At 52.6% G+C, this 57,671-nt stretch carries 53 protein-coding genes, 3 tRNA genes and 1 pseudogene (1 of these 57 running past the window's edge); 31 read left to right on the forward strand and 26 right to left on the reverse strand.

The annotated features are described in order from the left end of the window. The 3 genes and pseudogenes from FFS57_RS26280 to FFS57_RS16695 all read left to right on the forward strand — a co-directional run. Positions 1–105: pseudogene (locus FFS57_RS26280) on the forward strand (type II toxin-antitoxin system RelE/ParE family toxin); the annotation flags it as partial. Positions 106–109: 4 nt separating this feature from the next. Beyond that, the gene (locus tag FFS57_RS16690) at positions 110–451 is read left to right on the forward strand and encodes a helix-turn-helix domain-containing protein (protein WP_137938953.1); all 342 of its coding nucleotides are present in this window, start codon (positions 110–112) and stop codon (positions 449–451) included. A 128-nt stretch (positions 452–579) separates the two neighbouring features. Next, positions 580–1,464 (forward strand): DUF3422 family protein, encoded by an 885-nt coding sequence (locus tag FFS57_RS16695; RefSeq protein WP_137938954.1) that lies wholly within the window; start codon positions 580–582, stop codon positions 1,462–1,464. 43 nt (positions 1,465–1,507) lie between these two features. Here the strand turns inward: FFS57_RS16695 and gabT are convergent, their stop codons facing one another. The 3 genes from gabT to FFS57_RS16710 form a co-directional block, all read right to left on the reverse strand. Beyond that, positions 1,508–2,791 (reverse strand): 4-aminobutyrate--2-oxoglutarate transaminase, encoded by a 1,284-nt coding sequence (gene gabT, locus FFS57_RS16700; protein WP_137938955.1) that lies wholly within the window; start codon positions 2,789–2,791, stop codon positions 1,508–1,510. Between the two features lie 226 nt (positions 2,792–3,017). Then, on the reverse strand, positions 3,018–4,475 hold the full coding sequence (gabD, locus tag FFS57_RS16705; RefSeq protein ID WP_171014017.1) for an NADP-dependent succinate-semialdehyde dehydrogenase: 1,458 nt from the start codon (positions 4,473–4,475) through the stop codon (positions 3,018–3,020). A gap of 13 nt (positions 4,476–4,488) precedes the next feature. Further along, the gene (locus FFS57_RS16710; protein WP_137938957.1) at positions 4,489–5,853 is read right to left on the reverse strand and encodes an aspartate aminotransferase family protein; all 1,365 of its coding nucleotides are present in this window, start codon (positions 5,851–5,853) and stop codon (positions 4,489–4,491) included. Between the two features lie 132 nt (positions 5,854–5,985). On the opposite strand from FFS57_RS16710, the gene FFS57_RS16715 reads away from it, so the two are divergent. From FFS57_RS16715 to FFS57_RS16755, 10 genes are all read left to right on the forward strand, one after another. Next, positions 5,986–6,696 (forward strand): type 1 glutamine amidotransferase, encoded by a 711-nt coding sequence (locus tag FFS57_RS16715; RefSeq protein ID WP_137938958.1) that lies wholly within the window; start codon positions 5,986–5,988, stop codon positions 6,694–6,696. 557 nt (positions 6,697–7,253) lie between these two features. Further along, positions 7,254–8,873 carry a methyl-accepting chemotaxis protein gene (locus FFS57_RS16720; RefSeq protein WP_137938959.1) on the forward strand — a complete coding sequence of 540 codons (1,620 nt, stop codon included), beginning with the start codon at positions 7,254–7,256 and terminating at the stop codon, positions 8,871–8,873. Then, positions 8,874–9,776 (forward strand): hypothetical protein, encoded by a 903-nt coding sequence (locus FFS57_RS16725; RefSeq protein ID WP_137938960.1) that lies wholly within the window; start codon positions 8,874–8,876, stop codon positions 9,774–9,776. Positions 9,777–9,862: 86 nt separating this feature from the next. Then, positions 9,863–10,375, forward strand: a complete 513-nt coding sequence (locus tag FFS57_RS16730; protein ID WP_137938961.1) for a hypothetical protein — start codon at positions 9,863–9,865, stop codon at positions 10,373–10,375. 220 nt (positions 10,376–10,595) lie between these two features. After that, positions 10,596–11,123: a hypothetical protein gene (locus FFS57_RS16735; protein WP_137938962.1), complete on the forward strand. Its 528-nt coding sequence runs from the start codon at positions 10,596–10,598 to the stop codon at positions 11,121–11,123. A 45-nt stretch (positions 11,124–11,168) separates the two neighbouring features. Then, on the forward strand, positions 11,169–11,570 hold the full coding sequence (locus tag FFS57_RS16740; protein ID WP_137939005.1) for a GFA family protein: 402 nt from the start codon (positions 11,169–11,171) through the stop codon (positions 11,568–11,570). Between the two features lie 80 nt (positions 11,571–11,650). After that, entirely contained in the window at positions 11,651–12,178 is a 528-nt protein-coding gene (locus FFS57_RS16745) for a P-loop nucleotide/nucleoside kinase family protein (RefSeq protein ID WP_137938963.1), read from the forward strand. A 15-nt stretch (positions 12,179–12,193) separates the two neighbouring features. Next, positions 12,194–12,364, forward strand: a complete 171-nt coding sequence (locus FFS57_RS25260; RefSeq protein WP_171014018.1) for a hypothetical protein — start codon at positions 12,194–12,196, stop codon at positions 12,362–12,364. A 91-nt stretch (positions 12,365–12,455) separates the two neighbouring features. Continuing rightward, positions 12,456–12,935 carry a hypothetical protein gene (locus FFS57_RS16750; protein WP_137938964.1) on the forward strand — a complete coding sequence of 160 codons (480 nt, stop codon included), beginning with the start codon at positions 12,456–12,458 and terminating at the stop codon, positions 12,933–12,935. A gap of 17 nt (positions 12,936–12,952) precedes the next feature. Continuing rightward, entirely contained in the window at positions 12,953–13,621 is a 669-nt protein-coding gene (locus tag FFS57_RS16755; protein WP_137938965.1) for a DUF4386 family protein, read from the forward strand. Between the two features lie 180 nt (positions 13,622–13,801). Here the strand turns inward: FFS57_RS16755 and FFS57_RS16760 are convergent, their stop codons facing one another. Continuing rightward, complete coding sequence (locus tag FFS57_RS16760) at positions 13,802–15,196, reverse strand: aminotransferase-like domain-containing protein (protein ID WP_137938966.1); 1,395 nt, start codon at positions 15,194–15,196, stop codon at positions 13,802–13,804. A 138-nt stretch (positions 15,197–15,334) separates the two neighbouring features. Between FFS57_RS16760 and aptA the strand changes: the two genes are divergently transcribed. The 4 genes from aptA (at position 15,335) to FFS57_RS16780 (ending at position 19,759) form a co-directional block, all read left to right on the forward strand. Next, positions 15,335–16,669, forward strand: a complete 1,335-nt coding sequence (gene aptA, locus FFS57_RS16765) for an omega-aminotransferase AptA (protein ID WP_137938967.1) — start codon at positions 15,335–15,337, stop codon at positions 16,667–16,669. Positions 16,670–16,847: 178 nt separating this feature from the next. After that, positions 16,848–18,347 (forward strand): CoA-acylating methylmalonate-semialdehyde dehydrogenase, encoded by a 1,500-nt coding sequence (locus FFS57_RS16770; protein WP_137938968.1) that lies wholly within the window; start codon positions 16,848–16,850, stop codon positions 18,345–18,347. A 130-nt stretch (positions 18,348–18,477) separates the two neighbouring features. Beyond that, positions 18,478–18,846, forward strand: coding sequence for a hypothetical protein (locus FFS57_RS16775; protein ID WP_137938969.1), 369 nt, complete (start codon positions 18,478–18,480; stop codon positions 18,844–18,846). A gap of 178 nt (positions 18,847–19,024) precedes the next feature. Then, positions 19,025–19,759, forward strand: coding sequence for a M50 family metallopeptidase (locus FFS57_RS16780; protein ID WP_137938970.1), 735 nt, complete (start codon positions 19,025–19,027; stop codon positions 19,757–19,759). Positions 19,760–19,824: 65 nt separating this feature from the next. Here FFS57_RS16780 and FFS57_RS16785 read toward each other — a convergent pair whose 3' ends face one another. Then, complete coding sequence (locus tag FFS57_RS16785; protein WP_137938971.1) at positions 19,825–20,571, reverse strand: substrate-binding periplasmic protein; 747 nt, start codon at positions 20,569–20,571, stop codon at positions 19,825–19,827. Between the two features lie 214 nt (positions 20,572–20,785). On the opposite strand from FFS57_RS16785, the gene FFS57_RS16790 reads away from it, so the two are divergent. After that, complete coding sequence (locus FFS57_RS16790) at positions 20,786–21,055, forward strand: PhaM family polyhydroxyalkanoate granule multifunctional regulatory protein (protein ID WP_349306744.1); 270 nt, start codon at positions 20,786–20,788, stop codon at positions 21,053–21,055. Positions 21,056–21,120: 65 nt separating this feature from the next. Here the strand turns inward: FFS57_RS16790 and yihG are convergent, their stop codons facing one another. Next, on the reverse strand, positions 21,121–22,041 hold the full coding sequence (gene yihG / locus FFS57_RS16795) for a 1-acylglycerol-3-phosphate O-acyltransferase, YihG family (protein WP_137938972.1): 921 nt from the start codon (positions 22,039–22,041) through the stop codon (positions 21,121–21,123). Positions 22,042–22,571: 530 nt separating this feature from the next. Here yihG and FFS57_RS16800 point away from each other — a divergent pair. Further along, the gene (locus FFS57_RS16800) at positions 22,572–24,935 is read left to right on the forward strand and encodes a DNA translocase FtsK (RefSeq protein ID WP_137938973.1); all 2,364 of its coding nucleotides are present in this window, start codon (positions 22,572–22,574) and stop codon (positions 24,933–24,935) included. A gap of 268 nt (positions 24,936–25,203) precedes the next feature. Beyond that, on the forward strand, positions 25,204–25,809 hold the full coding sequence (locus tag FFS57_RS16805; RefSeq protein WP_137938974.1) for a CBS domain-containing protein: 606 nt from the start codon (positions 25,204–25,206) through the stop codon (positions 25,807–25,809). A 52-nt stretch (positions 25,810–25,861) separates the two neighbouring features. On the opposite strand, the gene FFS57_RS16810 is transcribed toward FFS57_RS16805, so the two are convergent. Next, positions 25,862–26,764 carry a LysR family transcriptional regulator gene (locus tag FFS57_RS16810; protein WP_137938975.1) on the reverse strand — a complete coding sequence of 301 codons (903 nt, stop codon included), beginning with the start codon at positions 26,762–26,764 and terminating at the stop codon, positions 25,862–25,864. A gap of 301 nt (positions 26,765–27,065) precedes the next feature. Here FFS57_RS16810 and FFS57_RS16815 point away from each other — a divergent pair, with 301 nt between their 5' ends. After that, on the forward strand, positions 27,066–28,742 hold the full coding sequence (locus FFS57_RS16815; protein ID WP_137938976.1) for an MFS transporter: 1,677 nt from the start codon (positions 27,066–27,068) through the stop codon (positions 28,740–28,742). 92 nt (positions 28,743–28,834) lie between these two features. Beyond that, on the forward strand, positions 28,835–29,281 hold the full coding sequence (locus FFS57_RS16820) for a c-type cytochrome (protein ID WP_137938977.1): 447 nt from the start codon (positions 28,835–28,837) through the stop codon (positions 29,279–29,281). Positions 29,282–29,412: 131 nt separating this feature from the next. On the opposite strand, the gene FFS57_RS16825 is transcribed toward FFS57_RS16820, so the two are convergent. The 4 genes from FFS57_RS16825 to FFS57_RS16840 all read right to left on the reverse strand — a co-directional run bounded on the left by FFS57_RS16825 (position 29,413) and on the right by FFS57_RS16840 (position 32,534). Then, positions 29,413–29,727: a hypothetical protein gene (locus FFS57_RS16825; protein ID WP_137938978.1), complete on the reverse strand. Its 315-nt coding sequence runs from the start codon at positions 29,725–29,727 to the stop codon at positions 29,413–29,415. Then, on the reverse strand, positions 29,727–29,996 hold the full coding sequence (locus FFS57_RS16830) for a DUF7660 family protein (RefSeq protein WP_249384035.1): 270 nt from the start codon (positions 29,994–29,996) through the stop codon (positions 29,727–29,729). Before FFS57_RS16830 ends, FFS57_RS16825 begins: the two co-directional genes overlap by 1 nt. 11 nt (positions 29,997–30,007) lie before the next feature. After that, positions 30,008–31,597 carry an alpha-amylase family glycosyl hydrolase gene (locus tag FFS57_RS16835; RefSeq protein ID WP_137938980.1) on the reverse strand — a complete coding sequence of 530 codons (1,590 nt, stop codon included), beginning with the start codon at positions 31,595–31,597 and terminating at the stop codon, positions 30,008–30,010. Positions 31,598–31,685: 88 nt separating this feature from the next. After that, a complete protein-coding gene (locus tag FFS57_RS16840) occupies positions 31,686–32,534 on the reverse strand; it encodes a sulfurtransferase (RefSeq protein ID WP_137938981.1) in 849 nt (282 codons plus the stop codon). 86 nt (positions 32,535–32,620) lie between these two features. On the opposite strand from FFS57_RS16840, the gene FFS57_RS16845 reads away from it, so the two are divergent. Continuing rightward, complete coding sequence (locus tag FFS57_RS16845; RefSeq protein WP_137938982.1) at positions 32,621–34,087, forward strand: protein adenylyltransferase SelO; 1,467 nt, start codon at positions 32,621–32,623, stop codon at positions 34,085–34,087. Positions 34,088–34,414: 327 nt separating this feature from the next. Beyond that, positions 34,415–35,209: a transglutaminase family protein gene (locus FFS57_RS16850; RefSeq protein ID WP_171014019.1), complete on the forward strand. Its 795-nt coding sequence runs from the start codon at positions 34,415–34,417 to the stop codon at positions 35,207–35,209. 64 nt (positions 35,210–35,273) lie between these two features. Here the strand turns inward: FFS57_RS16850 and pbpG are convergent, their stop codons facing one another. The 3 genes from pbpG to fabG all read right to left on the reverse strand — a co-directional run bounded on the left by pbpG (position 35,274) and on the right by fabG (position 38,848). Continuing rightward, positions 35,274–36,368 carry a D-alanyl-D-alanine endopeptidase gene (gene pbpG, locus FFS57_RS16855; RefSeq protein ID WP_137938984.1) on the reverse strand — a complete coding sequence of 365 codons (1,095 nt, stop codon included), beginning with the start codon at positions 36,366–36,368 and terminating at the stop codon, positions 35,274–35,276. A gap of 239 nt (positions 36,369–36,607) precedes the next feature. Beyond that, positions 36,608–37,861 (reverse strand): murein transglycosylase A, encoded by a 1,254-nt coding sequence (gene mltA / locus FFS57_RS16860; RefSeq protein ID WP_502705922.1) that lies wholly within the window; start codon positions 37,859–37,861, stop codon positions 36,608–36,610. Between the two features lie 246 nt (positions 37,862–38,107). After that, positions 38,108–38,848 carry a 3-oxoacyl-ACP reductase FabG gene (gene fabG / locus FFS57_RS16865; protein WP_137938985.1) on the reverse strand — a complete coding sequence of 247 codons (741 nt, stop codon included), beginning with the start codon at positions 38,846–38,848 and terminating at the stop codon, positions 38,108–38,110. Here fabG and FFS57_RS16870 point away from each other — a divergent pair. Beyond that, on the forward strand, positions 38,838–39,137 hold the full coding sequence (locus FFS57_RS16870; protein WP_137938986.1) for a hypothetical protein: 300 nt from the start codon (positions 38,838–38,840) through the stop codon (positions 39,135–39,137). The two genes, fabG and FFS57_RS16870, sit on opposite strands and share 11 nt — an antisense overlap. 124 nt (positions 39,138–39,261) lie before the next feature. On the opposite strand, the gene FFS57_RS16875 is transcribed toward FFS57_RS16870, so the two are convergent. Next, entirely contained in the window at positions 39,262–40,866 is a 1,605-nt protein-coding gene (locus FFS57_RS16875) for an ABC-F family ATPase (RefSeq protein ID WP_137938987.1), read from the reverse strand. 194 nt (positions 40,867–41,060) lie between these two features. Here FFS57_RS16875 and dapA point away from each other — a divergent pair, with 194 nt between their 5' ends. The 3 genes from dapA (at position 41,061) to FFS57_RS16890 (ending at position 44,002) form a co-directional block, all read left to right on the forward strand. Further along, complete coding sequence (gene dapA, locus FFS57_RS16880) at positions 41,061–41,939, forward strand: 4-hydroxy-tetrahydrodipicolinate synthase (protein ID WP_137938988.1); 879 nt, start codon at positions 41,061–41,063, stop codon at positions 41,937–41,939. Positions 41,940–42,110: 171 nt separating this feature from the next. After that, positions 42,111–43,232 (forward strand): NlpB/DapX family lipoprotein, encoded by a 1,122-nt coding sequence (gene bamC / locus FFS57_RS16885; protein WP_137938989.1) that lies wholly within the window; start codon positions 42,111–42,113, stop codon positions 43,230–43,232. Continuing rightward, positions 43,232–44,002 carry an MBL fold metallo-hydrolase gene (locus FFS57_RS16890; protein WP_349306746.1) on the forward strand — a complete coding sequence of 257 codons (771 nt, stop codon included), beginning with the start codon at positions 43,232–43,234 and terminating at the stop codon, positions 44,000–44,002. The genes bamC and FFS57_RS16890 overlap by 1 nt, the downstream gene beginning before the upstream one ends. Before the next feature lie 205 nt (positions 44,003–44,207). Here the strand turns inward: FFS57_RS16890 and FFS57_RS16895 are convergent, their stop codons facing one another. Both FFS57_RS16895 and FFS57_RS16900 read right to left on the reverse strand, forming a co-directional pair. Next, positions 44,208–44,486: a hypothetical protein gene (locus FFS57_RS16895; protein WP_137938990.1), complete on the reverse strand. Its 279-nt coding sequence runs from the start codon at positions 44,484–44,486 to the stop codon at positions 44,208–44,210. A gap of 206 nt (positions 44,487–44,692) precedes the next feature. Next, a complete protein-coding gene (locus tag FFS57_RS16900; protein ID WP_249384036.1) occupies positions 44,693–45,805 on the reverse strand; it encodes a cupin domain-containing protein in 1,113 nt (370 codons plus the stop codon). 283 nt (positions 45,806–46,088) lie between these two features. On the opposite strand from FFS57_RS16900, the gene FFS57_RS16905 reads away from it, so the two are divergent. Beyond that, positions 46,089–46,568 (forward strand): FKBP-type peptidyl-prolyl cis-trans isomerase, encoded by a 480-nt coding sequence (locus FFS57_RS16905; RefSeq protein WP_137938991.1) that lies wholly within the window; start codon positions 46,089–46,091, stop codon positions 46,566–46,568. Between the two features lie 77 nt (positions 46,569–46,645). On the opposite strand, the gene FFS57_RS16910 is transcribed toward FFS57_RS16905, so the two are convergent. From FFS57_RS16910 to FFS57_RS16930, 5 genes are all read right to left on the reverse strand, one after another. After that, positions 46,646–47,125 (reverse strand): hypothetical protein, encoded by a 480-nt coding sequence (locus tag FFS57_RS16910; protein ID WP_171014020.1) that lies wholly within the window; start codon positions 47,123–47,125, stop codon positions 46,646–46,648. A gap of 58 nt (positions 47,126–47,183) precedes the next feature. Continuing rightward, positions 47,184–49,784, reverse strand: coding sequence for a DNA mismatch repair protein MutS (gene mutS, locus FFS57_RS16915; protein WP_249384037.1), 2,601 nt, complete (start codon positions 49,782–49,784; stop codon positions 47,184–47,186). Positions 49,785–49,967: 183 nt separating this feature from the next. Next, a tRNA-Arg gene (locus FFS57_RS16920) sits at positions 49,968–50,044 on the reverse strand. A 26-nt stretch (positions 50,045–50,070) separates the two neighbouring features. Continuing rightward, positions 50,071–50,147: transfer RNA gene (locus tag FFS57_RS16925), tRNA-Arg, on the reverse strand. Between the two features lie 7 nt (positions 50,148–50,154). After that, positions 50,155–50,248, reverse strand: a tRNA-Ser gene (locus tag FFS57_RS16930). 426 nt (positions 50,249–50,674) lie between these two features. Here FFS57_RS16930 and FFS57_RS16935 point away from each other — a divergent pair. Beyond that, complete coding sequence (locus tag FFS57_RS16935; RefSeq protein ID WP_137938993.1) at positions 50,675–52,372, forward strand: GMC oxidoreductase; 1,698 nt, start codon at positions 50,675–50,677, stop codon at positions 52,370–52,372. 78 nt (positions 52,373–52,450) lie between these two features. On the opposite strand, the gene FFS57_RS16940 is transcribed toward FFS57_RS16935, so the two are convergent. Next, positions 52,451–53,677: an aspartate kinase gene (locus FFS57_RS16940; protein WP_137938994.1), complete on the reverse strand. Its 1,227-nt coding sequence runs from the start codon at positions 53,675–53,677 to the stop codon at positions 52,451–52,453. A gap of 415 nt (positions 53,678–54,092) precedes the next feature. Here FFS57_RS16940 and lplT point away from each other — a divergent pair, with 415 nt between their 5' ends. Beyond that, positions 54,093–55,412: a lysophospholipid transporter LplT gene (lplT, locus tag FFS57_RS16945; RefSeq protein WP_249384038.1), complete on the forward strand. Its 1,320-nt coding sequence runs from the start codon at positions 54,093–54,095 to the stop codon at positions 55,410–55,412. A 70-nt stretch (positions 55,413–55,482) separates the two neighbouring features. On the opposite strand, the gene FFS57_RS16950 is transcribed toward lplT, so the two are convergent. The 3 genes from FFS57_RS16950 to FFS57_RS16960 form a co-directional block, all read right to left on the reverse strand. Then, complete coding sequence (locus FFS57_RS16950; RefSeq protein ID WP_137938995.1) at positions 55,483–56,607, reverse strand: GGDEF domain-containing response regulator; 1,125 nt, start codon at positions 56,605–56,607, stop codon at positions 55,483–55,485. Positions 56,608–56,725: 118 nt separating this feature from the next. After that, a complete protein-coding gene (locus FFS57_RS16955; protein ID WP_137938996.1) occupies positions 56,726–57,517 on the reverse strand; it encodes an alpha/beta fold hydrolase in 792 nt (263 codons plus the stop codon). Then, a protein-coding gene (locus tag FFS57_RS16960) for an acyl-CoA synthetase (RefSeq protein ID WP_171014021.1) crosses the window boundary here: on the reverse strand, positions 57,517–57,671 show its 3' portion. 1,327 nt of this gene lie beyond the right edge of the window; 155 of the gene's 1,482 nt are visible here — the last part of the coding sequence; the start codon falls outside the window, past its right edge; it ends in the stop codon at positions 57,517–57,519. The genes FFS57_RS16955 and FFS57_RS16960 overlap by 1 nt, the downstream gene beginning before the upstream one ends.

Consider the following 57,671-nt stretch of genomic DNA (forward strand, 5'->3'; position numbering starts at 1 on the left):
CATTGCTTCCAGAAGAAATCGACCAGCGGCATCGCCACGCCCAAGCCCGACATGGACTTGATCGAGGCCCGCTTGAAAGCGGTAGCCGCCCGTGAAAAGGAGTAAGGATATGACCCCCGTAGAGATCATCGACGACATCGCCATCGAGCAAGGCAGCGCCAACCCTTATGCCGACCTGGGCCGGCCCGATGCCGACGAAATGCTGGTGAAGGCCGAACTGGCGCACCAGATCGCCCAGATCATCAAGAGCCGGCACCTAACCCAGCAACGTGCAGCCGAGCTGCTGGGCATGCCCCAGCCTAAGCTCTCCGAAATGCTGCGCGGCAAGTTCCGGGGCATCAGCCAGGCCAAGATGATGGAATGCCTGAACCGACTGGGCCGCGACGTGGAAATCGTGGTGAAGAAAGCCAGCCGACGCAGCTTGGGCCATACCCACGTGGTATTGGCCTGACGACCAAAACCCGCGTCAGGGGGTATCTCGGATAAACTGGCAGAAATGCGGGGTGTGATCGGGCGGTAAAGTGCGTGGCTATTAGGTTTGGAGCGCATCGGTACGACAAGGTGCATCGGCGTGCTGTGATGTTACCAAACAAGGTGGAAGCCGTCGCTACCGAATTCTTTCGTGGCAACGACCTGATCGGCGCCCAGATTGGTGAGGGAGCGGGCATTGTCTTTACCGATTGCCGTATCCATGGTGATGGTTTTTCGCGTTACCTGTTGGCTGACATTCACATGGGGCCCAGACAAGCAGGACGAATGTTGCAACGACTGTTCGATATCGACACCTACCGCATGATGGCCATGCTGGGCCTTCCGTTGGCCAAACAATTGTCACCAACCTTGCAAGCAGCTGATGCAGAACTCTCTGCATTGACCGATCAATTGGAAGATATTAGCCCGAATGACGAACCTGCCTTGCTCGATCGACTGACAGAATTGGCAGCAAAGGTTGAACGCGCCCTATCAACTAGTGATTACCGGTTCTCTGCCTCACGCGCCTACTATGGCATTGTGGAAAGACGAATTGGTGAATTGCGGGAAGGTCGTCTACCCGGCATGCAACCGTTTCGAGAATTCATGGAACGCCGGCTCGCACCGGCCATGCAAACTTGTGATTCGGTTGAACGACGCCAACGGATGCTGGCAGAACGTGTGAACCGCGCTGCATCACTACTGCGAACCCGTGTCGACATCACGCGAGAACAACAAAACCAGGCATTGCTGGCCTCAATGGATAAACGAGCGCAATTGCAACTACGTTTACAGGAGACTGTTGAAGGCCTGTCAATTGCAGCAATCACATACTATGTGGTGGGGTTGGTTGGTTATCTGGTCAAGGGCGCCAAAGCCGCCGGTTGGCCAATTCACCCAGAACTGGTGACTGCACTGGCGATCCCGGTTACCGCATTAGGTGTCGCATTGGGTTTACGGCAAATGCGCAAAGCGCTGGCTGCCCACCACTGAAGCAAGCATGGGCTGTAACGGCCCATGTCAACTCATGAGTGCATCAGCCTGCCAGTTTATCCATCACTTTGGCCAATATACCCAAACCTTCTTCCACGAGCGCATCGGATGCCGTCAATGGCATCAGGAAACGAATCACATTGGCGTAATTGCCGCAGGACAATAGAATCAACCCTTCCTTTGCCGCAACTTGCACCAACTCGCGAGTCAGATCGGCATCCGGCTGATGGGCATCGCCGTTTTTCACCAGCTCGATCGCAACCATTGCCCCCTTGCCGCGCACCTCACCGATACATTGCGGATACTTGCTCTGCAAGACGCTCAAATGCTTGATCATCAACGCCCCCAACTCACGTGAGCGTTGTACCAGGCCTTCTTCTTCCATCACCTTCAACACAGCCAATGCAGCTGCGATAGCCACGGGTGAACCCGCATAGGTACCACCCAAACCGCCCTGAGCTGGGGCATCCATCAATACAGCACGCCCCACCACAGCAGCCAGTGGATAGCCCCCCGCCATGGATTTCGCCATGGTCATCAAGTCCGCCTCGACATTGTATTGCTCCATGGCAAACATCGTGCCTGTGCGGGCAAAGCCAGTCTGGATCTCATCGGCAATCAGCAGAATGCCATGCAGATCACACAGCTGGCGTAATGCACGCATCAATTCTGGCGGGGCAGCATAAAAACCGCCTTCACCTTGTACTGGTTCCAGAATGAATGCAGCGACACGGTTTGGCTCAATAGTGCATTTGAACAGGTTGTGGATCGCCTGCAATGCTGTATCAACGGATACACCGTGGTAGGCCACCGGATAAGGTACATGAAAGATTTCAGCCGGAAACGGGCCAAAGCCAGCTTTATAAGGCACCACTTTGCCAGTCAGCCCCATAGCATAATGGGTGCGGCCATGAAAACCGCCAGTGAACGCAATCACACCACTACGGCCAGTGGCAACTCGAGCGATCTTGATCGCGTTTTCGACTGCTTCCGCCCCTGTTGACACAAAAAAGGCTTTCTTCTCACCGCTGATCGGTACCAATTGGCACAGCTTCTCGGCCAATTCAACGGCAGATTCATAGGGATTGACCATCAAGCAGGTATGGCTGAAGCGCTCAATTTGCGCGTTCACCGCAGCCGTGATGGTCGGGTGGGTATGGCCAGTATTCAGCACAGCAATGCCACCAGCAAAATCGATATATCGCTTGCCCTCCACATCCCACATCTCTGCGTTTTGAGCGCGTTCGATATAGATAGGATGAAGCGCCCCCATGCCGCGCGGAAACACCGCGCTACGCCGTTGATGTAGCTCTGCATTGCTTGCCATATGCTGACTTCCTGCCTAGATAAGGTTGAACACCGGTCCACTATCTGTCGGTTGCATGCATCACAATCCACAGATGACGCGGACTAAAGCCTAATTCATCAATGTAGTGCTTAAACAGGCACACGGCCTGCCTAAATCTGACAGTCTGTTGTACCGGTCAATTGGGCGAAACATGGTGGCCGGCCATTACCCCGGTGAGTAGTGCAATCCGCCCTGTGGATTGAACCTAGCCTCCGATTCCGTCAATGCAGATATATTTCACTTCAACGTATTCATCGATGCCATATTTCGAGCCTTCACGGCCAATGCCGGACTCCTTCACCCCGCCAAACGGCGCGACCTCGGTCGAGATCAGGCCGCTGTTGACACCGACCATGCCATACTCCAACGCTTCAGCCACCCGGAACACCCTGCCAATGTCACGGGTATAGAAATAGCAGGCAAGGCCAAACTCTGTATCGTTCGCCATATGAATGGCTTCCACCTCGGTTTTGAAGCGGAATACCGGAGCCAGCGGACCAAATGTTTCTTCTTTCGCCACCCGCATGGCTGGCGTCACATCGGCAATCAATGTTGGCTCGAAGAAGCTTCCGCCAAGACTGTGCCGTTTGCCACCAGCCACCAGACGCCCCCCTTTGGCAAGCGCATCGGCAATATGCTCTTCCACTTTGGCAACTGCATTCATGTCGATCAACGGCCCTTGATTGACCCCATCGTCAGCACCATTGCCCACCTTCAGTTTGGCAACAGCTGCAGTCAACCTGGCCAAGAACGCCTCGTAGACCCCATCCTGCACTAGCAGGCGGTTTGCACATACACAAGTCTGGCCGCTATTGCGGTATTTGGAGGCCATTGCCCCCGCCACTGCGGCATCCAGATCTGCATCGTCAAACACGATGAACGGCGCATTCCCACCCAGCTCCAGCGATACCTTTTTCATGGTCCCGGCGCATTGCGCCATCAACTTCTTCCCAACCTCCGTTGAACCCGTGAAGCTGAGTTTGCGCACGGCAGGGTTACCCGTCAGTTCGGCACCAATGACCGTGGACGACCCTGTCACTACATTGAACACCCCTTTGGGAACGCCAGCACGGTGCGCCAGCTCCGCCAATGCCAAGGCAGAATACGGCGTTTGTGTAGCGGGCTTGACGATGATGGTGCAACCGGCAGCCAAGGCTGGTCCCGCCTTGCGGGTGATCATGGCGTTCGGGAAATTCCATGGCGTAATCGCCGCGCACACGCCAATCGGCTCCTTGGTGACCAACAGCCGGCGGCCTGGAGTTGGGGTGGGGATCATGTCGCCATACAAGCGCTTGGCCTCTTCGGCAAACCATTCGATGAAGCTGGCACCATAGGCAATTTCGCCCCGGCTTTCCGTTAACGACTTACCCTGCTCAGCAGTCAGCAACTGAGCCAGATCTTCCTGATTGGCCATCATCAGCTCATACCAGCGGCGCAGCACCACAGCACGTTCCTTCGCTGTTTTGACCCGCCAACCGGCCTGCGCAGCATGTGCCGCTGCAATCGCACGCTGGGTATCAGCTGCTGTCATACTGGGGATGGTACCCAGTTGCACGCCCGTGGCAGGGTTGGTGACGGCAATGGTGTTGTGGTCGCTGGCATCACACCATTCGCCATCGATATAGCACTGCTGACGCAGCAGCGTCGGGTCTTTGAGTTGCATCAGGCTTTCCTCGTCAAATCAGTTCATTGACACAGGCCGTGAAATGCTCGACCAGTCGGTCGACATCGGCAACTGTGGTATCCGGGCACACCAGCATCATGTTGTGAAATGGCGTAATCAGCACACCCCGGTTCAGCAAATATAAGTGAAGAACATGTTCCAACTCACTATCCAAAATGGCATCCGCCTCTGTTCCGTTCCGCGGTGCGGTTGGCGCAAACTGGAACTCCGTCCGCGCGCCAACCTGCGTCACACACCACGGCACGCCAGTCGAGGCAATGGCATTGCATAATCCGGCCGCCAATCGTTCAGCTAGGTTAAACATGTGTTGGTAAGCATCGGCGGTCATCACATACTCAAGATTGGCGCGAATTGCCGCCATCGCCAGCATATTGGCTGTCAGCGTGGTACCAATCCCTGAGTGACCGGGTGGCGCATCATGCTTGGCTTGGCGCATACGGCCTGCCACTTCGGCGGTAAAGCCATACACGGCACACGGTATGCCGCCGCCAATCGGTTTGCCCAATACAAAAAGATCTGGCGACAGACCGTGTGCTTGACTGTATCCACTTGGGCCGGTTGAGATAGTGTGGGTTTCGTCGATCACCAGTAGTGCACCATATTGACGGATCAATGCCTGAGCCGTCTGCCAGAAGTCTGAATCGGGTAGCACCATGCCAATATTGGTCAAAGCAGGTTCTGCCAACACACAGGCAACATCACCTTGCTGCAAGGCAGCTTCCAGCCCTGCCAGGTCATTGAACTCGACCACCACGGTATGTTGGGTCAGATCATAGGCCTGCCCTAACAAACTGCCACGTTGCACTGGCCGACCGGCAACCAGATCAACAAAAACATCATCCACCGTGCCATGGTAACAACCGTTGAATACCAATATCTTGGATCGCCCGGTAATGGCACGCGCCCATCGAATCACAAAGCGATTGGCATCAGTGGCTGTCATGGCAAACTGCCAGAAAGGCAAGCCGAAACGTTCTGCCAACAGCTCTCCGACGATGGCTGCATCTTCCGATGGCAGCATGGTCGTGAAACCTCTGGCTGTTTGTGCCGCCACTGCGGCAGCCACCGGGGCTGGTGCATGACCAAACATGGCGCCGGTATCGCCAAGGCAAAAGTCAACGTATTCATGACCGTCAACGTCATTAAACCGTGCACCTTTGGCAAAATCGACAAACAATGAAAAAGGCGTTGACCAATCGATCATCCAATGCAATGGCACACCATACAGCAAATGCTGATCGGCCCGACGGGATAAGGCCAGCGACTGCGGATGATAGGCAGCGAAAAAGGCTCGTTCTCGACTTGCCAGCTGCTGGGCCTTTGCCCAGTTCAACCCCTGGCGGGTGGGGTGCTGCATGGTGGGCCTCCGTCGCGATGGTTGACCGCTTTGAACACCAATGGTTGATCAAGGTGTTTAAAATATGCACATAATACTGCCAATAATGGTGAATATTTTCAACACCCTTTTTTGCATGGATCATTTACACGCATGAAACCCATTCTGATCACGCAGCACATTCCTGCTGATGGCCCAGCTCACTTTACGGATTACCTGACCCGGCACCATATCCCGTTTGAACTCTGCCGCATCTATGCTGGTGACGACATCCCGGCCAATGTCAACGCCTACGCTGGGCTGTCGATTCTGGGTGGGCCAATGAGCGTCAATGACGAGCTGCCCTGGATTGCCCTGGAACTTACGCTAATTCAGGATGCGTTGGCTCGACAGGTTCCGGTCATCGGCCACTGCCTGGGCGGTCAGTTGTTATCCAAAGCACTCGGTGGCCATATCACTACCTCCCCCTATCCGGAAATCGGTTGGTCCGATATTCGCCCCGCCAACCCTGCGATTACTCGTGAATGGTTTGCCGGTGCCAATCCTGCACGGTTGTTTCAGTGGCATGGCGAAACCTTCAGCCTGCCCACCGATGCTGAATTGATTGCCATTGGTCGCTACTGCCCCAATCAGGCCTACCTGGTGGATGGGCGTCATCTGGGTATGCAGTTTCATTGTGAAGTGGATGAAACCAAGATTCTGAATTGGATCGACACCTGCCAAACCGATATTGCGACCGCCTCTCACTCCCCAGCAGTGCAATCCAGTGACGACATCCGGGCATCATTGCCCACGGCACTGCCTGTCAGCAAACAATTGGCGGACGCGATTTATGATCGATGGCTGCAAGGTATCAACCGTTAAGCGTGGCAAACAAAAACTCTGATGATGCGCTGTGCCACCTCGCCGCATCTCTTGCATGCGGCGATAGTACACTTGGCCTCAGTCTGGCCTTCTTGGTCCTGTTGCTCAAAAGACGTTGAACAGGTGAGGATGCTGAGCAGCACATACACCCTGATCCTGGCCGCATGCTAAGACATTGAACAGGTTCTTAAGGCACGCTAAGCGCGGTTAATCCTGCCCGAAGCCACCATTCCAGGCCATGGCAGCCTGCCACAATGATGGCGGTCAACCACTTCCACCTACCATCCCCGTTGCCACTCGTCGGCCATCATCGCCGTGACTGCATAAATCCGTAACCAACAACATACACACGGGACACAGATAGCCTATAAAAAATTCAGGTCACGCGCTCAGGGCAACGTACGGCCTGAAGTTCATTAGCGACATCTGCCCGTTTTTCCACCCATGCCTTGTTGCCTTGGCTCACCAGACCATTCGCCGGCAATAGGCAGATAGCGTGTAGAGCCTGTTTTACGTCGGCTGGGCACGATATCCATAACAACAAGCAGAGGCTTTGTATGAAACTCTCGACACGACTGGCGATCATGGTAACGGGTACCATCATTGGCTTGGTAACGATCACCATGATCGCGTTGACCACCGTCAAACACACCATGCAGCAAGAACGCGAAATGCAGATCAGCACTTTGCTTCGCCTTGCACATCAGATGGTTAGCCATTATCAGGAGCTGGAACAATCCGGTAAATTGCCCAAGGAGGAAGCCCAAACCAAGGCCAAAGAAGCCTTGACCCATCTACGCCACGAGAATGACTATTTCTTCGTCAGAGGCATGGATGACATGATGCACGTGCATCCCGATCCCAAACGTGTTGGCACCATCGACCCGGGTGCCAAGTTACCAGACGGCCGTACCAGCGGTCAGGCTTATCGCGACGCACTGGCTACCAAAAACATCGCCTTCGTTAACACCTTCGTTGCCCGCCCCGGCTCGGCAGACAAGGAAACCAAATTGCCCAAACTCAATGGCGTGATCAAGTTCGAACCCTGGGGCTGGATGATCGGCATCGGCTTTTTTACCGATGACATTGATTCCGCCTATTGGCGCTATGCCACCAGTTTCATGTTGATCGGCATCCTGATTGTTGTGGTAGTGGTCCTGCTTGCCTTCAGCATGTCACGGCGGATATACAGCTTGCTGGGTGGAGAGCCCGGCTATGCCGCTGAAGTCGCCGTGGCCATCGCCAACGGCGATCTGGCCCGAAAAGTGGCCAGCAACCAGGCTCGTGACAGCCTGCTGGCATCAATCGCGCGGATGCAGACCAGTTTGCGCAGCATGATCGAAGGCATCCAGCAAGGTGCCAATGCACTGGGGACATCCGCCGCCAATTTAGCGGAACAGATGGTACACATCAATGATGCGGCCCATAACTCGTCAGATGCCACGACCTCCACTGCGGCTGCAGTGCAAGAGATGACATCCAGCGTCGAGCAGATCTCCCACAGCGCACGCGAAACCGAGCGCAATTCCGAACGTTCAACCGAACTGGCGGCCAACGGTGAAAAACTGGTCAGTCAGGCCTCCAATGAAATCCAGCGCGTCTCCAGCCAAATCGACTCTGCCTCTCAACAGATCCATGGTTTGATGGAGCGCTCCCGCGAAATTGGTGGTATCGCTGCCGTCATCAAGGAAATTGCCGATCAGACCAACCTACTCGCACTGAACGCTGCCATCGAAGCAGCACGAGCCGGAGAACAAGGCCGTGGCTTCGCTGTGGTTGCAGATGAAGTACGAAAACTGGCCGAACGTACCGGCAGCGCCACTGAACAAATCACTGGCATGATCCAGGGAATTCAGAACGATACACAATCCGTTGTTGCCAGTATGCAAGCAGTCACACCGCAAGTCGCCAAAGGGGTTGCCATGGCGGAGCAAGCTGCCGATTCACTGCGCGAAATCAGTAATGGTGCTCGCGATACGCTTGAAAAAATCCGCAGTGTCGCACATGCCACCTCTGAGCAAAGTCTGGCCAGCAACAGCATCGCCAGCAACATCGATCGCATCGCCGCCATGGTCGAATCCGCGGCGGAATCGGTGCGCCAAGCCAACCAGACGGTCAGATCGCTGGAGCAGCTATCCGTTGACTTGCGGCAATCGGTATCGCAATTCAAGCTGTAAGTGGAACTGGTTGGAAACGGGGCAGCCATTGCCCCGTTTTTCTTTGCAGGCCTGCGTCATGGCATGGCAAGCTATCACCTTCAGGTCATCCCGGATTACCTAATGAGTGCGCCCATTCAAACCATCGACTTTTCTGCCACCCTGTTTTTCAAGGACAAACCGGATTTCCAGTTGAATGCGCTGATTGAATCTTGGGGCAAAGAAGGCTATACCTGCGAAATTCTCGAACCAGGTGATGATCTGTTTCGTGTCATCCGTGGCGAAACAGGTGTCTACATCGGCCATGTCGAACCCATTCAGCACGATGCCCATCCCAACTACTACCCAGATATTGCTCAGATTGACATTCCTTACGATGAAACCTACCTGATCAATCATCACGAGGCATTTGCAGACTTCCAATCCTGCCATTACGAAGTACCGTTCAGTTTTCGCATGGTAGAGCAGGATAATCCGCTCATCGTCCATAATGAATTCGTGATCACCTTGCTGGGTATCCGGCAAGTGCTACCAGTTGATGCAATCTGGCTGGATCATCTGAGTATCTTTGTCGGCCGGCTGGATATCGAGGAATACACCGATTACGCGTGCACCCAGGACGGCATGCCGCCAGCCTCCATACCGTACCCACTGCTATTCGGCGTCCTGTTCCAGCAAGATAAGGGCATTTTCAGAACCTGGAGCACTGGGCTGAATCATTTTCAGCACCCGAACCTCTTGGTTGAATCAAACAGTATCAGTGCCTTGGATGCTGCCCGTGTCGTCTTCAATGCCTGCATGAGTGTTGCCGGAGACAAACAATTCCAGGCCGGTGAAAGTATGGAAACAGCTGGAATTCGATGTCAGATTGCAGACTGCGTTTGGGATGAAAAGCCCATGTTGAAGTTTATCCCCGCTATTTGAATCTTGTGTCTACAGTGACAGGTATCACTGTCGACCGCTACATACCTGCCTTTGCAGTAAAACATGTTTGTGACAAGAGATCACCCATGCCCAAGAAAACCCATGCTGAATATCTTCAACAGCAGCATCCAGGTATTACCGAGCTGGCTGAATATTATGCTGAGCTTGGCTTCAACCAACCCATACTCTGGGCAAAAAGCGAGCTCGATGGCGAACCTGCCGTCGCCACTGCAGCCCTCATCCACGCCTTACGTAATGAAATCGTTCAGGCGGAGGATCACGGCTGGTCAGCTGCCATACGCAATGGCGACGTGAATATCGAGGACGAAACACTGATTGCTGAAGCCACCATCACGCTGGATTACCTTCAGGAGCGGGATGTGGACTTAAACCGCCTGACGCCTCTGATCAGAGCGATCCAAATGCAAACCATTCGCAATGTCACCACCCTACTGGATGACGGGCCAGAAATCTGTTGCATCCCGTTACCCGCAGGGCGGGAGTGTGGCTGGCAACTGACGGCACTTGATGCAAATGGAGAGCCCAATGGCACGATCACCGGGCTACATGAAGTGATTGATGACGAGGAAGATCTTTGATGCCTACTCCAACACTCATTCCGGTGCTGGATACCTTCATCATCTGAACAGCGGCAATATCAGCCAACATTGCGTTTGCTGACCAGTCAGATTGTCGGGTTTGATCGACACCAGGGCACAATCCACTCCGGAAGCCACGACAGTACAGGTGATGTGACCAGCGCCAATTACCACTTGGCGTCCTATATTCGGTAAGCGCATAACACATGAGGAGGTAGCCATGGCACTTCCAGGCCTATTGATCGAATACCTGGTCAGTGGTGCACTAGCCTTTGCCTGGCTGTTGCCACTGTTGCAACACCGGCTATCCGTGGTTGAAGCACCATATCTTCCAGTGTTTCTCCTGTTGCTCTACGTACTGGGTATGGCGATCGATTTTCTTGCCTGGTGGGCCACCCGCTTACCCAAGCACTGGATTCGTGCCTGGGTGTATCGAAAGTACCGGGGACCAGGCGCCATTGACAACGAGAGTGGCACACTACGAGCAGCCAAGATTGGTTTTTACGCACCGGAGCTGGCCAAGGAGCTTGCAATGCGAAGTTCAAGGGATCGAATCGCCCGGGGGGCAATCATCAATGCGTTGCTCGCAGCGATCTTTCACTTGCCTTGGTGGGCCGGGGTAAGTGCTGTCGCCTTCACCGTCACCCTCTGGGCCAGCTTCGAGCGACTGAGCTACGGCTATGAATTGTGTGCGGAACAGATTGTGGATGAGCAGCATCAACGTGAGCAAGCCAAGCGTGTGGCTTAAACCTGATGCAACATAGTCGGAAAACCTTTACAGGAACCCATGACCATGCTGAAAACCTATCGAGGCAGTTGCCACTGTGGGGCTGTGAAGTTTGAAGCTAATCTGGATTTGACGCAGAACAGTTACCGGTGCAACTGCTCAATCTGTCGGAGAACCCGCTTTTGGCCTGCCGTTGCAATACCAGATGGGTTCCGTTTGTTGAGTGGCGAACAGGATATGACCGAATACCGGTTCAATACACTGAAGAATCAGCATTTCTTTTGCAAGCACTGCGGGGTTCGCGCCTTTGGCATTGGCAACGACACTCCTATCGGCAAGATGTATGGCGTAAACATCGGGTGCCTGGAAGACATCAGCGAGGAAGAACTGGCCAACGTTCCCATTACCTATGTGGATGGACTGCATGACCAGTGGCAGAAGCCACCCCTGTTTTTCAGTCACCTATAGCCGGACCTGCATCGATTCCAGATGACTTGAATAACCTCAGAAAACCTTGAACAGCCGTTGACGCCAGGTGCTTTAATACGATGCCAACAGTCCATTTGATCGAAGGTCCGGTCGGCGCGGGCAAATCCACGTTCGCCATCGCATTGTCAATACATACCAAAGGCGTACACATTGCGTTGGATAAGTGGTTTGTCAGGCTGTACAACGCTGATCGACCTGCAGAGCAGATCATGCCTTGGTATATCGAGCGAAAACACCGACTACAGGGGCTGATCTGGGAACATAGCTGCCAGATTCTTGCGACGGGTACCGATGTCATCCTTGAGCTAGGTCTGATCCAGCGACGCAGTCGTACTGCTTTTTGTCGCCAGGTTCAAGAAGCGGGCTATGAGTTAATGGTCCATCTGCTCGATACGCCACGCGACATCCGACGACAACGCGTTCAACATCGAAACACCGAGCAAGGTGCAACGTTTGCCATGGTCGTACCCGATCATATCTTCGAGCTGGCAAGTGATAGCTGGGAAGCACCCGATGAAGTGGAATGCAGTCAATACACTATCGAATGGGTCACCACCCACAACTCGTCCATTCATGAAAAAACCTGACATGCTCGCGCTGCAATGCGTCAACAATCTTCATCGTCGGTGGGTTACCTGCAAGATCGCTTCACTGCCCCCTCTACCCGTAATAAAGGCGTGGCACGAGTATCAACTGAAACAGTTACCCGTCATGGCGCCCAGCGTTATGGCCGGCTTATACAGGAACACAATACTGTTGCGCGTTTCCTGTAAGACAAAGTGTGGCCATATAACGGTTTCATCCGCTGTAACGGTCCACACCATTTTTAATTGGCTTTCCACTTTTCATTGTGACTATTTCATCATGGCACACTACCCGCTCACCGAACGGTTGCTTCCTGAGCCAACCGATCTGACTTGCCGATACCAGATTGCCGATCTGGCCCAGACCGATCAGCAGATTGTGCTTATTGTCTCCTTTGGCGGCACTTATCCGGATGGATCACATGGCAACGCGCACGCTGCATACATTGCAAGATCCACTCTGCTTGGGCTACATGCTTTCGATGCTGATTGTGTGATTCTGGATTTCCGTGGGCTTGTCTATCGCTGGGGTAATTCGCTGTTACGCGTCTTTGACGACATCGCCCAGTACAAGGATGCAGGTGGCGAACCCGGCCAGCCCACTTTCCCGGTGTTGGTTGTAACATCCGAGCTTTGCAGTGCGGCGTTTCTCTCGCTGGTCACACCGGTAGGACAATCTACACCGGCGTGGCACTTTGAGGATATGGATGCCGCGATTCAATATGGTATGCAGAAGGCACACGAGTGGCTTGATTTCTAGATTACCGGAGATGCTCCATGATCAATTTACAGAAAACTGGCGGTGTTGCTGCCTTGATCGAAGCACTGGCCTACACAATTGGTTTTGTCGTGATGGCAACACTGCTCAACCCAGGCGATACCACTCGTTGGAGTACTGCCCAGAAGCTGGCGTACACCCTGGACAACAAAGCCCTCTTCCAAAGTTGGACATTATTCATCTACGTCATCTTTGGCATCGTACTGGTTGTTCTGGCCGCGGCGCTGCATGATTGGCTGAAGGTCAAATCTGCCGGCGTGATGCAAATTGCCACATCATTTGGATTGATCTGGGCGGGTCTGGTCATTGCCAGCGGCATGGTCGCCAGTATTGGACTGGAGACAGTCGCCACCCTTTATGCTAGCGATGCTGTCCAGGCTGCGTCTGCCTGGGTTGCCATCAATGCAGTACAGAACGGATTGGGCGGCGGCGTTGAAATTGTTGGGGGCATCTGGGTCTTGTTGATCAGCTTCGCAGCCCACCGGTCTGACTCGTTGCCAGTTGGATTGAATATCGTCGGCACGCTTGTCGGGCTGGCTGGTTTGCTGACGGTGGTACCACTGCTGGGCAACCTGGGAATCGTGTTTGGTCTGGGTCAGATTGTCTGGTTCACTTGGCTTGGTTTCATCATGCTGCACCGACCAATCCGTTATACAGGTACCAGGTAAGTTTTGTTGCCATACGCAGTGCCCCCCCGTCCAGCTCAGAACTTGTTCAATATCTTGTTACGCAACCGTGATCGGGGCTCGTGTGCTGCTCAACATCCTCATGTATCACACCTACACGCCGGTTTTTGCGCTGCGCTTCACCCCGCTGGTGGCCACTCATCACAGACTTTGAACAGATTCTCAGGACGCAACAGCAAGCTTGCTTAAACAGGCGAACAACCGTTCATCCTGCGCATACGCCACGTTGAAACGAAACCAGCTGCGATCCGTATCGCCGGTGCCGTACAGGTGTCCCGGTGCCAGCAGTATGCCGGCTTCAGCCGCCAATCGCACGGCAGCATCCACCTCCATCGCCAATGACTTGCCCGCCCACAAAAACATGCCACCTTGTGGTTGATGAAACAATTGCCACCCCGCCGACTGCAAGCGGTTAGCCACTACCAGTTGCGCATCCGCCAGGCGCTGTCGCAAGTGTTCCAGATAACGGCGATGATGGCTGTCGGTCAAAATGGCCAACACCATCATTTCATTCAACTCGGAGGTGGTCAGGCCAGACAGCATTTTCAACTCGATCAACCGTTCGTTGATGGTAGTCGGTACCACCATGTAACCAACCCGCAGACTGGGCGAGATGGTTTTGGAAAAACTGTTGATATAGGTCACGCGACGACACTGATCCAGACTGGCCAAGCTGATCGGGGGGATGTGATTAAGATCGGCAAAGATGTCATCCTCAACAATCTGTATGTCGTGCCGTTCAGCCAGTTGCAGAATACGGTGTGCAACAGCAGGTGAGGTACTGGTACCGGTCGGATTCTGCAAGGTTGTATTGGTAAAGAAGGCAACCGGTTGGTGACTGGCCGCCAGCTCGGCCAGGCGGGAGACATCCGGCCCGTCACGGCGCCGCGGCACACCCATCACCTGCAGGCCGTAACTGCGCAGCAGCGATAACAGATTGGAGTAGATGGGATCATCCACCAGCACAGTATCGCCAGGGCGACACACGCAACGCATGGCCAGATCCAACCCCTGGCTGGCGCCATGCGTCAGCACCAGTTGCTCCAATGGGGCTTCGATGCCACGTTCCAGCAAGCGTTGATGAATATGCTGACGCAATGGCAGGTAGCCCAGTGGGTTGCCATAACGCACCAGATGCGCGCCGGAGCGCCGTGACAACTGGCGCAAACCGGCTTTGACCCCTTCTTCGTCCAGCCAGTCTGCCGGCAGCCAACCGGCACCGGCCTGAATCGCAAAGGTCTGGTCTTCATATACCCGCCGCAACAGCCAGTAAGAATCAACCGGGGATGGCAGCAATGCCGTGGGTTCGGGCTGAAACGGACGTTGCCGCAAAACGAAATAGCCCCGGGCACGTCGGGCTTCGACCAGGCCGGTGGCCACCAGTCGGCTGTACGCTTCGGCCACGGTAAACGGGCTGACACCCAATGTCTTGGCCAATTGCCGCACGGAAGGCAGCCGCGTTCCGGCAGGCAGGCCACCACGCTCGATGCGTTGGCGGATCTCCGCGACAATTTGTTCAACCAGCGGTTGGGGCGCTTGGGTATCCAGGGCGAACATGTCATCAACATCCGATGCGACTGATGCGTAACTGTACAGTAGCTAAGACCAGTACAGATAGCCAAACAGCTCGCATCACTGTCTATGTCGTGGCAATCAGCTACAACAGATACTGATCCCACTAACAGGAGACCCGCCATGGACAGCGCCCCGATTGAGCCAGACACCCTTTCCCCATACTGGATGCCGTTTTCGCATAACCGCTACTTCAAACAACATCATGACCTGCGCATGCTGGCCCGGGCTGACGGCGTGCACTATACGACACAGGAAGGCAAACAACTGTTCGATTGCTTATCCGGCTTGTGGTGCTGTGGGCTGGGGCATCGCTATCCGAAGATTGTCGAAGCCATCAAGCAACAGCTTGAGGTACTGGATTACGGCACGGCATTCCAGATGGGGTATGAACCCACGTTCAAGCTGGCGCAACGCATTGTCGATCTGGCACCACCAGGGTTTGGGCAGGTGTTTTTTGTCAATTCCGGCTCGGAAGCCGTCGATACCGCGTTAAAGATGGCACTGGCCTATCATCGTGTGAAAGGCGAAGCACACCGTACACGCCTGATAGGCCGCGAAAAGGGTTATCACGGCGTGGGATTTGGCGGCATGTCTGTCGGGGGTATGGTTGCCAACCGCAAGATGTTTGCAGCCGGCATGCTGCAAGGCGTGGATCACCTTCCCCATACCCTGAACCTGAAGGAGATGGCATTTTCCAAGGGCCAACCCACCTGGGGAAGCCATTTGGCGGACGAACTGGAACGGCTGGTGGCGTTGCATGATGCCTCCACCATTGCCGCCGTCATCGTCGAGCCCATGCAAGGCTCGGCGGGCGTGGTCGTACCGCCAGTTGGTTATTTGAAACGGCTGCGTGAAATTTGCGACAAGTACGGCATCCTGCTGATTTTTGATGAAGTCATCACCGGATTTGGTCGCCTGGGTACCGCATTTGGTGCGCAATACTTCGATGTGGTACCGGACATGATCACCTTTGCCAAAGGGGTGAACAATGGCACGGTGCCACTCGGTGGCGTGCTGGTCAAAAAGGAAATCTATCAGGCGTTCATGACCGGGCCGGAACACATGGTGGAGTTCTTTCATGGCTACACCTATTCGGGCCACCCGCTGGCCGTGGCAGCCGCCCATGCCACGCTCGACACCCTGCAAGACGAAGGCATATTCGAGCAGGTCAATGGTCTGATCCCCGTGCTGGAGTCCGCAGTGCATGGCCTGAAAGGGGAAGCCAACATCATCGATATCCGTAACTGTGGGCTAGCTGCTGCAGTAGAACTGGCCCCCATTGACGGGAAACCTGGACAGCGCGCCCTCAAGGTCTTTGAAGAAGGCTTGAAGCGCGGCATGCTGTTCCGCTTCACCGGCGACATCATCGCCATGGGGCCACCTTTTGTCTCCCAACCTCAGCAACTGCATGACATGGTCGCCGTGTTACGCGATGCCATTCGCGCAGTGGGCTAGTGCTATTGACGTAGCTGCATGGTCCACGTTGGATTACCCCGTTTTGCGGTGTCATACATCGACCTGATACTGCCCTAACTCACCGCCCGCTAACCCGAGCTGCCATTCGGCCTGTGGCACACCTGTGCCATGGGCCCCGTTTTGCCCGAAAAATCGATTCATCAGAAGGACCATCAAGATGCCAACCCCACTTCATCATTGGATCAACGGCCACGCCACGGCAGGTCAATCTGGTCGTTTCTCGCCGGTGTTCAACCCAGCTTACGGCGAAATCATCCGCCAAGTGCCGTTGGCAGATGCCACCGAGGTGGACCAGGCCGTTGCCGCCGCCAACACGGCCTTCCCCGCCTGGGCGGCGACCCCACCACTACGCCGGGCTCGTATCATGTTCCAGTTCAAGGCCTTGATTGAACAACACGCTGACGAACTGGTCGAGGCGATTGCCATTGAGCACGGCAAAGTCAAAGCCGATGCGCATGGTGAATTGATTCGCGGGCTGGAGGTGGTGGAATTCGCTTGCGGTGCGCCGCACTTGCTGAAAGGTGAATACAGTGAACAGGTGGGTACCGGCGTGGATAGTTACACATTGCGACAGCCACTAGGTGTGGTTACCGGGATCACACCGTTCAATTTCCCGGCCATGGTCCCGATGTGGATGTTTCCGATCGCATTGGTCTGCGGGAATACCTTTGTATTGAAACCATCCGAGCGCGATCCGTCCGCCTCGTTGCTATTGGCCAGATTATTGAAAGAAGCCGGCCTGCCCGATGGCGTGTTCAATGTGGTGCATGGCGACAAATTGGCGGTGGATGCGCTGCTTGCCCATCCAGATGTTGCGGCGGTCAGTTTTGTCGGCTCAACACCGATTGCCCGCTACATCTATGCCACCGGCACCGCACATGGCAAACGTGTGCAAGCATTGGGGGGTGCCAAGAACCACATGGTGATTCTGCCGGATGCCGACCTGGAACAGGTGACGGATGCCTTGATGGGTGCCACTTACGGTTCGGCAGGCGAGCGCTGCATGGCCATTTCGGTAGCAGTGGCAGTAGGAGACCAGGTTGCCGATGCCTTGATCGAACGCCTGCATACCCGCTTGCAAAGCTTGCAGATTGGCTTATGGGACAACCCGGCCAGCGAGATGGGGCCACTGATTACTCGCGAACATCGCGATAAGGTGCGCGACTATATCGATGATGGCATCCGTGAAGGCGCCAAGTTGGTGGTGGATGGTCGCTCATGCCGTGTATCGGGGCACGAGGGCGGTTTCTTTCTTGGGGCCAGCTTGTTCGATCAGGTCACCCCTGCCATGCGCATTTATCAGGAAGAAATCTTCGGCCCGGTACTGTGTGTGGTACGGGTAGCCAGCTATGAAGATGCTGTGCAGCTGATCAACCAGCACGCTTACGGCAATGGTACTGCCCTGTTCACCCGGGACGGTGAGGCCGCTCGTGATTTCGTCAGTCGGATTCAGGTCGGCATGGTGGGCATCAATGTTCCAATCCCCGTTCCGATGGCGTTCATGAGTTTTGGCGGCTGGAAACAATCGTTGTTCGGCGATCACCATGTCTACGGCCCGGAAGGCATCCGTTTCTATACTCGGCTGAAAACCGTCACGCAACGTTGGCCCAAGAGCATCCGCGCCGGTGCCGAATTTGTGATGCCCACCATGCGCTAGGTATGGACGACATAGATGGTTAACCGTCAGGGGCATTTCCCCACTATACTGGAGCAGCTACTGCCCGCGCCCACTGGGCAGTTCAGGCAGTAGCTCACGTTTTTGATCTGTTTTGGGGATAACTGACACCATGCTGCAACTTGTTGGCATCATTTTGATGGGGCTGGGCTTGCTCTGTGGTGGCGGCCTGCTGGTCTCACCTTTCGGGATGCTACCCGCTCCACCTGGTTTGGCGCTTTGGTTGTTATTCCCTGGCCTGCTATTGGCGGGCTATGCACTGTTCGTCATGTCGGCCCCCACGCCACAGATATTGCTGATCTCCCGTCTGGTATCCACCTTGTTGATGGCACTTGGCCTGCTGGCAGTCACGGCCCTGGTGCTGATCGCCATGTCCATCCTGCCGCCCGATGAACCTACTGGTACATTATGGTATGTACTGGTTATCGGCTTTGCATTTGGCTCCGTTGGTGCATTGGCACATCGTAGAAAAGGCGAGTAGCCAATCCCGATGTCTACCTGGATGGCAAGCAGTTGGTTATTGACAAAGACTGTGCCACGCCGCTTGACCATGCATGGTCACCAACACAACCGTACGACGGCCCCCATATATGGATCAAGCTAGGTTTTCCGGTATGGCTTGATCCGACTGTTCCAACCCACCTTCCGCAGCCCACCAGATGAGTCCATTGTTATCCCGGCCCACCAATCTGACTTCAACCTTACCCCTGCAGTCCCGCTGGCAACTGATTCTGATTCTGGCCGTGACGGTTGGCGCCTGGCAGTTTCCACTCGGTGCCATGGCGTTATATCCCTTTTCGCTACTGGCAACCTATGTTCATGAGCTGGGCCATGGCCTGACTGCATTGGCCACAGGTGCCCATTTCGATCAACTGCTGCTGTATGCCGATGGTTCTGGCATGGCCATCTGGCGTGGGCACCCCACACCATTGTCGTTGGCATTGATTGCAGCGGGCGGACTGATCGGACCGTCACTGGCTGGCGCATTGTTATTGGCGTTGTCGCGCACACCCAGGTTTGCCCGGCTGTTACTGGCGGTGCAGGCGGGCTTGACGCTGATCATTGTGCTGGTGTGGGTACGCAACCTGTTTGGTGTGATATTCCTGCTGGCAGTCAGTGCCCTGATGGCTGGTGGAGCACGCTGGCTGTCCGACCGATTGGCGCAGTTCATCCTGCAATGGTTGGCAGCTTTGTTTTGCCTGTCGTGGTTTCGCGATCTGGACTATATGTTTTCTGCTCAGGCTACCGTCAACGGTGTGGTGTCCCTGTCCGACAGTGCCCAGATGGCGGCCGCACTGTGGCTTCCCTATTGGTTTTGGGGCGGATTGGTCGCCTTGACTTCATTTGTACTGCTGGTGGCTGGGTTATGGTTTGCCACCCGCCCCATCCGTTGACCCCATACAAACAGATACGCCAGTCGCCATCAGCCACGGGCATGTCGTATAGCCAGACACAGTGCCTATTTCAAATATTGGCTCATGATCTGTTCAACATTGATCTTCTTCAGGCCATCGTTAAAAACCTTCGCAACCTTGTCACCTGCCGGCCCTTTCTTGAAACAGATAAACAGTTTCTTGTCTTCAAGCAATTTGCTGTTGAACTTGATTTTGCCTTTCAATGACTTCACATCCTTGTCATTATTCAGCAAATAATTCATCACATTCTGGTCGACCACGGCCAAATCTACCCGCCCCCCACCGAGTTTGAGCAGATTTTTGCTGTCATCGGTTGCGACATCTACCTTGAGCTGTTTGGCGGCCACCATGCCATCAAACTCGTCAGTATTGACATAGTCTTGCACCACCCCGATCTTTTTGCTGGCCAACTCACTGAGTTTGCTCCAGGTCACCGGTGCGTCTGCGCGTTCAGCAAAACCCAGCGGCCCCTTGCCCATGGCGTCAGAATAAGTAAAGGTTTTGGCATTGTCAGCTGAATAGTATTCAGGAAAGTATCCCATATGCGACTTGCTGTTTTTCGCCAGATCGACCGCTCGGGACCAGGGGTAAAACTCTATCTTCAGTTTGTAACCCATCGCCTCGAAAGCTGCCTTGGCCACCGCAGCAGATGCCCCCTGGGCTTGTAACGTCGCACTGGTATAGGGTGGCCAATCCAGCGAGGTCAACGTGATGGTCTTGTCATCAGCGCGAGACATGCCAGACCAGAGCAAGGCACACAGTACGACAAATAGAGACGCAACTCGCTTCATCAGTCATTCCTCATTACTATGGACAACGTGATCCGTTTGAACGGAGCTACCGAGCTCGTGTTTTGAGTGTAGTTCGAGAAACGGAAATAACTAGCTGCGTGGCCTGAACTCCTGATACAGATCAAATCTCACAGCAATACAGGCATACATGAAACCATATCCGCTCCACCACGATTTGGCATAACATGCAGTGCATACCCACAATGGACAATTGATGATGGCCGACCCATTCAACCCCAATGATGCCTTCAATTTCTTTCGTAATCTGTGGAAGCCGCTAGAGGCTCCGATGCAGGCAATGTTCCCGCCATTGAGTGAGGAAGAGCTGGAACGCAAGATTCAGGAACTGAAAGTGGTGGAAAATTGGCTGGTGGCCAATGTCAACATGCTACAGATGACCATCAAGACACTGGAGATGCAACGAGCGGCCTTTGCCGCAATGAAGCCTGCCGACAAGCCCAAAGGCGATACCAGCAAACCCTGATTAATCCAGGTGCCACCATGGTGGCACCCGTGCGATAAATCCGACTGCCACCAGTCGGTGGCAGATCATTTATTGGCGAGCGCCAGGGTGGTGGAAGCTGTTAAAAGCCGATCAATTTGCGCGTCCTTTTCCAGCCACAGTTCGTGTACCCACTGCTGGATAGCGGCACGGAACTGCGCATCTTCCTGGTAATCGCCCCCAACGAATTGTTGTGGAATTGGTAACGTCTGCACATCGACAATCACACGTTTCATCCTACCGCACAGAAAATCCCAAAACGATGGCGCACCTTCTGGATAGACGATGGTGACATTCAGAAAAGCCTGAAACCGATCCCCCATGGCGTTCAACGCCAAGGCAATACCACCGGCCTTGGGCTTGAGCAGGTGACGATAAGGCGATTGCTGGCGCGCATGCTTCCCTGTCGTAAAACGGGTACCCTCCAGAAAATTCATCACACTCGTAGGAATCAGCGCAAACTTCTCGCAGGCTTTGCGAGTGGTTTCCAGATCCTTGCCCCGTTGTTCTGGATATTTTTTCAAATAGGCTTCGCTGTGCCGACGCATGAATGGAAAATCCAGCGCCCACCAGGCCAGGCCCATGATCGGTACCCAGATCAATTCGTGTTTCAAAAAGAATTTGAGTAATGGAATCTTGCCGCCAAACACGTGCTGCAACACAAAGATATCAACCCAGCTTTGATGATTACTGTTCACCAGATACCAGCCACGATAATTCAAGTCACCAACGCCTTTCACATCCCAGTCCATGTGTTGGGTCAGCTTCATCCAGCCACTGTTGCCGGTGACCCAACCTTCAGCAAAGAACATCAGGATACGATCAACCACAATACGTACGGACTTGAAAGGTAGCACCAGCTTGATGATGGCAAAACTGAACAGAAAGCTGGCACAGAATAGGATATTGAAGAATAACAACAACGAAGTCAGAATCCCGATCAAGGGAGCGGGTAAAAACGAGAGCATGATTCCCCGAATATTTTCAATGTTATTTTATGAAACGATTATTACATGGGTGCTTGGGAAAAACCCAGTACCCAGTTCGGGTGTACCAGATTTCATCCATTGCGCAGCATAATATGGCATATGGCAAATGATGGCCGTGGCTGTTTGTTTTTCTACCGTTGAACCTGTTCAAAATCTGCGATGAACGGCAGCCAGCTGGGGTGAAGTACAACACACCAACCGAAATGTAGATGTGATACATGAGGATATTGAGTAGCACATACCCCTGATCACGGTTGCGTAATATGTTATTGAACAGACTCCTACTCGGATTGAGATACAGCCCCCCAATACCCTCCATGACAATACCCGGGAGCCGGTAGGGGGCCAATGACAAGCAGCGTGTATTCCACCTGTCGAGGCGCTGTACCGTCAAACCTTATTGGGTGCGGTTTTGCCGCTATTTGCCTACGGCCGATTACTGTGTAAATTTGCACCCTAGTCAAATATCATGTACTTTATAAACTGCTTAAAGTAGTTGCGTTACCTCTATGAATTTCTTTAAGAACTTTAAAAATTTCCGTAAAAAGAAGTCACAGGCAGTCCCCAATACTCGTTCGCCATTGCCGCCACAGCTGGCCGGCCTGCTACGCGAGTCCTGGTGGCTGGTGATGGTCGTGGCAGCCATTTATCTGGTATTGGTCCTGCTCTCCTACAATCCTTCCGATCCAGGCTGGTCGCACAGTGCCACCCGGCCAGAACTGCATAACCGAGGTGGTCAGGTAGGTGCCTGGGTGGCCGATGTCCTGCTATATCTGTTCGGGATGTCAGCCTGGTGGTGGGTGGTGTTTTGCGTTTCGGCCATCTGGTGGGGTTATAAACGCATCGACCGGGTCATGACGTCATCCCGCCCGGTTCTGATCATTGGCATGATCGGTTTCCTATTGTTGCTGATCGCATCCTGTGGTATCGAATCCCTGCGCCTCTATTCCATCCACGTTGCACTACCCATGGCTCCAGGCGGCTTGCTGGGCGAGGTAGTTGGCAACAAACTGCATCAGATATTTGGTTTTACCGGTGCGACCTTGGTCATGTTGGCCATGATGGCAATTGGTTTTTCGCTATACAGTGGCTTGTCCTGGCTATCCATGATGGAAAAGGTAGGTGGCCTGATCGAAGACAGTGTGATCAAAGCACGCGACAATCTGGATGCCTGGCAGGACCGTAAGATTGGTAAAGTCGCTAAGGTAGAGCGTGAAGTCAAGGTGAAGACCGAGAAGAAGAAGCTCGACGAAGCACCGCCGATTCACATCGAAGAACCGGTGCTGGAAATCCCCATCGCCAAGAAGATTGAGAAAGAGCTGGAGAAAGAGAAACAGAAGGAAATCCAGCCAATCCTGTTTGATGACCTACCCGTCCCAACCGCGTCGGGCGAATTGCCGCCTGTTTCCTTGCTGGCTCCGCCACCTCCGGCACAGGAAAGTGTGGCACACGACGTCCTGGAATATACCTCTCGCCTGATCGAACGAAAGCTGGCCGACTTCGGCGTGGAGGTGAAAATCGTCGCTGCTTATCCGGGCCCGGTCATCACACGATATGAAATTGAGCCTGCCGTAGGCGTCAAAGGGGCACAAATCGTCAACCTGATGAAAGACTTGGCACGTGCATTGGGTCTGGTCAGCATTCGAGTGGTGGAAACCATTCCGGGCAAGACATACATGGGTCTGGAACTCCCCAACCCCAAGCGGCAAACTGTGCGTTTATCCGAGCTGCTGTCATCTGAACCTTATGTTCAAAGCTCCTCGCTGCTGACTATGGTGCTGGGCAAGGATATCGCAGGTAAACCGGTGGTCGCCGATCTGGCCAAGATGCCGCATTTGTTGGTGGCCGGTACCACTGGCTCCGGTAAATCGGTCGGCGTGAATGCGATGATTTTGTCGCTTTTATATAAAGCTGCACCGCAGGACGTTCGCTTCATCATGGTCGACCCGAAGATGCTGGAATTGTCAGTGTACGAAGGTATCCCGCATTTGTTGGCACCCGTTGTCACCGATATGAAACTGGCTGCCAACGGATTGAATTGGTGCGTGGCAGAGATGGAAAAACGCTACCGCCTGATGTCAGCCATGGGAGTACGCAATATTGCCGGTTACAACCATAAACTAAAGGATGCGGAAAAAGCCGGCAAGAAGATCACCAATCCATTCAGCCTGACTCCAGATGATCCGGAGCCGTTGGAATGCTTGCCATTCATTGTGGTGGTAGTGGACGAATTCGCCGACCTGATGATGGTGGCAGGTAAAAAAATCGAAGAACTGATCGCCCGTCTGGCACAAAAGGCCCGTGCTGCTGGTATTCACCTGATTCTCGCCACTCAGCGTCCTTCTGTGGATGTGATTACCGGCCTGATCAAGGCCAACATCCCGACTCGGATGGCTTTTCAGGTATCCAGCAAGGTGGACTCCCGAACAATCCTTGACCAGATGGGAGCCGAAACGTTGCTAGGCCAAGGGGATATGCTATTTCTGCCGCCCGGAACAGGCTACCCGCAACGGGTGCATGGCGCATTTGTCGCGGATGAGGAAGTCCATAAGGTTGTGGAACATCTGAAACAGACAGGCGAGCCAAACTATGTGGAAGGCATTCTTACCGGCGAAGCGCTGGCTGGTGGCGGGGACGGAGGCGGTGCTGGTAGTGGCGGAGATGCAGATGGGGAAGCGGACCCGCTGTACGACGAAGCCGTGGCCATCGTACTGAAGACACGTCGTGCCTCCATTTCTGCGGTACAGCGGCACTTGCGCATTGGTTACAACCGTGCAGCCCGTCTGATTGAACAAATGGAAACAGCCGGTCTGGTTTCGCCAATGGAGTCGAATGGTAATCGTACCGTTCTGGCCCCCAATCGCGAAGAATAGACAAACCCGCATCCGGCTTGGTGATCTATCAAGCCGGATACCTCAAGCAGTTGCCCTTCCTGTTTCAACCGCCGCATCGCGCATCCCGATATCGTTGTAGCCACTCATCATTGCATTCCGATTTGGCAATCCATTGCCTACACTGAAATTTAGGCGCTCTAGACTTCGTACATCGCCCATGCTGTCTTTTGTAGCAGGTCAGAACACGATTCAAAGTATGTTCCGCATTTTGCATTATTCGAATTCTTGTTTGCTTCGGGAGTAAATCATGGAGCATCACTACAAAACATTGAAATTTGCCCCGGTTGATCCAGCCTCGACCTGCGTCAAGGCAGATCGCGGCTATACCGATGTCACATTGAATCATCCAGCACTGTCGGTCATGACCGATTTTCGCCATGCACCAGCGTTCGGTATCGGTGCTGGCATGCCAATCGGTACCGCATTGGAGAAGATGAAGACAGTGGGTGTACGCATGCTGATGGTGACGGATGGAGAGGGCGTGGTACATGGCATTGTGACAGCTGCGGACATTCTGGGTGAGCGAGCCATGATGGCGCTGGAGAAGACGCGCGTAAAACGCGATGAGCTAACCGTGGCCGATGTCATGCATCCAGGCGAAACCTTGTACTCGTTCCGTTTGAATGATGTGCTGAATGCCACGGTGGGAGATTTGATCCAGACCCTGCGCAGCTACGGCTTTCAACATGTATTGGTCACCACGGATGAAAACCAGCAACCGAAAATACGCGGTCTGTTTTCAGCCGCCGAAATTGCCCGGCATCTGAAACAGGATTTCGACCCGATGGTACGCGCCCACAGCTTTGCCGAGCTGGGGCGGATTCTGTTGCGCTCGCTGAAACGGGCAGCGTGAACCCGATACAACCAATCGGTGTCGACGCGATCTGAATACTCCACATCCGACTTCACATCGAACCCGATGCATTGCCGGATAGCTGCCATATGCTCCGTACAATATCCAGCATGGCGGTGATCAACAGATCACCGTCACGCTCGGCAGGCCAGATGAAATGCAGTGGCGCCGTTTTACGAACATTCCCCCACTCAATCACTTCGCCGCGCTGCAACGCTTCCAGCGCCAGCTCTTCCCGCATCAATGACATCCCGACACCCGCTTTTACCAAAGCCAGTGTGGTGCGTTCCTGATCCAGCTCAAACACTTTCTGTGGCGAGATATTGTGCTCGCGGAACAATTCATTGGTCAGTTTGTTATACGAATTGAACTGATTGATCCATACCCATGGCAGTTTGCCGACATCCTTCCAGGTGGCTGCTGCCAAGCGATCACGCCATGCCACTGGCGCAACAACGCGGAATACCAGCTCACGTACAACGATTGCATGCACGTTGACATATGGGTTCTTGCCGATAAAGAAGCCACAATCCAGCTCTTTCTTCCGTACATCATTGAGCACCACACCAGAGATGCTATGTGAGGTTTGCGCATCCAACAGCGGATACCGGCGGTGGATTTCCACCAGAATATCTGCCAGCTTCAGCAGTTCGGGGTCGGTGATGGTACCGATACGTACTTTGCCAGTCAGGTGCCCCTGCAAACCTCGGGCCATGGTGATCAGGCCACGCGCACCAGCCAGAATTACTTCGGCTTCGGGCAGCAACATCTGCCCAGCCTTGGTCAAGGTGACACCACCAGCCGATCGTTCAAACAGGCTGATGCCCATCTCTTCTTCCAGCGCCTTGATCTGTGCCGTCACGGCAGGCTGGGACAAATGCAAAATTTCTGCGGCCTGGGTCAGGTGACCTTGCTGGGCCACTGCCACAAAGGTGCGCAGCTGATAGATTTCCATCCCGCTCACTCCATCAATACTGGTCGGCATGTATCTGCCGTTGTCATGTCAGGTTTGGGGATGATCGAAGTGCAAATATCGATCATCCGCAACTGCAAATATCTGAAAACAAGGCTGAAAGCCTATGCCACACGTTACCGCAATTCACTGCAACCTTGTATCAGCATTATTGATCAGGCGAATCAAATAATGCGATTTGTCCTCAAAAAGGACAGCGCTAACAATCCATTCAGCTTGGCCATGTCGAATTTTTTCTGCGGGGCCAGGTTGGAGAGAAGATAGTCATAACAAGGAGGCTAAGATGGAAAGCACATATGCCGCAGGTGTAGCGCCCCAGGCGTCCCCCCTGTCTGGCGACGAAAAACGCGTCATCTTCGCGTCGTCGCTCGGTACGGTTTTCGAATGGTACGATTTTTATCTATATGGCTCTCTGGCGGCCATTATCAGTAAGCAGTTCTTCGCCGGGGTCAACGAGACAACCGCTTTCATCTTTGCACTGCTCGCCTTTGCTGCCGGCTTTGCAGTCCGCCCGTTCGGGGCATTGGTATTCGGCCGATTGGGTGATTTGATTGGCCGCAAATACACTTTCCTCATCACCATTCTGATCATGGGCCTCTCCACCGCTGTGGTAGGTCTGCTACCTGGCTATGCCACCATTGGCGTAGCCGCGCCGATCATCCTGATCGGACTACGCCTATTACAAGGCTTGGCACTGGGTGGCGAATATGGTGGTGCAGCCACCTATGTTGCCGAACATGCCCCACATGGCAAACGTGGCTTCTTCACCAGCTGGATTCAAACCACCGCCACGTTGGGTCTGTTCCTGTCACTGATGGTAATCTGGATCTGCCGCAACGCATTCGGCAAAGAGACCTTTGAAGCCTGGGGCTGGCGCGTACCATTCCTAGTCTCGATTCTGCTACTCATCGTGTCGGTCTACATTCGCCTTCAATTGAACGAATCCCCTGTGTTCAAGCGCATGAAGGAAGAAGGTAAAGCCTCCAAGGCTCCCATCACGGAATCTTTCGGCCGCTGGGGTAACCTGAAAGTGGTTCTGATATCACTGCTTGGTGGTACGGCAGGTCAGGCAGTGGTCTGGTATACCGGCCAGTTCTACGCCCTGTTCTTCCTGACCAAGACATTGGGGGTCGAACCAGATCGGGCTGACTTGCTGATTGCTGCCTCGCTGGCCATTGGCACGCCATTCTTTATCCTGTTCGGCACGCTGTCAGACCGGATTGGCCGCAAAGGCATCATCATGGCAGGTTGCCTGATTGCCGCTCTGACCTATTTCCCGCTGTTCAAAGCATTGACTCACTATGCCAACCCGGCACTGGAGGCTGCCATTGTCACTTCACCAGTGACGGTGACAGCCGATCCGGCAAGATGCGCCTTCCAGTTTGATCCTATTGGCAAGGCCACCTTCGAGCAGTCATGCGACATTATCAAGTCAGCCTTGGCCAAGAAAGGCATTCCCTATACCAATATCGCGGGGCAGGCAGGAAGTGTTGCCAGCGTGACCATCGGCAGCACCAAGTTGGATAGCTTCGAAGGCGACACTTTGTCCAAGGAGGAATTCAAGACACAGTCCGATGCATTCAACAAGGCCTTGGGTGATGCGCTGAAATCTGCCAATTACCCGGCAAAGGCAGATCCATCGCAAATGGATACCCCGATGGTCATCTTCATCCTGTCCTTGCTGGTGATCTATGTCACCATGGTCTATGGCCCCATTGCCGCCATGCTGGTAGAACTGTTCCCAACCCGCATTCGCTACACATCCATGTCGCTACCGTACCATATCGGTAATGGCTGGTTCGGCGGATTCCTACCCACGGTGGCATTTGCATTGGTGGCTTGGACGGGTGACATCTATTATGGTCTGTGGTATCCGATCATCATCGCTGTCGCCACGTTCATCGTTGGTTCGCTTTTGATGCCGGAGACAAAAGATCGCGATATTTATGCCAATGACTGATTTCTGAATTACATCATCACACGGGGTGCTTGGGCACCCCGTTTTGGTTTATAGTGCGGCGCTGTCATTCCCTGCTACACGCTGTTGTTATCATGAACAAAACCCTGCTTTCTGCTTTGCTTACCCTCTTGTTACTGTTGACTGCCTGCGGTACCGACAAGAACAGCCCGGTTTATCTGCGCAAACAACAGTTCAAAGAGATGCTGCGTACACGCGAGTCACTCCAAGGCATGCTCAATGGTCGCCTCAGCTACGACCCTGACACCTTTCTGAAAACCGCTCAAGCATTGGAAAACCAGTCAGCCCAGCCTTGGCAATGGTTTCATGAAATGCAGGTAGCGGATGACAGCAAGGCCAAACAAGATATCTGGCAGGAAGCACAAGCCTTCAGGGCCGCACAGGATGAATTGACCAAATCGCTGCAGGCATTAACAGTTGCCGCACAGACCAAGCCTAAAGACAAATCACAACTGACACCGACTTTGAAGGGTGTCGAGCAAGCCTGTGCCAGCTGTCACAGCCGGTTCAAGGTGGAATGAGCCAACCACGCTGTTGGCCACAATGAATGCCATTTAATCTGTTTACAGGGCCTACACATGACATCGACCATGGCAATGGCCCCGCTCCAACAAATCGTAACAATACAAGGCATACCTTCTGGGGGAGCGGGCTAACCCAAGCCACCATCTGCCAACTTCTGCAGATTATCGATAATCGCTTGTGCAGTATCACGATTGCCATTGGCCATCACGTGAAACAAATGCTGCAGTACCACCGCAGCGAAGTATTCATGAGGTGGTCGATGCGGTAACGCATCCAACAAATTATGGCTATCCAGCTCTCGGTAAATATCTTCAACACAATGATCAATCGCACGCTCCACATTATCGATCATTTGCGTTTCATGCTCTTGCATCACTTCAAAGATCAAGGCTTCCTGTGCTTCGGTCAATGCAGTGGGTATTGGAGTAGGTTGCTCGCTCATTACTCGTAAATCTTTCCGCAATACAAAAATACGGCAAAACGCTTCCAGGGCGATGCTTCCGACAAGCCCTGGCTGGCGCCCATGTTAGTGGTACTCGCCCAGCGTAACGCCGCTTCAAGAAAATCCTCGATAGTATGATTCTGCCAATCGCAGGCGGTATGTTGCCCTGCCATGACACGATCCTGCTGCAATGCACGGACAAAAGCCAGAAAGGTGGTAACGTCAGTTACCAATTGCAGCTGCTCATGCAGATCCATTGCTGCATCCATTTATCTATGGCCTATTTTGGTTGAAGGAACAAGGCTTGCTGTGCTGGCAGGCTGATTTCACATTGCCTGGACACCTTTGGTGTTTTCATGCTGGGTAATGCCAATGCCACTTTCCACTGCTGGCAGGCTTCCATCGGTAATCTAGTTTTGATTGGACGGGCGGCATAATTCAGCAGCACCAACATGCGGGAATCCCCATGCTGACGCTGGAAAACGAATACTGGCTCATGCGCCTTGCTCAACAAAGTAAAGTTGCCATGAGATAAAGCCGGCACCGTTGAGCGCAATGTGATCAGTTGCCGATAGCGGTTCAACAGCGAATCGGGCTGTTTGTCTTCATTGGCTACGTGATGGGTGGAGTGATTCTCCACCAGCGGGCGGAATGGCTTGCCGGTAGTAAACCCCGCGTTAGCCTCGCCACTCCAGCTCATTGGACCGCGCAGTTCCTGATCGTGATGTTCGACCGGGGTTGCAGCAGACAGGCCAATCTCTTCCCCGTAGTAAAGGAACGGGATGCCCGGCAGACTCAACAAAGTGGCAGCGGCCAGGCTGTAACCCGGCATATCATCGCGAAACTGCTGAAACAGTCGATTACCCGCAAATGCATCATGGTTCGATAACAACGTCCCCATCCTGTCGATGGGTAGCGTTTGTAACATGTAAGGCACATCTGGCATCAAACGACCCATTTTCACGCTTTTGATCAGATGCTTCTGCAAACCGAAAGCAAACGCGCTACCACAAGACTCGTCCACAGAGAAAACTCCTGGGTCTCCTGGTGCCTCACACACCATGTAACGCTTGCCATACTGCTGCAGCAAGGTGTGGATCTGCCCCATGACCCGATGGTTTTCTGGTTGGTTCTCCCATGCAACCGAACTATTTTCCACCAATGTTCCGACTGCATCGAACCGGAAGCCATCCACACCGCGATTCAGCCAGAATTTCAAGTTGTTGAGGTGGAAATCCACCACCGCCGGGTTGCGCAGGTTGAAATCAGGCAGGCTGGCACCAAAAGCCCCGTAGTAAAAGCCTTTGTCCGATTCATACCACGGATCGCCTCCAAAGGCAGTCCAGCCTGTGGGTTTCTCTTGCTGCCATACATACCAGTCGCGATAGGGCGAATCCGTACTGATGCTGGCCAACCCAAACAGCGGGTGTTCAATGGAACTGTGATTGATGACGTAATCGATAATGACGCCGATACCACGCTGATGAGCAGCCGCCAGCAAGCGGTCGAAATCAGCCAAAGTGCCATAGTCGCGCTCAATGTTGCGGTAATTGACCACCGTATAGCCGTGATCATTGTCACTGGAGCGAAACACCGGCATCAGCCAGATCCCTGTCACCCCCAACGACTTCAGGTAATCCAATCGGGAGATCAGACCATTCAAGTCGCCGATGCCATCTCCATCGGAATCCTGATAGGCCCGCACCAGAATTTCCATGAAAACACCACGGCGATGCCAATCGGCCGGTAGTCCACTGTCTTTGGCTTCAATCGCGACCGGCCCCATATCCGGCAGCCCGGGGCTGGCCATGACTTGGCATGCAAACAGGCTGGCGGCAGCAAACAAGGTGGCGGCAAGTCGGGAAATCATGAGGGCTCCTGGATGACCAATCAGATGGCATACCCATATCTAACCCTAAGCAGAACAAAATTTCCTGGCATTTTGTGCGATTCCAGTATTAACCCCTCATTACGGGGCGTGTCGGATCGCTACACCATTCACTCCACGAACCAGGATACAATTTGGCCCCATGTAATCCAGCCAGCTCCATGGCCAGCAAATTATGGCAGGCTGTCACACCCGATCCACACTGGGAGACAACGGTCAGTGGAGAACGATCACCGATCAATGCCTTGAACTCGTGATGCAGCTCCGCCGGTGATTTGAATGTACCGCTGATAGACAGATTGTGCTGGAAGAAACGGCTGACAGCGCCAGGAATATGCCCGGCTACTGGGTCGATCGTCTCATTTTCACCACGATAGCGGTCTGGGCTGCGGGCATCGATTACCAACATCGCATCGCGGTCATCCAGATGCTGCATGACATAATCGGCCGATACCCTTAAAGAGTCCTGCTGAAAACCATGGTGATCTGATTCCGCATAATGAGGAAGCTCTTGTGTCACCAAGCGGTGTTCGGCCAGCCATTTCTGCCATCCCCCATCCAGCACTGCGCAGTTGTAAAGGCCAATCCAACGCATCATCCACCACATCCTTGCCGCATATGGCCCACCCGCATCGTCATATGCAACCAGTGTCTTGTCTGGCGTAACGCCTAGCTTGCGTAACAATTTGCCAAACTCGGCTGGTGTTGGCAGGGGGTGTCGACCATTGTTACCGGTTTTAGGACCCGACAGATCATGGTCCAGATGTAGAAACCGAGCCCCTGGAATATGCGAGGAAATATAGGCCCGCTTCCCTGCTTCCGGGTCAGCTAAATTGTGACGGACATCCAGAATCACCAAATTTGGGGAGCGTAAATGTGCGCCAAGCCATTCAGTGGAAACCAATAATTGTTTTTCCATACAATAACCCCTTGTTTAACATTGTTATTTCAACATTACAGGCCACGTATAATAAGAAGCTGGTCCCCCGATGGCAGTCTTCTTTCATGACCCATACGCTTGATAACCTGAATTTCACCAATCGTTTTGCACGCCTGCCCGATGTATTTTATACACGCCTCGCGCCTACACCGCTACCAGCGCCCTACCCGGTGGCATTCAGCCAAGCTGCTGCAACATTGATCGACTTGTCGGCCAAACAGTTTCACGACCCACAATTTGCAGATTATCTGGCTGGCAACTTACCCCTACCAGGACAAGACACGCTGGCAGCACTGTATGCGGGCCATCAATTTGGCCACTATGTGTCACAGCTGGGCGACGGTCGGGCCATTTGGCTCGGCGAAGTACAGAATGCCCAAGGTGACTATTGGGAATTGCAGCTCAAAGGCGCAGGTGAAACACCTTATTCCAGAATGGGGGATGGCCGCGCGGTATTGCGGTCCTCCATTCGCGAATTCTTGTGCTCGGAAGCGATGTATGGCCTTGGTATACCCACCACCCGTGCATTGAGTATTGTCGGGTCAGATGAACCGGTCTATCGTGAAACACCGGAAACCGCAGCGGTCATATTGCGGATGAGCCCTAGCTTCATTCGTTTCGGCAGCTTCGAAGTGTTCTTTTATCGCAATCAGCATGATCAGATAAAGCAACTGGCTGATTTTGTGATCCATCACTACTACCCTGCTTGTAAAGAGGCCCCCAATCCCTATCAGGCATTTCTGGAAGCCGTCATTGCCCGCACGGCAGACTTGATGGCCGATTGGCAGGCGGTAGGCTTCTGCCATGGTGTAATGAACACCGATAACATGTCGATTTTAGGTCTGACGCTGGACTATGGTCCATTTGGATTCCTGGATGCATTTGATGCCGGCCATATCTGCAATCATTCGGATCACAGCGGCCGTTACGCCTATGACCAGCAACCTGCTGTTGCGTTATGGAATCTACATTGTCTTGCCCAGGCAATGATCACATTACTGGATCGTGACGAAGCGATAGAGGCGTTGCGCCAGTTTCAGCCACACTACGAAACCGCCTATCTGGAGCGTATGGGTCGGAAGCTGGGCCTGGATACTTGGCGAGACGAGGATGACGCACTACTGGTTGACCTGCTCAATCTGATGCAAACCCATCAGATTGACTACACCATCTTCTTCCGTAAATTGTGTGAATTTGATCCTGTAGCCACACGGCACCCCATTCGTGATGAATGCCTGGATCGTGATGCAATCGATGCATGGCTTGCTCGCTATGCAGCACGTCTGCTGCAAACCAGTCAGGCAACAGCGGATCGGCAGGCCCAGATGCGCCGAGTCAATCCCAAGTATGTGCTACGAAACCATTTGGCTGAAATCGCCATTCAAGCTGCCACACGCGATCGCGACTATAGTGAAATTGATCGCCTGCTGAATATCCTCATCGCCCCCTATGACGAACATCCGGGCTTCGAACATTACGCTGACTACCCACCACCTTGGGCACAAACACTGAGTGTCAGCTGTTCCTCTTGATCTGCTCATCCCCGCAGACTGCCTTTACCCTATAAGCAGTCTGTTTTTTGATGCCGTCAAACGGACATCTTCCATATGCATCATGGGCTTGCACTTCCCTGAAAAAATGCCCTGAAACAGTGCGCCAGAGCCAGGCATTCGCCCATACACATTCGTCAATAGCATGATTTATTTGAAAAAATTCTGTGGCATGGATAGTGCTTTGCTATAACAAGAAAAGCGCTGTTTTTTCGCATCAGACGATTTTCACCCAGCGCTTCCAAAACAAACGAATTGTGCATGCCACGGCCGACCAACAAGGCGATGCACAACACCACCGGAGGCTTTATGAGACTTGCCATTACGCATGAGGCTGTATTCAGACATGATACGACGGTGCATCACAGCATCCAGCATTTGCGCCTGACACCACACAGCAGCTTGCTGCGCCGGGTTGTAGACTGGCAACTGGAATTACCGGTGCCAGCCTACAAGAGTATTGATCCTTACGGTAATGTGCTGCACGTCATGACGCTCGACTACCCACATCGCGAAGTCAGGGTCAAAGCGCACGGTGTTGTTGAAACCGCGCCGGAATTTGACACCCGGATCGATAAGCTCCCACCACTGTTTTTTCTTCGGCAAACCGAACTGACTGCACCAGATCTCGCATTACGGGAGTTTGCGGACAATCATCGTCATGATGCAATGACATTGCGTCGCCTGGGGCGTTTAATGGCTGCCATTCGCGATCGGCTTCAATTGGTTGATGACGAGACCGAACCAGCTACCTCCGCGGCACATACCTTTGCGACCGGTGAAGGTACCAGCGGACATTTGACGCAGGTCTTTCTATCCTGCGCACGCTATCTGGGTGCACCCGCACGTTATGTCAGCGGTTATCTCTATTCGCTTGGAGAGCCGACACAGCAAGTCAGTCTGCATGCATGGGCAGAAACCTGGTGTGAAGGCGATTGGCACATATTTGATGTGGCCAATGCGGCCAACAATTTGCCGCACCATCTGAAGCTGGCGATCGGCCTGGACTTTCTGGACGCTTGCCCGATTCATGATGTCCGTAATAGAAAAACCGAAGACGAAATGGACAATGAGGAATGGGAATGGATGGATGAAATGGAATGAGCTGATCGCTTTTCCAAATAACAATGGGCGCCACGGCGCCCATTGTTATTGAGATGCAAACCATTTAACTACGAGCGTACAACATCTTCGCTCCACCACCACGCTCCAGCCAAGCCTTGATCCGGTTCGCATCTGCAAGCCGCGTATACTTACCAGCCGAATCAAGCAGAACAATGACCAATGGGGTATTGGAGATGGTGGCCTGCATCACTAGACACTTCCCAGCTTCATTCAAGAACCCGGTTTTTGATAAGCCAATCTGCCAGTCATCTTCTTTCACCAACGCATTGGTGTTGTTGTAAGCCAACCGGCGACCAGATGGCAGAAACACTTCATATTCCGGGGTGGTGGAATAACGCCGGATCTCCGGGTAATCATAAGCCGCCTGTACCATCATCACCAAGTCTGCAGCCGATGCCACATTCCCGCCGTTCAATCCGGTGGAATCGTAAAACGTCGCATGTTTCATGCCAACCGACAACGCCTTTGCATTCATCTTGCTGACAAATGCGTGTGTTCCACCTGGGTAACTGCGAGCCAATGCCGCCGCCGCACGATTTTCTGAAGACATCAGAGCCAACAGCAGCAACTCAGCACGCGTAAGTGTGGTGCCAACCTGTAAGCGCGAACCGGTATTACGCAACTTGTCTATGTCTTCATCGCTGATGGTCACCAATTCGTCCATTGGTAATTTGGCATCCAATGTGACCATTGCGGTCATTAATTTGGTAATGGAAGCAATAGGCATCGGCGCCTGATTATTTTTCGAGAACAACACTTCACCATTGTTCTCGTTGAACACCACTGCAGAGTTGGAAGCGAGCTGCAACGACTCAGGTACGATATCGTCTGCTTGCAGCTTGTATTTGAACGGTTCATGTGCAACGACCCGCTTGAATGCGCTCCGACTTGCCAAGCTCGCATGGCGAGTCGCGCCCTTACGGCTGGTCTTGGCCGAATACTGCGCCTTACGCTGGGATTTTTTGCTCAGCTTCTTACTAATGGCGGCTTTACGGGCAAGCACTTTCATGCTCTTAGCCGACTTTGTAGACGTTTGTGCCTGTTTGGACTGCGACTTGGGTGCAGCAAATGCTACATCCGGCATGGCCAGCGAGAACGCCAACATGGCGGAGATCCAGGCAGTGGTTCGTTTCAGCATCTCGTTATCTCTCGAAGCGTGATGTTATTCTGCGTGCCGTTTACCCGAACATCTGCCGGAGCACCCATAGGGCGCCATTGCTGGCAAAGCAAAGGTCGCACTGTCAATATAGTCGAATTCTAATACAGCAAACAAAAAAACGTAAACCAATTCAATAGCTAGCGCTGAAATTTAAAGGTCAGCATTAACTTTTGTCACATGCCATTCATCCGATAATAACGGCCACGATTCAAAAAGGTTTACATCAACCCCTTACCACTGGCGATCTCGATTGGCAGCAACACCCACATCCGGCCACGTTGCTTCATCTTGCCAGCCTGCTGGCCTGCTTCCTTGCCAAATCCCCAGAAAAAATCAGCCCGGACTGCACCACGAATGGCACCGCCCGTATCCTGTGCCTGCATCAATCGGTTCAAAGGCCGATCGGTATTTGGCCAGGTAGTCGATAAAAAGACCGGTACACCCAATGGAATGAATTTGGGATCAACTGCGATACTAGCTGTATCAGTCAATGGCACACCCAATGCGCCTTGCGGGCCACCTTCTTTATTAGGTGTGACACGGAAAAACACATAACTAGGGTTGGAATTCAAAATCTCATCCAACTTGTCTGGGTTCTGTTGAGCCCATGCCTGAATCGCCTGCATTGAAGCTTGCCCAGGTTGCAGCTCACCATGATCGATCAAGGTTCTACCAATCGCACGATATGGAAAACCATTCTGATCAGCATAGTTGACGCGCATCATCTTGCCACTGGGCAGCTTGATGCGGCCTGAACCTTGTATTTGCAAAAAAAAGGCCTCAACGGCATCGTCTACCCAGGCGATTTCCTTACCGTGTAAACGTGCTCGCCCATTTTCAATCTGTTCTCGTGAGTAATATGGCACCACTTTGCGGCCTTCGATGCGGCCACGTAAGCGCATGCCCTTCAATTCGGGATAGACTTCGCTCAGATCGATCACCATCAAGTCATCCGGTACGCCATATAGCGGAAACTGATATTTGCCTGCCTTCACCTCACTACCATTCAACAAGGGCTCATAGTAGCCAGTGATCAAACCTTCCGTCCCCCCATCCGCGTTGGCAACACGCATAGGTACGAATCGGCTTTCATAAAAACGCCGCATGGCCGGACCATCACGCCGATCCACCAATTTGGCTGCCTCACACACCTCGGCCCATCCGGCACGTTTACTGATTGCCCGACAGGATTGCATGAATGCCTCAAAACTGGGTGCCAGGAAGTCCCCCGGCCAACCCGCCATATCATTCCAACTGACACGCTGCAATGTTGGAGTCGGCGTAGTGGGTTCCGGTTTTGTTTCGGGTTTTGGCTCAATTTGTGGACAGGGGCAAAGTGGTTGCGTCTGGGTTTGTGGCAAGGAAGCCGGTGGTATTGGGGGCAACGCCTTATCAGGTCGTTGTACAGGCTCTACTGCCGCACACCCGACCAAGCCAACCACAACCATCGTCATCCACCACCTGCGCCACATACTCACTCCACCCTTGTATTGAAGAAAACGTCTGATTCGAACTTTGTTGGATCACTGCATGTCGATCCAATCCCGCGCCAATCGATGGAAACTTGCATTTCACATAAGTTCCAAAATATGGCGGCTTTCAACCTCAACCATGCACACCAGTAGAAGTTGCCATACGCCAATTTATTGCGTAGTTCAAAACAAACACGCCGCTCAAGAGCGGCGTGTCGTGATGATGGATGCCAGCGGGGACTGAGTTTACATCGAAATACTGCCGCTGACCTCGATCGCAGCACCGTTAATGTAACTTGCTTCATCCGATGCCAGGAAAGCATAGACGTTGGCGATTTCTTCGGGCTTGCCTAAACGACGCAACGCAACACGTTCTTCCATCGCCGCAATGACCTTTTCCGGCATGGAACTGAGAATGCTGGTAGCGATGAAACCTGGACACACTGCATTCACTCGTACACCTTTTGGTCCCAACTCTTTCGCCCAGGTTTTGGTAAAACCAATCACACCGAATTTTGCTGCAGCATAATTGGTCTGGCCAAAATTGCCATACAATCCCACTACCGACGATGCATTCAGGATGACACCATTTCCCTGTTCCACCAGAATGTCCACCACCGCACGTGCACAGTTATAGACACCTTTCAGATTGATGTCGATGACACGATCAAACTGTTCATCCGTCATCTTTTGCAGGCGGGCATCTGCCACGATACCTGCATTGTTCACCAAGGTGTCGACACGACCATGTTTCTCCTTCACTGCAGCCACCATGTCGGCAATCTGTTGACGATCAGTCACGTTGACCACATGCCCTTCAGCCTTACCACCTGCAGCACGGATCTCCTCAACCACGCCTGCAACCGCATCCAGATTCAGATCGCATACGATCACTGTCGCCCCTTCTGCGGCAAACTTCAACGCGGTGGCTTTACCAATGCCATTGGCTGCACCGGTAATGATCGAAATTTTCCCATTGAGTCTCATTGTATTCTTCCCTCAAAAAGCCGTTCCACACTGGCGCGCACCACAAAAACTGCATCAGTGGCACCGTTGGGAATCCACTGACCCGGGCATCGACGCCTCCAGTCATCTTGCTGCATTGCAGCTATTTGGCATGGCGCAAAGCAGCGCTATGGTGGTCGGCTACGCTGACGCGAGTCGGGTATTGTTATGTGCTGAGTATTCTGCTTTGCGATGTACTACCGTTCTTGGCAGCACGGCACCGGTTCGTGATTATTTTTCCGGGTCATGCATTCTGGATAGTAGCTTTTGAATTATATCGCAATGCAAAATAAACCCCTACACAATATCCGAACATACAAATAGGAAAAGGCCGCGAACGCGGCCTTTTTTCACTGCTTGCAATGCAATATCAGGTGCAATGCCTCATTTGAGTTTTACTCAATACCCTGACTGGATAGATATTCTTCATATCCACCTGTGTAATGAACGAAGTTGCCATCACCTTTGAGTTCCAGCACCTGCGTTGCCAGTGACGACACGAACTGACGGTCATGCGATACGAAAATCAACGTACCCTTGTACATATCCAGTGCCAAGTTCAGCGATTCAATGGACTCCATATCCATGTGGTTGGTCGGCTCATCCATCACCAAAACATTGGTGCGTTCCAGCATCAATTTACCGTATAACATGCGGCCCTTCTCCCCACCGGACAACACCCGCACACATTTCTTCACATCATCGCCAGAGAACAACAAACGGCCCAGAATACCGCGAATAACCTGATCATCGTCACCAGATTGCCCCCATTGCTTCATCCAATCGAATACATTGAGGTCCGTATCGAAATCAGCTGCGTGATCTTGTGCAAAATAACCGATTTGTGCCTTTTCCGCCCATTTGACCATTCCGTGCTTAGGCGCCAGTTCACCGACCAAGGTACGAACGAAGGTCGTCTTACCCACGCCGTTCCCACCGATGACAGCCAGCTTCTGACCGGCTTCCAGAATCAGGTTCAGATTGTTGAACAGCACAGTGTCAAAGCCATTGCTGACACTATCCATTTCAAAAGCCTGACGATGTAACTTCTGCTTGTCTTCCAGCTCGAAACGAATGAAGGGGTTTTGTCGACTTGAGGGCTTCACCTCCACCATTTCAGACTTGATCTTGTCCGCCAGCTTCAAACGCGACGTCGCTTGACGTGCCTTGGACTTGTTAGCCGCAAAACGGGCCGCAAATGCATTCAGCTCAGCAATTCGTTCCTTGGCGCGGGCATTAGCGGAAACCTGCCGATCGCGTGCTTGCATGCTCGCTTCCATATAATCGTCGTAGTTACCCGGGTAGACACGGATCGTGTTGTAGTCCAGATCCGCAATGTGGGTACACACTTCGTTCAGGAAGTGACGATCGTGTGAGATGATGACAATTGTCGACTCACGCTCGTTTAACACGTGCTCCAGCCAGCGAATAGTATTGATATCCAGGTTGTTGGTCGGCTCATCCAGCAAAAGTACGTCTGGATTGGAGAACAAGGCCTGTGCAAGCAATACACGTAACTTCCAGCCAGGTGCGACTTCACTCATCGGACCAAAGTGCTGTTCAACCGGAATGCCAGCCCCGAGCAATAAACTGCCGGCACGTGCCTCCGCATCGTAACCGCCCATTTCACCAAACTTCACTTCCAGTTCGGCGGCACGCATGTAGTCTTCTTCTGTTGCATCAGGATTGGCGTAGATCGCGTCCTTTTCTTGCATGGTGCTCCAGAGTTCGTCATGGCCTTGCAATACCACATCAATCACACGCTGATCCTCATAGGCAAATTGATCCTGCTTCAACTTGCCCAAACGCACGCCCGGGTCCAGCGACACGTTGCCAGCGGTCGATTCCAGATCGCCCCCCATGATCTTCATGAAAGTCGATTTGCCGCAGCCATTGGCACCGATCAAACCATAGCGGTTACCGTCGCCAAATTTGATGGATACGTTTTCGAACAGCGGCTTCGCGCCAAATTGCATGGTAATGTTGGAGGTGGTGATCACGTCGTTTAACCTGTTCCTGTATTATTCGGCAGCCCTAGCACGGCCGCCAGCATTTACGCAAACTACTGATTTTACCATAGCATTCCGCTAACTTCCGCCCTTGACTCCCGTATCAGATCAATGCCCGCGCATACTCCACGCTCAAGCATGAATCGGGTAAACTACCTCTTTTTGTGTAACCGGTAGGATCAACCATGCTTAAAGGTAGTTTGGTCGCCATCGTCACCCCGATGCTTGAGGACGGCAGCCTGGATTTTGACGGCTTGCGGCGCTTGATCGACTTTCATGTCGAACAAGGCAGTGACGGCCTGGTCGTCGTCGGTACCACTGGAGAATCACCCACGGTCTCGGTCGAAGAGCATGTCGAGCTGATCCGCGTCACCGTTGAACACACTGCCGGACGCCTGCCGGTAATCGCGGGTACTGGTGCCAACTCTACTCGCGAAGCCATTGAACTCGCCAGTGAAGCCAAGCGCGTCGGCGCAAATATGTCCTTGTCTGTTGTCCCCTACTACAACAGACCAACACAAGAAGGCCTTTATCTGCATTTCAAAACCATTGCCGAAGCGGTGGATATCCCAGTCATTCTGTACAACGTGCCTGGCCGGACAGTTGCTGACATGAACAACGACACCACGCTACGTCTGGCACAAATTCCAAATATTGTCGGTATTAAAGATGCTACCGGCAATCTGGAGCGCTGTACTGATCTGGTCAAACGTGCCCCTACCAATTTCGCCCTGTATACCGGCGACGATGGTACGGCATTGGCCTTCATGTTGCTGGGTGGCCATGGTGTCATTACCGTTACTGGCAATGTCGCTCCCAAATTGATGCATGAGCTTTGCGAAAAAGCACTGGCAGGTGATATTGCCGGTGCCCGCACCATCAATGATCGCCTACAAGGGTTACACAAGCATTTGTTTGTTGAAGCCAACCCAATCCCGGTCAAGTGGGCAGCACAGCAGATGGGGCTGATCAAAAGTGGTATCCGCCTGCCGTTGACGCCTTTATCGACCAGCAACCATCAAGTTGTCAAACAGGCGTTACGAGATGCAGGTATTGAACTTTAACGGGTAACAGGCATCATCCATCAACGTAACATGTAATTCAGCAGCGTTCTGTAAAATGTCTGACGATAAGGCTGTAGATATTGCCTGCATACACAGGGGAAGCGAGTATCACCGCAAGCAGCCTTGATCAGATGTTTTGCCAATGATTTCGCAGAAATTCAAGGAAATGGCATGAAGACAACACAGCTGGCCGCCAGCCTCACTGCGGCTTGCCTCATTGCAGCCTGCAGCACACCGATCGAGACCAAGAAGATCGATTACCGCAACCCAAACAACGAGAATAACGCTACTCGATCATTGGAAGTACCGCCGGATTTGACCTCCGTGCAATCAGACAATACCTATTCGATTCCACAGGCCGCCAGTTCGACCAGTGGTAGTACCCCAGCCAATACGGTAGCAAATTCGAACGCTACTGCTGTATTGCCGGATTCGAATGACGCACGTATCGAACGTCAGGGAAATCAACGATGGCTGGTAATCAACCGCCCAGCAGATCAAGTCTGGAAGGAGGTTCAGGAATTCTGGAAAAACCAGGGCTTTACTGTTGCAGCAGAAAACCCCGCAACCGGTATTCTGGAAACAGACTGGCAGGAAAATCGCGCCAAATTGCCGCAAGACATTATCCGCCGAACAATCGGCAAGGTACTGGATGGCCTGTATTCCACCGGTGAGCGTGACAAGTTTCGCACACGACTGGAAAAGGGCGCCCAAGCAGGTACAACAGAGGTGTACATTACCCATCGCGGCATGATCGAAGTTTTTGAAAATGCAGCCAAGGATCGCACCATCTGGCAACCCCGAGCAGCCGATCCCGAACTCGAAACTGAAATGCTGACATTGCTACAGCAACGCTTTACAAGCGTACCTACGGGCACAGACAAGGCAGTATCGGCAACAACTAAGGCAATAGTGCCAACGACAACGGAGGCCACGACGAAGCCTGCCAATGCAATGCTGGTAGCAGACAATCTGATTGTCTTGGACAGCTTTGATCGTGCATGGCGGCGGATTGGCCTAGGACTGGATCGTAGTGGTTTTACCGTAATCGACCGTGATCGACTGCACGGCATTTATTACATCCGATATGCAGACCCAGATGCCAAACGCAAAAGCAGTGGGTGGACATCAATCTTTTCAAGCGACAAGGGAACACAAGCGGAAGACTATCGCCTTGAAGTCACCGAAGCTGGTAGCAAATCGGCTATTCGCGTGCTAGATAAAAATGGCAAGGAAGACCGCTCCGAAACGGCACGGCGCATTCTGCAGCTATTGGTTGAGCAACTCAAATAATGATTCGCTTTGCCTCGCTGGGCAGCGGTAGCGAAGGCAATGCCCTGATCATCGAACGCAATCGAACCCGCCTTCTACTGGATTGTGGGTTCGGTTTGCGTGATATAACCACTAGACTCGCCCGCTCAGGCTTGTCCCCAGCTGATATCTCCGCCATCGTCATCACACACGAACATTCAGATCACATGAACGGTATCGCACCGTTGGCCAGGCGATTCCAGATCCCCGTTTATGCAAGCTTTGGCACATTCAGCGCTGCCGCAAAGATGGCACAAGCTCTCCCGTCACTCCGACCGTATGACAGTCATGACACCTTTGAGATCGGTGATTTACAAATCATGCCCTTCCCTGTCCCGCATGATGCACGGGAGCCCACTCAACATGTTTTCAGCGATGGCCAATATCGCCTCGGCGTACTGACTGATGTCGGCCATATCACACCACTGATCGAAACCACACTTTCTGGATGTCACGCCCTGGTTCTGGAATGCAACCATGATCTATCCATGCTATCAAATGGTCCTTATCCTTACCCTCTCAAACAGCGGGTAGCCGGAAAATTTGGGCATCTGAGCAATGAACAAGCTGCAACGCTCCTGCAGACGATTGATACACGCCCACTGCAACATATTCTGGCAGCACACTTGAGCAAAACGAACAATCATTCCATGCTTGCAGCAACAGCGCTGGCCTCTGCTCTGGATTGCTCTACAGACTGGATAGGAATCGCCACTCAAGACACAGGGTTCGACTGGCGGCAGATTGGATAAACGGCGCTCACGTCAGTAATTTTGGCGCCATTGATGTGTCATGACAGGGATGGAATCAGACCGTGACCGTTCAAGGTAGCAAAAAACTAAAAGGGACACATCGCACCCAAAATCAACTGAGGCATCGGCTCGTACTTCCCCACACAACCAAAACAAAAGCCGACCATTACTGATCGGCTTTTCTTGCTCGGCAAGAGAAGTAAGATTACTTCTTCTCTTCAGCAGGAGCAGCGGGTGCAGCAGCAGCGTCAGCAGCAGGTGCGGCCGGTGCAGCAGCAGCATCAGCCGGAGCGGCCGGTGCAGCAGCAGCATCAGCAGCAGGTGCGGCCGGTGCAGCAGCGTCAGCAGCAGGTGCGGGTGCAGCAGCAGGTGCTTCAGCAGCAGGCGCGGTAGCAGCAGCGTCAGCAGCAGGAGCTTCTTCTTTTTTACCGCAGGCGGTCAGAGCAACAGCCAGCAGAGCAGCAGCGAGGAGCGAGTGTTTCATTTATTTTTACCCTTAACAAAGTTAAGCAAGTCAAACAATTAAAACCTGCCGTACTTTTAACCGGCGGTCTTAGTTTTAGTCGTATTCGATCATGGGCCGACCGACTGCGTGATTCTAGCAGGTTTTTTCAAAATATCCAGCGATATTGCATAGGAATGTGCTATTGCAATATACAAGAAAACCCAATAGGAACGTGGCTTAACCAACTATGAACCGAGCTGCAGATATCCACATTGGTACCAGTCATAAAGTAGCTCGCACAAACTGTCGGAAAACGATGTCACATTCAGTTTCCGTTCATTTGCAAGCTGCTTCAGCATTCCTTCATCTTCGGACTCGAAACAAACATTTTCCCCATTCAGGAATAAAGAATTTCCGCAATACAACATCTGCGACTTCAGATCCAGCACAACCCCGTGTGTACCCAGCACAGCCACGAACTCGTCATAATCAACAGGATCATCTGGCACATCAAAAATAACATGTGACTTCGGCTCGGACAAATAGCCCCCCAGAAAACCACTTACCGTATCCCGATTCCATTGAATTTGCCGCAACATTGTCATCATACGATCAATCATTACCGAGCTGATTCGAGCCGGATCATGCTGGCAGATCAAATCCGGATCACCATACATTCCATCCAAGACCAATTGATCTTGAAGATAAGTCAAAAACTGCATCGATAACTCTTGTGCACTAGGTGCTCGAAAACCAATCGAATATGTCATTCCAGGCTCAAGTGCTACCCCGTTATGGGCGTATTGAGGTGGTAGGTAAAGCATATCCCCCGGCTCCAATAGCCATTCTTGCTCTGGCTCAAAGTGCTTAAGAATGCGTAATGGCGCATCTTCAATAAAAGATTGGTCCGATTGCGCACTAATCTGCCACTGCTTACGTCCACCAGCCTGCAAGAGAAATACATCATAGGAATCAAAATGTGGCCCCACCCCCCCGCCTGCAGTCGCATAGCTCACCATAAGATCATCCAATCTGGCGTAAGGGATAAAATTGAAGCGATAGAACAACTCAGCAGCATCTGGCAAAAAGTGGTTGAGATTACTCACTAACAAGCTCCAGTTCCCTTGCTGCCAATATTTGAGCTGACGCTTGTCAAATGGTCCATGCCCCAATTGCCACATACCTTTATCGTGACGGACGATGCGTGATACAGCATCCTCCCGACACGCGAGTTCATCCAGCCCCGCCGGATCAATCATTCCAGCAAACGCCGGTACAGCCTGCCTAACAAGAAGAGGCTTCTTTTGCCAATATTCGGCAAGAAATTGCTCGGCACTCAAGCCACCCAACAGTTGCATCAATACTGACTCCATCATTAATAATTGACTGTAATTCTATCATTGGGCGGTTTGTCATTTTGAACTCAACCTTACTCGGGCGGACATTGCCGCCTATCGAAATAACCTGCTATCCTGCTGATACCACACATGAATCCACATAATTTCCGCTCCTGCAACTTGCCCGCCTGTCTCGAAAGGCGGCATACAAGGTAACGTTGTGGTTTACAATGGCACAAACTTCGCCCCGCTGCCTTCTGGTATCGGTTCGCGTAGCCCTATTTTTTCTGCAAGGAATCCCTTCATGCAAATTACCAAAGATACTGTCGTTTCATTGCATTACGAAATGTACGACAGTGAGAACCAGCTTGTTGACAAGACCGAAGAACCGATCAGCTATCTGCATGGCGGGTATGACAACATTATTCCCAAGCTTGAAGAAGCGCTGCATGGAAAGTCAGTTGGCGACAAACTGGATGTCCCTATGGAGCCGGATGACGCTTTTGGCGAATATGATCCCACACTGGTTCGCATGGAGTCTGCCGATGCATTCCCAGAAGAAGTGCAAGTTGGCATGATGTTTGAATCAGATGACGCAGAAACCGGCGAAACCATTCTGTTCCGCGTGACGGATATTGCTGATGGCAAGGTGGTGGTAGATGGTAACCACCCACTGGCTGGCAAACGTGTTCTATTCAAATGTACAGTGACAGAAGTACGCACCGCTTCCAAGGAAGAAATCTCTCACGGCCATGCACATGGCCCACATGGTCATCATCACTGATACCGGATTTTCTTGCCCCAAAGGCCAGCATTGCTGGCCTTTTTCATTGGGATGACATTACTGTCTACATCAATGATCTACGTTGGTGCGGCAGAGAAAAATACAATGGGCCCACCGCTGGTCAAACCAAGGTTGAAAGATGGCGGCACAGCCACGAGCATTGCTGTCGTTTCAGGATCTGAACGATGCTCATAACGCTGTTGTACTGCAACCTCTTCGGTGCGAATGATTTCGTGAAGCACCTCAATCTCCTTTAAACCTTTAAGCAGCTTTGGATTCGAAGCAAATAACAGCGCAATCGTGTCACACTGGGGATGCATGCCCACCACCTCAACCCGCCCATCTTCGGCAGTGCGCAAATTGACCGCTGGTGGAATACCGACATCCGCTTCGGCCAGTTGCTCAGCAGCATATGCACCATATGTCTGCAAGGCCATTGCCGCCTTTTGCCGAACATCATGTAAACATAAGTGCCCTCGCTTGATATCGCCCAATAATCTAATCACGCCCTCAATGGCCGCAGCTTCGGTCAATGTAGCGCTATTGTCGCAACCCATCTTTACCCCCGAGCTTATTCAAATGTCATTCAAAGTACAACCAAGCTTGAAGCATAGATCATGAATTGAGCAATTGCTTGAGCTGATACAACACCTCAAGTGCTTGCCGAGGCGTCATTTCGTCAGGGTTGACGGCAGCCAACGCATCCACAACTGGTGGCATTTCAACTGGCTCTTCAAGTGGCTGAGCAACTGCAAACAAATCCCCCTGAAATGCACTACCCGTGCCCATTTGCTCCAATTCAATCAGATGCCGTTTTGCTGAGCGAATCACAGGTGCCGGCACACCTGCCAATTGCGCAACCTGAATACCATATGATTGACTAGCCGGCCCATCTTGAACCGCATGCAAAAACACGATGCGATCCTTATGCTCTACCGCATCCAGATGGACATTCGCCGCTATCGGAAATTCCTGGCTCAGGCGGGTAAGTTCAAAATAATGTGTCGCAAACAGCGTATAGCTACGATTCTTCTCCAGTAAATGGCGGGCAATAGCGTATGCCAGCGCCAAGCCATCAAAAGTAGAAGTTCCTCTCCCGACTTCATCCATCAATACCAGACTGTGTTCGGTAGCATGGTGAAGAATGTTTGCAGTCTCAGTCATTTCCACCATGAAAGTAGAGCGACCGCCCGCCAGATCATCGGATGCTCCAATCCGGGTAAAAATTCGATCAACCGGACCAATCAACGCTCTTGTCGCAGGAATCAGACTACCCACGTGGGCCAACAATACAATCAGCGCATTCTGTCGCATATAAGTTGATTTACCACCCATGTTCGGGCCGGTAATCAACAACAGCTTGCGTGTAGTCGACAAACATGTGTCATTGGCAATGAAGCTGTCGATCTGACTCTCTACAACTGGATGGCGACCTTGATCAATCTCCAGCACATTTTCGTTAGTAAACTCTGGCGCCACCCAATTCAACATCCCAGCCCGCTCAGCAAAGCAAGCCAATACATCCAGCTGCGCAACCGCTGCGGCCAATCGCTGCAGAGGTGCCAAATGTGTTTGCAAATGGTCCAGCAAAGCTTCGTACAGGTTCTTTTCCAGCGCCAAGGCACGGTCCTGTGCGGACAAAGCCTTATCTTCAAAGGTCTTTAACTCAGGCGTGATAAAACGTTCGGCATTCTTCAATGTTTGTCGACGACGATAGTCATCTGGCACGTTATCAGCTTGTGCTCGGCTAACTTCAATATAAAAACCGTGAACACGATTGAATTCAACCTTGAGCGTACTGATACCGGTTCTCTCACGCTCCCTTGCCTCAAGGGCCAGCAGGAATTCACCACAGTTGGCCTGAATTGCACGCAATTCGTCCAAATCGGCCGAGTAACCATCCGCAATCACACCGCCCTCACGCAACACAACGGCAGGTTCGGCCTTGAGAGAGGTTACCAACAAATCCTGACAATGCGTTGGCACAACCAGACCGGTTTGCAGTGACGTCAAGGCAGAGGTAGACATGCCCGCCAATAAAGGCGTCAACTCTGGCAAACGCAACAGTGCATCCCTCAATCCAGACAAATCACGCGGGCGCGCGGTACGAAGCGCAATGCGCGCCGTAATCCGCTCAATGTCTGCCATTCGATTTAATATGTCATGAATACTGCTGCTTGCATCTTTTTCCAGCAACTCGACCACGGCTTCCTGACGTGCCAAAACCGTTTCGTGCTGACGCAATGGATGATGCAACCAATGCCGCAGCAATCGACTCCCCATGGCCGAAGCACACGTATCCAGTACAGACAGTAAAGTGGGGGCAGGCTCATTACAGATGGTTTCGGTCAATTCCAGATTTCGGCGGGTGGCGGCATCCAACACCAGATACTCGTTACCACGCTCCACTGTCATTGAAGTCAAATGTGGCAAAGCAGAGCCTTGTGTTTGCTTGGCATAGTCAAGCAATGCTCCCGCGGCCCCGATTGCTGACATCAAACCATCACAACCAAAGCCGGACAAGTCATGCGTGCCAAAATGTTGCTTTAGTAGACGTTGCGCGGTATCAATATCAAAGCACCATGCTGCCAGTGCTTTACTCGTCAAGCCCGCTTGGGCAATGATGGGCAATTGCAAACCATCCGGCATCAGAATTTCAGCAGGACGAATTCGCTCCAACTCAGATACCAATTGCTCTGCTGGTGACTCTTTCAATCGAAATAAACCAGAGGATAGCGACAACCAAGCCATGCCAATCGTTCCTTTACTAGCATGTAGTGCCAGCAGCACGTTGTCACGTTTTTCATCCAGCAATGCTGTATCCGTCAACGTCCCAGGGGTGACAATTCGCACCACTTTACGCTCAACAGGACCCTTACTAGTGCTCGGATCACCTATCTGCTCGCAGATTGCTACTGACTGCCCCAGCTTGACCAACTTAGCAAGATATTGCTCCATTGCATGATAGGGCACCCCTGCCATCTTGATCGGCACACCCGCTGAAGCCCCACGTGCGGTCAAGGTGATATCCAGCAACTTGGCCGCTAGTTCTGCATCTCCATAGAACAGTTCATAGAAGTCCCCCATACGATAGAACACCAGCTTATCGGGATGATCTGCCTTGATGCGAAGATATTGTTGCATCATTGGCGTGTGCTGGACATCGGCAATCACCTTGCCGGCTTTCTGGTCGACTTCAATGTGCTCTACTGCCATGAATTCCTCTTGATCTGAATCGATGGGACTTACCACTCACCCAAATTGTTGAAACTGGTGCTCGGGATAAATCAGGGAAGACGCCATTATAAGGCGCATACAAAGCCGGGATGGCCTATAAACCAAGTTGATTTGTCTTTGGCAAAGAAAAAAGCCGCTGTCAATGACAGCGGCTTTTTGAATTGGCGCACCCGGAGCGATTCGAACGCCCGACCCCTTGGTTCGTAGCCAAGTACTCTATCCAGCTGAGCTACGGGTGCATCTTTAAGAACATGATTTTTTCAACTGGCGCACCCGGAGCGATTCGAACGCCCGACCCCTTGGTTCGTAGCCAAGTACTCTATCCAGCTGAGCTACGGGTGCGCTATGTTGGCGGAGAAAGAGGGATTCGAACCCTCGATACGAGTTTTAGCCCGTATGCTCCCTTAGCAGGGGAGTGCCTTCGACCTCTCGGCCATTTCTCCGTTCTCGAAAGAGGCGCTATATTACTGAGCCAGCCTTTACCCGTCAACACCTATTTTCAATTTCGGCGCGAATTTTGCACTGCCCTGCAAAGGGCGCCACAGGCCAATCGAGACAAGTTCAAGCTAAATTAAACACTTACCTTTTCCATTATTAGTTAATGCCGGATTCGACATTCGTTGAAATCTTCTTGAAGCAGTCAGCTTCAATCTCTAAACATTACCGACACACCACCAAATCTTGGCACGCTCAATTAGAAGTGCCGCCAATCAACACCTGTTCAGCGGTAGATTTTCCAGCATGGGATGACAATGAGTATGGCCAGATAAGTTGTCTGACAGTTAGACATAGAGAGCTGGAAATGCTAGGCTGCATCACATAAGAAGTGACCAATATACGTCATCGATCAATCATTCGAGGAGCACCCAATGAGTCAGCAACAAGCGGCCTGCTACGATTATGACTTTATCGTCATCGGCTCGGGGTTTGGTGGCAGTGTGTCGGCATTGCGTTTGGCAGAAAAAGGCTATCAGGTCGCAGTCGTTGAAATGGGCAAACGTTGGCGACCCGAGGACTTCCCCAGCACCAATTGGAAACTCCATAAATATTTATGGCGGCCAAGCGCCAAGCTGGAAGGCTTCTTTAACATTCGGCTATTCAAGCATGTGATGGTGGTATGTGGTAACGCGGTGGGTGGCGGATCGATCACCTATGCCAATACCTTGCTGGTACCACCCGACAGTGTGTGGCGGGATGGAAGCTGGGCCGGACTGACGGATTGGCAAACCGTCATGCCCAAATACTATGCAACTGCCAAAAACATGCTCGGCGTTACAACCAATAGAACTCTGGGCGATGCCGATCACTTGTTGAAACAGATGGCTGATCACGCCGGTATCGGCAATACATTTTACCATACCGATGTCGCCGTGCTGTTTGGCCCGGAAGGCACCCCTCCCGGTACTCAGATACCTGATCCATTCTTCAACGGTGAAGGGCCAACAAGGCGGACCTGTACTGGCTGCGGTGGCTGCATGACTGGCTGCCGGGTCGGCGCGAAGAATACGCTGGATCAAAACTATCTCTACCTGGCAGAACGACGGGGCGCAGAAGTCGTTGAACAAACACGCGTGACGCGGATCACTCCATTGTCCGAGGATGGTCAGTCCGGCTATCAGCTGATCTTGGAACCAGCCACACAGCGAACAAAAGCAACCACATCGAAGCGGACAGTACATTGTCGCGGCCTGATTATCGCCGCCTCATCACTTGGCACCCAGGAATTGCTGCTCAAACAACGGGCAGATGGATATTTGCCAAAACTGAGTCAACGACTGGGGAAATTCGTGCGCACCAATGCCGAATCGATCATTGGTGTCCGTTTCCGGGATCGCCAATATGATCTGTCAAAAGGCATTGCAATTGGTTCTGGCATTTATCTAGATCAATACACGCATATTGAAGCAGTCCGCTATGCAGCGGGGCATGACGCATTAGGCGTGCAATGCTCCCCACTGGTTCGCCCACACCCCCGGCTGCCCAATGCGTTGGTCTGGCTGGCCACCTTACTACGTTACCCTCGACGAGCATTACGCATTCACAATCCAATCGGCTTTGCCAGACAAACGCTTGTATTGCTTTGCATGCAGACCTTGGACAGCCATTTGACCATGCGTCTGAAACGCCCATGGTATTGGCCATTCCAGCGACTGTTGTGTAGCGATGGTGCGCGCATCCCAACTGGTATCGAACAGGCCAATACCTTTGCTGAGAAAAGCGCAAAGTTGTTCAATGCCGATGCCATCAGTGCGTTGCCGGAAGTACTGTTTGGCATCCCCACCACTGCGCACTGCATGGGTGGGGCGGTGATGGGGCGTAATGCAGCAGAAGGTGTCATAGACTACCGTTGCCGGGTGTGGGGGTACAAGAACCTATATATCTGTGATGGCAGCATACTGAGTGCCAATCTGGGGGTGAACCCCAGCCTGACGATCCTGGCACTGACAGAGCATGCGATGAGCCACATTCCTTCCTCATCCCAACATGACTGGCAAGATGAAGCCGGCAAAGAAACCTTACCGCAACCTGCAAACCGACAAGGCTTTGCCACTGCACTACCTGCATAGGCAAGTGGCTGTACGTGCATAAAAACAAACAGCCCGGCATACCGGGCTGTGGTTCATTCAGAACAGGAATGCAGTTGCTTAAACCGGCTGGTCCAGGCCAAATGCTTTATGCAGTACACGCACGGCCAATTCCAGATACTTCTCATCAATAATGACGGAAATCTTGATTTCAGAGGTCGAGATCATTTGGATATTGATGCCCTCCTCCGCCAACGTACGGAACATAGTCGACGCCACGCCCACATGCGAGCGCATCCCAATGCCTACGGCAGAAACTTTGGCAATCTTGTCGTCACCGGTCACACTTTGTGCACCGATGTGAGATTGAACACCTTCCAGAATCTTCAGTGTCTTGGCGTAATCATTACGGTGTACGGTAAAGGAGAAGTCGGTTGTGCCATCTTCACCTGTATTCTGGATGATCACATCCACGTCGATATTGGCATCGGCCACCGGGCCCAGTATCTGATAAGCGATACCTGGCTTGTCAGGCACGCCAGTGATCTTGATTTTCGCTTCATCACGGTTGAACGCAATGCCGGAGATGACAGCCTTTTCCATTTCTTCGTCTTCCTCAAAGGTAATCAGTGTGCCTTCGCCAGCATCTTCAAAGCTGGACAACACGCGCAGCTTGACCTTGTATTTGCCAGCGAACTCGACCGAGCGGATCTGCAATACTTTGGATCCCATGCTGGCCATTTCCAGCATTTCTTCAAAGGTGATGCGATCCAGCTTGCGTGCCTCGGGCACAATCCGTGGATCGGTTGTGTAGACACCATCCACGTCAGTGTAAATCTGGCATTCGTCGGCTTTCAAAGCAGCCGCCAATGCGACACCCGTAGTATCCGATCCACCACGCCCCAGCGTAGTGATGTCGCCATGCTCGTCTACCCCTTGGAAGCCAGCAACAATGACAACCTTGCCAGTATCCAGGTCAGCACGCATATTGTGCTCATCGATTTCGATAATACGAGCTTTGGTGAACGAACTGTCTGTCAGAATGCGGACTTGAGCACCGGTATAGCTTTTGGCATCGATACCGGCTTCTTTGAGCGCCATGGCGAGCAGGCCGATGGTTACTTGCTCGCCCGTTGACACGATCACATCCAGTTCACGCGGATCCGGCTGGGCTTGAATTTCCTTGGCCAGGGCAATCAAGCGGTTGGTTTCGCCACTCATGGCAGAGACAACAACCACGATCTGATGCCCCTGGGCTTTCCACTTGGCGACTCGCTTGGCAACATTCTTGATACGATCCGGGTTGCCGACCGATGTACCGCCATATTTCTGTACGATTAGCGCCATCGTTTTTCCACGTTTTGTTTCAGTTAAGCAATCTGGTCACGGACCCGACTGACTGGTCCATGTTCCTGCCTTGGCAGAATTCTGCACAGCAGAACCGGTGATTCTTCCTGTTCTGTCAAACAATTGTCAATACGTAAAAGATATAAGCTTATGCGCAATACCATTCGTTCAAGACAATCATCTTCTCGTACTTTCAATGCATTGCTGGTGGCTAGGCCGCGCGCACCATTGCCCCTGCCCTTACCTGTGAGTGAACTGCAGATATTGTTCCCGGTGCAAGAACGAACGATATCGTCATGTTGTCTGACACGTTTCATAGCTATTCTTGAGATAGGTTCGTCACGATGAATAAAGAATCGTGGTATAAACCCGTTTTTCAATCATTCGGCATCGCTTATCAACGGGTGCCGACCTTATGATGGATCGCGGATTTTTTATCATTCTGGGCGCACAGTTCCTGTCTGCATTGGCAGATAATGCACTATTCATTGCTGCCCTTGCATTACTCAAGTTTCAACACGCACCAGAATGGCATCAATCTATGCTGTTGTGGTGTTTCACCGTCTCCTACGTCCTCTTGGCACCATTTGCTGGCTCGTTTGCCGACTCCATGCCTAAAGGTCGGGCCATGTTGATCTGTAATGGGATCAAACTGGCAGGCTGTGTCGGTATGTTGCTTGGTGCACCACCGCTACTATCCTATTCATTGGTTGGATTTGGCGCAGCAGCTTATTCGCCGGCCAAGTATGGCATCATCACCGAATATCTGCCGCATGAAAAACTGGTTGCAGCCAATGGCTGGCTGGAAGGCGCCACGGTCAGTGCCATCATATTTGGTACCGTGCTGGGCGGCGTACTGGTCAGCCCGTATGTAGACAACCTGCTGAATACCACCCCGCTGCTCAGTTCTGTCGAAACGCCGATATTCGCCATATCAATACTTGCAGTAATCTACTTGGCAGCCTCCTGGGTCAATCTCTATATTCCGAAACTGGATGTGGAAATCCACCCACTGCACTATAGCCCCAGCTTTTTGATACGTGAGTTCTGGAGTTGTGTGAAGCGGTTATGGCGCGATCCGCAAGGCGGACTGTCGCTGGCTGTCACCACGTTATTTTGGGGAGCCGGTCGCACCATGCAATTGGTTGTCATCAACTGGTCGATTCTGTGGTTGGCCATACCTTTTGAAAAGGCAACCCAGTTGGTTGCAGTAGTGGCTGTCGGCACCATTCTAGGTGCTGCCGCTGCCAGCTTTTACATTCCATTGAAGCAAGCATTCAGGGTACTACCCGCAGGTATTGCCATGGGCGTATTCGTAATCAGCATGCTGTTTGTGAATCAGGTGAGTGTAGCAGCAGGATTGATGGTGGTCGTTGGTGCACTTTCCGGCTTTTTTGTTGTGCCACTGAACGCCATGCTGCAGCATCGTGGGCACTCGCTGATGGGTGCTGGGCACTCCATTGCAGTCCAAAACTTCAACGAGAATCTGGGCATTCTGGTCATGGTAGGGGTGCATGCATTACTGGTGAAATACTTCAGCCATCCATTGCCTGCCGATGCCAATGCGGTCGCCGAGGCTTATTTCAAGACGGGTGACATGCCGCCAATGCATGCCATCATTATTGGCTTTGGTTGCTTGTTAATGGTAGTGATGTCGATCATTTTCCAGATGCACAGGAAGGCAATTCAGCGTGGCATCATGCCGAAAGAAGGCGACGCGCCGTTTCACCCTTGATTGACGTTAAACCCAAAAAATGGCTGCCTATTGCAGCCATTTTTATTGACAGCGCTGTCACAGATTCAGATCAACGGGCTTTCTCACGCAACTTGTCCATTGGCAAGCCAAGTAGCAGCTGCTGATTGGTAATATCCAATATGGGCAACAGCTCTCCCAACAGTTCGGCGGCAAATGGCGTAACGTCCTGCACCTTGCCGTCGCGAATCATCGCCAAGGCAGTAACAAGATCCGGCTTGACCAAAGGATGAGGTGTCACATCCTGTGCCAATACACGATTGCCACCCGCCTTATTGGCCATGGACATACGTGTTTCAGCAACTCGGAAGGCCTCTTCAGCTTCGATGTTGGGCTCGGTATTGATGACCCCAACACTTGCCGTATAGCGCAGGATATTACCTTTGAAATTGATTCGGGCCCCCTCCAGCGCGGTACGCAACCGTTCGGCAAGGATAATTTCCTCACCTGCTGCGTGGCTGGCAGACAGTACACCGAAAGAGGAATCACCAATACGGGCGATGGTGTCTTCCCCTCTGACCTTGGAAGCCAGCAGTTTGGCCAGGGCTTTCAAAATCTGGTCTGATACGGCAGGACCATATTTAGCGGCCGTTTCTTCATAACGATCCAACTGCAATGCCAACAGAATGATGCGCTGGTGATGGCGGCTGGCATAGGCAATGGCCTGACGGGTGTTGTATTCCAGCAAGCTGCGTGTACCCAAGCCAGTAATGGAATCTTCAGTTGCCTTTTTGTCCATTTCTTCTCGACTTTCATCCAGTGCGGCTTCGGTTTCGGCGCGTTGCGCGTTGGCCGAGATGCGAGCGATCAGCTCGGTACGATCCGTGGATTTGGTGATGAAATCACTGGCTCCCATACCCACTGCTCGCCGCTTCACTTCTTCCTCTTCATCGCCGGATATCACGATGACCGGCAATTTACGCAAATGGGGGTCGTCCGTGCTGCGGATGCGCTGCAGCAACCCAAAGCCATCCAGATTGGGCATACCCAGATCAGAGATCAATACCTGGATATTGGGATGCGCTTTCAGAATCGACCAGGCATCTTCACCATCCACCGCTTCGATGATATCGAACACGCCTGAAAGGTGTTTGCGAATGGTGGCACGGACAATGCGCGAATCGTCAGCAACGAGAATGCGCGGGAGCGAGTTGGCAGTATTGCTATCGGCGTTCATGTGTTCAATGCAGTAGTGGTGAGCAGCAACCTATCGCACCCGTCAGCCTGCCGATACAATTCTGGCGGGCCATGCGGGGCTGTTGTGGCAGGCACAACAACAACGATCGGAATGGGCTCTATGTGGCAAGAAAATCCAGCACCAGCCGGTTGAACGCATCTGGGCGCTCAAGGCACGATGCATGGCCGCAATCCTCAATCACCGCGAGTTTAGCAGATGGAATGCGATCCGCCAGCAACCGCGAATGATAAAGCGGGGTAAATCGATCATCTTCACCGACGATCACCAAGGTGTCAGCACGAATGCGAAACAGTTGTTCACGAACATCATGCATGCGCATGCCATTGATCAAGCGTGCCAATGGCAACCACGGCTGACTTGCGGAAAATTCACGCATTTTGGCAATCAGCACCGGGTTGTGGCGCAAATAGGCATTCCCAAAGGTCATCGCCACTCCCACATCAAACCGCAAGGTAGGATTACCACTGGCTGCGGCTGCAAACCACGTGTCCGCCACCACATTGTTGACCTCATCGGACCATGCCAGCGTATCTGCCAGCACCAAACGCTGCACACGGCTGGCATGACTGATCGCCATATGCTGTGCCACCGCACCACCATATGACAATCCAACCAGATGCGCAGAATCGATATCCAGATAACTCAGCAACGCCACCAAATCATCCGCATGTTGCGGCATGGTGTACGCATCCTGAGTGGGCTTACCGGATTGTAATTGACCGCGCAGATCATAGGTCAATACCCGATAGCCGGCATTCACCAGCACGGGCATCTGGAACCCCCATGCCGCGGTATTCATTGAAATGCCATTCAACAGCACCACCACTTGCTCGCCCTGGCCTTGCAGTTCGTAATAGAGCTCAGTGGTGTTCAACTCGGCAAGCGGCATCAGACCTTCCTCAGTTTGGCTTTCTGTACTTTCCCAGTCGGGGTGCGTGGCAAGCTATCTTGCAACACAAAGGATTTGGGCTGTTTATAGCGCGCCAGATGCATATTCAAGTGGGTTCGGACAATACCCTCGTCCCATACTTGGCCTGGCTTTA

It is taken from the genome of Chitinivorax sp. B, assembly GCF_005503445.1.
GTDB lineage: Bacteria > Pseudomonadota > Gammaproteobacteria > Burkholderiales > SCOH01 > Chitinivorax.

Excerpts from the sequence above, each read along its gene's own strand:
- FFS57_RS16690 (WP_137938953.1), top strand. The coding sequence starts at position 110 with ATGACCCCCGTAGAGATCATCGACGACATCGCCATCGAGCAAGGCAGC.
- FFS57_RS16695 (WP_137938954.1), top strand. The coding sequence starts at position 580 with ATGTTACCAAACAAGGTGGAAGCCGTCGCTACCGAATTCTTTCGTGGC.
- gabT (WP_137938955.1), bottom strand. The coding sequence starts at position 2,791 with ATGGCAAGCAATGCAGAGCTACATCAACGGCGTAGCGCGGTGTTTCCG.
- gabD (WP_171014017.1), bottom strand. The coding sequence starts at position 4,475 with ATGCAACTCAAAGACCCGACGCTGCTGCGTCAGCAGTGCTATATCGAT.
- FFS57_RS16710 (WP_137938957.1), bottom strand. The coding sequence starts at position 5,853 with ATGCAGCACCCCACCCGCCAGGGGTTGAACTGGGCAAAGGCCCAGCAG.
- FFS57_RS16715 (WP_137938958.1), top strand. The coding sequence starts at position 5,986 with ATGAAACCCATTCTGATCACGCAGCACATTCCTGCTGATGGCCCAGCT.
- FFS57_RS16720 (WP_137938959.1), top strand. The coding sequence starts at position 7,254 with ATGAAACTCTCGACACGACTGGCGATCATGGTAACGGGTACCATCATT.
- FFS57_RS16730 (WP_137938961.1), top strand. The coding sequence starts at position 9,863 with ATGCCCAAGAAAACCCATGCTGAATATCTTCAACAGCAGCATCCAGGT.
- FFS57_RS16735 (WP_137938962.1), top strand. The coding sequence starts at position 10,596 with ATGGCACTTCCAGGCCTATTGATCGAATACCTGGTCAGTGGTGCACTA.
- FFS57_RS16740 (WP_137939005.1), top strand. The coding sequence starts at position 11,169 with ATGCTGAAAACCTATCGAGGCAGTTGCCACTGTGGGGCTGTGAAGTTT.
- FFS57_RS16745 (WP_137938963.1), top strand. The coding sequence starts at position 11,651 with ATGCCAACAGTCCATTTGATCGAAGGTCCGGTCGGCGCGGGCAAATCC.
- FFS57_RS25260 (WP_171014018.1), top strand. The coding sequence starts at position 12,194 with ATGCGTCAACAATCTTCATCGTCGGTGGGTTACCTGCAAGATCGCTTC.
- FFS57_RS16750 (WP_137938964.1), top strand. The coding sequence starts at position 12,456 with ATGGCACACTACCCGCTCACCGAACGGTTGCTTCCTGAGCCAACCGAT.
- FFS57_RS16755 (WP_137938965.1), top strand. The coding sequence starts at position 12,953 with ATGATCAATTTACAGAAAACTGGCGGTGTTGCTGCCTTGATCGAAGCA.
- FFS57_RS16760 (WP_137938966.1), bottom strand. The coding sequence starts at position 15,196 with ATGTTCGCCCTGGATACCCAAGCGCCCCAACCGCTGGTTGAACAAATT.
- aptA (WP_137938967.1), top strand. The coding sequence starts at position 15,335 with ATGGACAGCGCCCCGATTGAGCCAGACACCCTTTCCCCATACTGGATG.
- FFS57_RS16770 (WP_137938968.1), top strand. The coding sequence starts at position 16,848 with ATGCCAACCCCACTTCATCATTGGATCAACGGCCACGCCACGGCAGGT.
- FFS57_RS16775 (WP_137938969.1), top strand. The coding sequence starts at position 18,478 with ATGCTGCAACTTGTTGGCATCATTTTGATGGGGCTGGGCTTGCTCTGT.
- FFS57_RS16780 (WP_137938970.1), top strand. The coding sequence starts at position 19,025 with ATGAGTCCATTGTTATCCCGGCCCACCAATCTGACTTCAACCTTACCC.
- FFS57_RS16785 (WP_137938971.1), bottom strand. The coding sequence starts at position 20,571 with ATGAAGCGAGTTGCGTCTCTATTTGTCGTACTGTGTGCCTTGCTCTGG.
- FFS57_RS16790 (WP_349306744.1), top strand. The coding sequence starts at position 20,786 with ATGATGGCCGACCCATTCAACCCCAATGATGCCTTCAATTTCTTTCGT.
- yihG (WP_137938972.1), bottom strand. The coding sequence starts at position 22,041 with ATGCTCTCGTTTTTACCCGCTCCCTTGATCGGGATTCTGACTTCGTTG.
- FFS57_RS16800 (WP_137938973.1), top strand. The coding sequence starts at position 22,572 with ATGAATTTCTTTAAGAACTTTAAAAATTTCCGTAAAAAGAAGTCACAG.
- FFS57_RS16805 (WP_137938974.1), top strand. The coding sequence starts at position 25,204 with ATGGAGCATCACTACAAAACATTGAAATTTGCCCCGGTTGATCCAGCC.
- FFS57_RS16810 (WP_137938975.1), bottom strand. The coding sequence starts at position 26,764 with ATGGAAATCTATCAGCTGCGCACCTTTGTGGCAGTGGCCCAGCAAGGT.
- FFS57_RS16815 (WP_137938976.1), top strand. The coding sequence starts at position 27,066 with ATGGAAAGCACATATGCCGCAGGTGTAGCGCCCCAGGCGTCCCCCCTG.
- FFS57_RS16820 (WP_137938977.1), top strand. The coding sequence starts at position 28,835 with ATGAACAAAACCCTGCTTTCTGCTTTGCTTACCCTCTTGTTACTGTTG.
- FFS57_RS16825 (WP_137938978.1), bottom strand. The coding sequence starts at position 29,727 with ATGAGCGAGCAACCTACTCCAATACCCACTGCATTGACCGAAGCACAG.
- FFS57_RS16830 (WP_249384035.1), bottom strand. The coding sequence starts at position 29,996 with ATGGATGCAGCAATGGATCTGCATGAGCAGCTGCAATTGGTAACTGAC.
- FFS57_RS16835 (WP_137938980.1), bottom strand. The coding sequence starts at position 31,597 with ATGATTTCCCGACTTGCCGCCACCTTGTTTGCTGCCGCCAGCCTGTTT.
- FFS57_RS16840 (WP_137938981.1), bottom strand. The coding sequence starts at position 32,534 with ATGGAAAAACAATTATTGGTTTCCACTGAATGGCTTGGCGCACATTTA.
- FFS57_RS16845 (WP_137938982.1), top strand. The coding sequence starts at position 32,621 with ATGACCCATACGCTTGATAACCTGAATTTCACCAATCGTTTTGCACGC.
- FFS57_RS16850 (WP_171014019.1), top strand. The coding sequence starts at position 34,415 with ATGAGACTTGCCATTACGCATGAGGCTGTATTCAGACATGATACGACG.
- pbpG (WP_137938984.1), bottom strand. The coding sequence starts at position 36,368 with ATGCTGAAACGAACCACTGCCTGGATCTCCGCCATGTTGGCGTTCTCG.
- mltA (WP_502705922.1), bottom strand. The coding sequence starts at position 37,861 with ATGTGGCGCAGGTGGTGGATGACGATGGTTGTGGTTGGCTTGGTCGGG.
- fabG (WP_137938985.1), bottom strand. The coding sequence starts at position 38,848 with ATGAGACTCAATGGGAAAATTTCGATCATTACCGGTGCAGCCAATGGC.
- dapA (WP_137938988.1), top strand. The coding sequence starts at position 41,061 with ATGCTTAAAGGTAGTTTGGTCGCCATCGTCACCCCGATGCTTGAGGAC.
- bamC (WP_137938989.1), top strand. The coding sequence starts at position 42,111 with ATGAAGACAACACAGCTGGCCGCCAGCCTCACTGCGGCTTGCCTCATT.
- FFS57_RS16890 (WP_349306746.1), top strand. The coding sequence starts at position 43,232 with ATGATTCGCTTTGCCTCGCTGGGCAGCGGTAGCGAAGGCAATGCCCTG.
- FFS57_RS16895 (WP_137938990.1), bottom strand. The coding sequence starts at position 44,486 with ATGAAACACTCGCTCCTCGCTGCTGCTCTGCTGGCTGTTGCTCTGACC.
- FFS57_RS16900 (WP_249384036.1), bottom strand. The coding sequence starts at position 45,805 with ATGCAACTGTTGGGTGGCTTGAGTGCCGAGCAATTTCTTGCCGAATAT.
- FFS57_RS16905 (WP_137938991.1), top strand. The coding sequence starts at position 46,089 with ATGCAAATTACCAAAGATACTGTCGTTTCATTGCATTACGAAATGTAC.
- FFS57_RS16910 (WP_171014020.1), bottom strand. The coding sequence starts at position 47,125 with ATGGGTTGCGACAATAGCGCTACATTGACCGAAGCTGCGGCCATTGAG.
- mutS (WP_249384037.1), bottom strand. The coding sequence starts at position 49,784 with ATGGCAGTAGAGCACATTGAAGTCGACCAGAAAGCCGGCAAGGTGATT.
- FFS57_RS16935 (WP_137938993.1), top strand. The coding sequence starts at position 50,675 with ATGAGTCAGCAACAAGCGGCCTGCTACGATTATGACTTTATCGTCATC.
- FFS57_RS16940 (WP_137938994.1), bottom strand. The coding sequence starts at position 53,677 with ATGGCGCTAATCGTACAGAAATATGGCGGTACATCGGTCGGCAACCCG.
- lplT (WP_249384038.1), top strand. The coding sequence starts at position 54,093 with ATGATGGATCGCGGATTTTTTATCATTCTGGGCGCACAGTTCCTGTCT.
- FFS57_RS16950 (WP_137938995.1), bottom strand. The coding sequence starts at position 56,607 with ATGAACGCCGATAGCAATACTGCCAACTCGCTCCCGCGCATTCTCGTT.
- FFS57_RS16955 (WP_137938996.1), bottom strand. The coding sequence starts at position 57,517 with ATGCCGCTTGCCGAGTTGAACACCACTGAGCTCTATTACGAACTGCAA.